This is a genomic window from Caulobacter sp. Root1472, from assembly GCF_001426985.1.
Lineage (GTDB): Bacteria > Pseudomonadota > Alphaproteobacteria > Caulobacterales > Caulobacteraceae > Caulobacter > Caulobacter rhizosphaerae.
Genome location: NZ_LMFX01000012.1, coordinates 1 through 56,443, shown reverse-complemented (window position 1 = coordinate 56,443; position 56,443 = coordinate 1). Strand labels below are relative to the sequence as shown.

Genomic DNA, 56,443 nt, shown 5'->3' with positions numbered 1-56,443 from the left:
CGCCGCCGACGTGGCGGCCGAGGCCATCGCCTGGGGCGAGCCGGTGCTGCCCTCGGCGATCACCACGGTAGAGGGCGGACGTCTCTTCTATCGCGGCCAGGACGCCGTCGACCTGGCGCGGATGCACAGCCTGGAGCAGGTCGCCCGCCTGCTGCGCGGCGGCCACGGCGCGCCGCTGACCGGGCCGGAGCCCAGAAAGCCGAAGAAGGGCGAGACGCCGCGCGCCCGGCTGTTCTCCACCCTGGCGGCCCGGGCCGGGATGGACCCGCCCGCCAGGGGTCGCGCACCGCTGGCCCTGGCCATGGAGGCGGCCGGCCTGCTGGAGGCGGCCGCCGACGCCGTGGCCGGATCCCTTGGCGACGGTCCGATCCACCAGCGCCTGGCCGAGGCCTGGGCGCTGGACGCCTCGGGCGCCGACCTCGTCCGCCGGGCCCTGGTGCTGCTGGCCGACCACGAACTGAACGCATCGACCTTCGCGGTGCGGGTCGCCGCCTCGACGGGAGCCTCCCTGGCGGCCGCGTCGCTCGCGGGGCTGGCGGCCCTGTCGGGTCCCCTGCACGGGGGCATGGCGGCGCGGGTGGAAATGTTCGTCGACGAGGCCGAGCGTCGGGGTCCCGCCCGCGCCGTCGCTGAGCGCCTGGCCCAGGGCTCGGCCATGCCGGGCTTCGGCCACCCGCTCTATCCCGACGGCGACCCGCGCGCGGCGGCCCTGCTGGGCGCCTTCAAGATCCCATCCGTGATGGCCGACCTGCGCCGCGAGACCGAAGCCGCCACGGGGCTCCTGCCGAACATCGACTTCGCCCTGGTGGCCATGGCCCGGACCCTGGACCTGCCCGCCGACGCGCCGTTCAGCCTGTTCGCGGTGGGTCGGATGGCCGGCTGGCACGCCCACGCGATCGAGCAGCTGCAGACGGGGAAGTTGATCCGGCCCCGCGCGCGCTATGTCGGCGAGCGGCCGCTCTCCCCGCCCTGACGCGCCGCGTCCGACAGGTCGAGCCAGAGCGCGCCCTCCTTTTCGAACGCGGCATAGGTCCTCAGCCGCAGCTCGGCGCAGGCCGATCGACCGGTCGACAGGTCGAACCCCACCGCACAGGCCGGGCAGAACAGCCGTCCGTCGCGATCGCCGCCATCCGCCAGGGCCACGCCGTAATGGGGACACTCGGCGTCGACCGCCGACAGGCGGCCGCCCCGCCGGGTCAGCAGCACGGCGCGATCCGCCCAGGAGACGACCAGCCGCCCGCCCTCGGCCAGCAGCGAGGCCGGGCCGATCTCGCAGAGCCCGGGCGCATCGGACGACAGGCGGACGCGGGCCGGCTCGATCCGCCGCGCGACCGCCGACGGACGCGGGGGGCCGAGGTTGTCCTCGCGTCGCACGTGGGCGATGGCGTCGAACGCGCCGGACTCGATATCCTGGGCCTGGCGCCAGAATTCTCGGGCGTAGAACGTCGCGGGATCGAAGGTCGGCCTGCCGGCGTTGAGGCGCAGCGAGACGGCGACGCGGGTCTGGCCGGTGATGTTCAGATGCGTTCCGTGCAGGATCTCGGGATCGAAGATCAGCATCTCCCCCGCCGCGAGGGGCGAGAAGGTCGGCGCCGGCAAGGGCTGGCCGGCGGCGACGTAGAGGGTCCGCCGATCCAGATCGACCCGCTTCGGATCAAGCTCCGGGTAGAGCACCATACCGGCCTCGGCGGGCACGTCGCACATCGCCCACCAGATGTTGACGCCGTCGCGGGAATGGCCCGACCAGCTGTCGAGGTGGGGTCCATGCGCCCAGGCCGCCGGCGGGTGCCCACGGTGATAGCCTGTCGGATCGTAGATCGGGTCCTTCACGCGGCGTGAAGCCGCGAGCTCTCGCACGGCGGGACTGACCCGGCCGATCCCTGGATTCTCGCCCGGACCGGCCGAACGCCTGGCCACCGCATAGGGCAGATTGATGCGCAGGATCAGGTAGTCGTCGACATGGAAGTCGCCGCGCCAGCCGAGCACCTCGCGCCCGACCTTGACCGCCATGCGCAACAGGTCGTGGCGGAGCGGTTCGAGGACAAGGTCGCGAATCCGCCCGATCTCGCCCGCCTCGACCACGTGATGCAGTTGGCCAAGTCCCTCGGCGCCAACCCGCGCGGCTGCGGCCTGGCCCTTGATCTCCGCCACGGCGGCGACGATCGCGGCGACGATGCGGGCGTGCAGGCCGCCCAGGCCGTCCAGACTGGCGGCGTCGTAGACACGATTGAAACCGCGCAGTGTCGCCTCGGTCGCCGGGGGCATGGCGGGCGCTTCAGGATTTCGCACGTTCGCCCTCCACCTTCCGCCGCTCCACGGCCGCCGCGAAACGCTCGAGGCCGGCGATCGTCACCTTCTCCATCGCCGCGACACCGGTCGCCGCCTTTGCGCGGCTGCGGTGATAATCGTCGACGGAGGCGGCGCGCGACATAACCGCCGACACCACGTCGTCGGTCCGGGTCAGATCGATGTCCCACGCCTCCATGCCGGCGGTGGTCACCATCGCCCGGCCACGCTCGTCGTACGACAGGTGGATCGAGTGAACGCCGAAGGACAGGCATGGCAGGAAGGCGTGCAGCCGATAGGAGACGTTCAGGCGGCAGTCCCGCAACGCGGTGATGTAGTGCTCGACATCGGCGAAATAGAGGTGGGGCGTCTCGGGGAAGGCGGCCGCGAAATCAAGGTCCATGTAGTCGTGACAGACCAGATGGACGACCTTGCCGTACTTGCCCTCGAGCGCCGCGACCAGGCGCCGAACGTCCTCGACCGTTCGCCATTGCAGCGGCGCGGGCACGCTCATGCGCGAGGGATGACGGATCGACAGCAACACGCGTTCGCCCGGCGCACGGTCCCGCGGGTTCTCCGGCATGAACAGAGACGGGCAGCCGGCCATCTCCACATTGCCTGCGCCCAAATCCTCTAGCAGGGCGAGGGAGGCTTGGTCGCGCACCATCGCCACGTTAGCCTTGGCCACCAGCTGTCGTATCCGCGCGGGGTCCATCGAGTCGCTTCGGTGCATCAACTCACCCGACGTGTCGTGTATCCGGCCGTGTGAAAGGCCGATCAGCATCATTGGAGGCCGCAAGGCCTCCAGGGCCTGGGGATCAAGGGTCAGCTGCCCGTTCTCGAAGAGATTGCCGCCGCCGACGAGAACGCCGTCGGCGAAACGATTCATGTCGTAGACCTGACGCGCCGTCAGCCCGCCCCAGCCCCCGTTCGTCAGGGCTGGCACGTCCACTATACAGACATCGTTCCCGAAAACCCTGTAGAGCAGGTCTTGAGTCGATTTCTTGATAAGGTCATTTCCTATGTTTGGCAGAAAAGATCTTACACAAAATAAGGTCGTCATTTTCGCTACGTCTCCGCGCGAATTATTGTACGTGACAGAACAGAGTATGGGATTTCTGCAGCGGAAGCTGAGGGACCGCGTGATTCGAGATTTTGCTCCGGCTCCCCGACGGATCTACTCTATTATCCTGATTGCATCGGCGGCAATAGTCGCGTCTTAGAGGATCGCAGATGAACGACCCGGCGCGACCCCGACCGCGGCTCACGGTCAGCGTGCTGACCCGAAACGCGGAGAGCCGGCTCGCGCCGCTGCTGCGCCAGGTTTCCGCCTTCGCCGACGAGATCGTCGTGGGGGTGGACGTCGATTCCCACGACCAGACGGCCACCGTCGCCAGCCAGTTCGCCGACGTGGTGTTCCCGTTCCGCCACGCCGGTCAGTTGGCGGCGGCCCGCATGGAGATCTTCGAGCATGCGACGAGCGACTGGATCCTGGTGCTTGATGACGACGAGCGGCTGGAAGACGGGTTCGCCGAGCGGTTGCCGGAGCTGATGCGCGATCCCGTGGCCACCCACTACTGGTTTCCGCGCAAATGGATCGTCGACGAAGACAAGCGTGAATATCTGTTCGCGCCGCCCTGGAGCCCCGACTGGCAGATGCGGCTGTTCCGCAACGATCGCTCGCTGGTCTGGAAGCCGAACCGCCCGCACAGCGGCTATCATGTCATGGGCCCCGGCCTGTTCGAATCGGACGTGGCCCTGCTGCACTACGAACCGGTCTGGTGCTCGCCCGAGGACCGGGACGCCAAGCTGCGGACCTATGCCGCCGGCGCGCCCCGCGATGGGTGGCGGGCCCACTACACGATTCCACGGCACACGCCGCGCCGCCCTTACGAGGCCCCCGCCCTGGTTTCCGAGAGCCATCCCCGGAAGCATCCGGTCCGGCTGATCGTCGGCGTTCGCGAGCCGCCGGTCGAGCCGCCGCTTCCGTCATGGGGCATGGAGGTCGTGAAGGTCGACATGGTCGCCGCCACCCACTGCGGCTTCGAGGTTGTCGCGGCCGTGACCGTGCGCAACACCGGCGCCCTGGCCTGGTGGCCCTCGTGGGGCATCCGATCGGCGTCGCTGTATTTCAGCCACCATCTGCGCGAACCGAAGGGCGGCGAGGTGGTGCAGTGGGATTGCGAGCGCACCCTGACGCTGAAGGTGACGCCCCCCGGCGGCGAAACCACCTATCTTCACACGTTCAGCGCGCCGGCCGAACCTGGCGACTACCTGCTGGAATGGGGCATGGTCAGCGAAGGCGAGCGATGGTTCAGCGTGCGGCCGCCCCACTACAGCCCGCTTCACGTCGTCGCGTGAGGCCGCCGACCGCCGCCGAGACGACGGCGGTCATCCAGACCTCTCGGGCCGCCTTCCTAAGCCCGCTCGTGCACCGCCTCTTCCGCCGCCAGGGGCTGCGGCAGGCGCGAGACCATCTCCTTGGGGCAGACCTGCCAGAACAGGTCGCGCACCCGATCCCAGTCGCGCAGCAGGCTCTCGGCGAAAACCGAGTCCGTCTCGCGGGCGTGCTCGGCCACCAGCGAGCGCAGCACGCCTTCCCAGTAGGGCGAGGCCAGGCGCTGGACCAGGATGCTGTCGGGATTGACCTGGCTCTCGAACCGGCCGTGCTGGTCGAGGACGAAGGCCATGCCGCCCGTCATGCCGGCTCCGAAGTTGCCGCCCGTCGGGCCCAGGATCACCACCTGGCCGCCGGTCATGTATTCGCAGCCGTTGGCCCCGCAGCCCTCCACCACCGTGGTGGCGCCGGAGTTGCGGACCGCGAAGCGCTCGCCGGCCTGGCCGGCCGCGAACAGCCGGCCCGAGGTGGCCCCGAACAGCACGGTGTTGCCGATCAGGGTGTTGGTCTCGGGCGCGGCCAGGCCGCGGGCGGGCTTGATGACGATCGTCGCGCCTGACAGGCCCTTGCCGACATAGTCGTTGGCCTCGCCGGTCAGCTCGATGCGCAGGCCCTGGACCGCGAAGGCGCCCAGGCTCTGGCCGGCCGAGCCCTTGAGCTGGACGGTCAGGTGGCCCGACGGCAGGCCCTTCATGCCGAACTTGCGCACGATGTGGCTGGAGGTGCGCGAGCCGATCGAGCGGGCGGTGCTACGGACCGTGTAGGTCAGCTGCATCTTCTCGCCGCGCTCCAGCAGGGGCGCCGCGTCACGGACGATCTGGGCGTCCAGGGTGTCGGGCACGGCGTTGCGGCCGCCCTCGACGGTGCAGTACGGCTTGTTCTGGCCGGGGTCGGCGCGGACCAGCAGCGGATTCAGGTCGAGGTCGTCCAGGTGCTCGCCGCCGCGCGACACCTGGGCCAGCAGGTCCGTGCGGCCGACGATTTCCTGCAGGCTCTTGAAGCCCAGGCCGGCCAGGATCTCGCGCACCTCTTCAGCCACGAAGCTGAACAGGTTGATGACCTTTTCCGGCGTGCCGGTGAACTTGGCGCGCAGGGCCTCGTCCTGGGTGCAGACCCCGACCGGGCAGGTGTTGGAGTGGCACTGGCGCACCATGATGCAGCCCATGGCCACCAGCGAGGCGGTGCCGATGCCGAACTCCTCGGCGCCCAGCATGGCGGCGATCACCACGTCGCGGCCGGTGCGGATGCCGCCGTCCGTGCGCAGCACCACCGAGTGGCGCAGGTTGTTGAGCGTCAGCACCTGGTTGGCTTCCGACAGGCCCATCTCCCACGGACCGCCGGCGTACTTGACCGAGGTCTGGGACGAGGCGCCGGTGCCGCCGACATTGCCGGCCACCAGGATGACGTCGGCCTTGGCTTTCGCCACCCCGGCCGCGATCGCGCCGATGCCGGTGGCCGCCACCAGCTTGACCGTGACCCGGGCGATCGGGTTGATCTGCTTCAGGTCGTAGATGAGCTGGGCCAGGTCCTCGATCGAATAGATGTCGTGGTGCGGCGGCGGGCTGATCAGCATCACGCCGGGCGTGGCGTGACGCAGGCGGGCGATCATCTCGGTGACCTTGAAGCCGGGCAGCTGCCCGCCCTCGCCGGGCTTGGCGCCCTGGGCGACCTTGATCTCGATCTCGCGGCACTGGTTCAGATATTCGGCCGTGACGCCGAACCGCCCCGAGGCCACCTGCTTGATGGCGCTGTTGGGGTTGTCGCCGTTCGGCAGGGGCTTGTAGCGCGCGGAATCCTCGCCACCCTCGCCCGACACCGACTTGGCGCCGATCCGGTTCATGGCGATGTTCAGCACGCCGTGCGCCTCGGGGCCCAGGGCGCCCAGGCTCATGCCGGGGGTGACGAAGCGCTTGCGGATCTCGTTGACGCTCTCGACGTCGTCGGTCGAGATCGGGTTGCGGTCCGAGCGCCAGTCCAGCAGGTCGCGCAACTGGATCGGCTTCTGGGTGCGCAGGCCGTTGGACCAGCGGCGGTACAGCTCGAAATCGCCGGTGTCGCAGGCGCTCTGCAGGGTGTGGATCAGCCGCGCCTCGAAGGCGTGGGCCTCGCCCGAACGGCGCAGCTTGTAGAGCCCGCCGACCGGCAGGGTCACGGCCGTCTCGCCCCAGGCCTTGCGGTGCAGCTCGACCGCCTTGCTCTCCAGGCCGGCCAGGCCGATGCCCGAGATGCGCGAGGGCATGCCGGGGAAGAACTCGGCGGCCAGGGCGCGCGACAGGCCGACGGCTTCGAAGTTGTAGCCGCCGCGGTACGAGGAGATGACGCTGATGCCCATCTTGGAGATGATCTTCAGCAGGCCGCCTTCGATGGCTGTCTTGAAGTTGATGCAGACGTCGCGCAGCGACTTGTCGCCGACCAGGCCGCGCTCCAGGCGGTCCTGGAAGCTTTCCTGGGCCAGGTAGGCGTTGACCGCCGTGGCCCCGACCCCGACCAGCACCGCGAAATAGTGGGTGTCCAGGCACTCGGCCGAGCGGACGATGATCGAGACGTACGAGCGCAGGCCCTTGTTGACCAGGTGGGCGTGGACGCCGCCGGTGGCCAGGATCATCGGCAGGGCCACGCGGTCGGCCTGGCTGCCCTCGTCGGTCAGGACGATGGCGCCGCAGCCGCGCAGCACCGCGTCCTCGGCCTCGGCCCGGATGCGGTCGAGATTGGCGCGCAGGGCGTCGCCCGGACGCGCCTCCTCCGCCGGCAGCGGCATGGTGCAGTCGATGACGGCGACGTTCTTCTGGCCCAGCAGGCCATGGATGCGCTCGTACATGCCGGTGGTCAGCACCGGGCTTTCCAGCACGTAGACATCGGCCTGGGCCGCGTCCTGGGCCAGGATGTTGCCGAGGTTCTTGAACCGGGTCTTCAGGCTCATCACGCCGGTTTCCCGCAAGGGATCGATCGGCGGGTTGGTCACCTGGCTGAAGTTCTGGCGGAAGAAGTGGCTGAGCGGCCGGTACTTTTCCGACAGCACGGCCAGGGGTGCGTCGTCGCCCATCGAGCCGACGGCTTCCTTGCCCTCCTCGACCATGGGGGCGAGGACCATTTCCAGGTCTTCCAGGCTGAAGCCGGCGGCGGCCTGGCGGCGGGTCAGCTCCTCGCGGCCGTACTTGCGCGGTTCGGGGCCGGGGCCGATCTCCTTTTCGAGATCGACCATGTTGCCCAGCCAGTCGGTATAGGGGTGGCGATCGGCCAGTTCGTCGATGATCTCGTCTTCGCCGTAGAGCTTGCCGCCCAGCAGGTCGATGGCGATCATCCGGCCCGGCGAGATCGCCAGCTTGCGCGTGATGCGGCTTTCCTCGACGCCGCACATGCCCGCTTCGGAGCCCATGATCACCAGGCCGTCGTCGGTATAGGCCACGCGCAGCGGGCGCAGGCCGGAGCGGTCCTTGCCGGCCACGACCCAGCGGCCGTCGGTGGCGCACAGGGCGGCCGGGCCGTCCCACGGCTCCATCACCGCGTTGCAATAGCTGTAGAGGGCCTTGTGCGAGGCCTTCATGTGCGGGCCGTTGGCTTCCGGGACCAGCAGGGTCTTGGCCATCGGCGCGTCGCGTCCGGCCCGGACCAGCACCTCGAAGGTGTTGTCCAGGTTGGCGCTGTCGGACCCGCCCGGCTGGATGACCGGCTTCACGTCGTCCCCGAACTCGCCGAAGGCGTCGGCCGCCATCTTGATCTCGTGGGACTTCATCCAGTTGATGTTGCCCTTGATGGTGTTGATCTCGCCATTGTGGGCCAGCATCCGGAACGGCTGGGCCAGGCGCCATTCGGGGAAAGTGTTGGTCGAATAGCGCTGGTGGAAGATCGCCACCGCGGCGCTGAAGCGCTCGTCCTTCAGGTCGGGATAGAACTCGTCGATGTGTTCGGCCAGGAACATGCCCTTGTAGATCAGGGACTTGGCGGAGAACGAGCAGATGTAGAAGCCCGACAGGTTCTGCGAATGGACGCGCTTTTCGATGCGCTTCCGGCACAGGAACAGGGCGCGCTCCAGCGCCTCGCCCTCCAGGCCCGCCGGGGCGGCCAGCATGATCTGCTCGATCTCGGGACGGGTGGCGTTGGCCTTCTCGCCGATCACCGAGGTGTCGACCGGCACCTGCCGCCAGCCATAGATGTAGAAGCCGAAGCGCAGGGCCTCGGCCTCGACGATCGTGCGGCAGGCCTCCTGGGCGCCCAGGTCGGTGCGCGGCAGGAAGATCTGGCCAACGGCGATCGGGCCCTGGCGCAGGGCGTGGCCGGTGCGGCGCACCTGATCGATGAAGAAGTCCTGCGGGACGCTGACCAGCACCCCGGCCCCGTCGCCGGTCTTGCCGTCGGCGTCGACGGCGCCGCGGTGCCACAGGGCCTTGAGGGCCTTGATCGCCAGTTCGACGACCTCGCGGCGCGGCTGGCCGTCGATGGCGCAGACCAGGCCCACGCCGCACGCGTCGCGCTCGGTCGAGGGATCATAGGCGTGGCCGTCGATCAGGGCCTGGCGGTTCTTCAGGTACAGTTCGATGTCTTGGGCCATGGCGGCCTCCGAAGAGTTTTCTTGGTCCGCCCTCGTCCCCCAGGCTGTCTTGGCGACAGACTCAGGATGAGGGCTACTGAAGTGTCGTTGGCAGTCTGAATTCCTCATCCTGAACTTGTCGAAGGACGAGGAATTCAGCCCCATTTATTCCGCCGCGATCGAAACCGCGGAAACCTTGGCCTGCAGGTACTTGTGCATGGCGTCGGCGGCGTCGCGGCCGTCCTTGATCGCCCAGACCACCAGCGAGGCGCCGCGCACGATGTCGCCGGCCGCGAACACGCCGTCCAGATTGGTCATCTGGTGGCGGACGTCGGCCTTGACCGTGCCCCAGCGGGTGGTCTTCAGGTCCGGCGCCGACCACAGCTGCGGCAGGTTCTCGGGCTCGAAGCCCAGGGCCTTGACCACCAGCTGGGCCGGACGGTCGAAGTCGCCGCCGTCGATCTCTTCCGGAGTCTGGCGGCCCGAGGCGTCCGGGGCGCCCAGGCGCATGCGGATGGCGCGCACGCCGGTTACGGCCTCGGCGTCGCCCTGCAGGGCGCGCGGGGCCGCCAGCCACTCGAAGGTCACGCCCTCTTCCTCGGCGTTGGCCACTTCGCGCAGCGAGCCGGGCATGTTGGCCTTGTCGCGGCGATAGAGGCAGGTGACCGAGGTCGCGCCCTGGCGGATGGCGGTGCGCACGCAGTCCATGGCGGTGTCGCCGCCGCCGACCACCACGACGTCCTTGCCCTCGGCGTTCAGCTCGCCGCTGTCATAGGCGGGAACCTCGTCGCCCAGCGTCTTGCGGTTGGAGGCGATCAGGTAGTCCAGGGCGGGCACGACGCCCTGCGAGCCCGAGCCCGGGGCGGTCAGGTCGCGCGCGGCGTAGACGCCCACGGCGATCAGCACCGCGTCGTGCTGGTCACGCAGCTGCTGCAGGGTGGCGTCGCGGCCGACCTCGAAGCCCAGCTTGAACACCACGCCGCCATCGGCCAGGCGCTGGGTGCGGCGCTCGACCACTTCCTTTTCCAGCTTGAAGCCGGGAATGCCGTAGATCAGCAGGCCGCCGGCCCGGTCGTGGCGGTCATAGACGGTGACGGCGTAGCCTTCCTCGCGCAGCCGTTCGGCGGCCGACAGGCCGGCCGGGCCGGCGCCGATGACGGCGACCGACTGGCCGCGATCGGCCTTGGCGACCAGCGGCTTGACCCAGCCCATCTCCCAGGCCTTGTCGGTCAGGTAGCGCTCGACCGAACCGATGGTCACGGTGCCGTGGCCCGACTGCTCGATGACGCAGTTGCCTTCGCACAGGCGGTCCTGGGGGCAGATTCTGCCGCAGACTTCAGGCATCGAACTGGTGGCCTGCGACAACTCGTAGGCTTCCTGGATCCGGCCCTCGGCGGTCATCCGCAGCCAGTCGGGGATGTTGTTGTGCAGCGGGCAGTGGGTCTGGCAGAACGGCACGCCGCATTGCGAGCAACGCGAGGCCTGCTCGGTGGCTTTCGCGTCGATGAAGTCGGCGTAGATCTCGTGGAAGTCGCCATTGCGCTCGCTCGCCGCCCGCTTTTCGGGCGTCTTGCGGGCTACCGTCGTGAATTTCAGCATGCGCTCGGCCATGCGACTTCCCTCGTCCCTGCTGCCAGGGAAAAATTTGCGTGCGAGCGCCTCATACGGACTCTTGAGGGCAAGAAGAATGCGCTAGTCAAAACTATAGACGAATATATCCGTGGCGGGTGTGGAGCTATTGCGAGCGAATCGCAGCAAGCGCTCCATTTCGTCTACTTTGTTGACTCATCTCGTCTGGCAGCCCGCAATCGCAGCGAAGATCGGTACCGGAGCGTCATCGGCGGCTCGCCCCGGATTGCCTTGGATCTGCGGCCACTCTAACACAGCCCCTTCGCATCGTTCCGGCCGGGCCCAACGCCCGCGTCCGCCTCGGGAGAAATCGTCACGAGCTCCGGATAGTCGCGCCGGGACTTCACCCGAGCCCAGGCTTGGCAAATCGGCGAGAGTCCGGAATCGTGCCGCCGCCACCCTCGCCCGCCCCTCAACAGCCGAAATGTGATTGATGTTCTCCAAGCCCCGCGCCGATCTCGTCCCCAACACGGCCGCCTATGAGAATGAGCCTCTGGTCAAGGCCACGGGGTTCCGGGAATACGATGCACGCTGGCTGTTCGGGCCCGAGATCAACCTGTTGGGCGTCCAGGCCCTGGGCCTGGGCCTGGGGACCTACATCCACGAGCTGGGCCAGTCGCGTATCGTGGTCGGCCACGACTTCCGGTCCTATTCGAGTTCGATCAAGAACGCCCTGATCCTGGGCCTGATCAGCGCCGGCTGCGAGGTGCACGACATCGGCCTGGCCCTGTCGCCCACCGCCTATTTCGCCCAGTTCGACCTGGACATCCCCTGCGTGGCCATGGTCACCGCCAGCCACAACGAGAACGGCTGGACCGGGGTGAAGATGGGCGCCCAGAGGCCCCTGACCTTCGGCCCCGACGAGATGGGCCGCCTGAAGGCGATCGTGCTGGGCGGCGCCTTCGTCGAGCGCGACGGCGGCAAGCTGATCCGGGTGCAGGGCGAGGCCGAGCGCTACATCGCCGACGTCGCCAAGCGGGCCCAGATCACCCGGCCTCTGAAGGTGATCGCCGCCTGCGGCAACGGCACGGCCGGCGCCTTCGCCGTCGAGGGCCTGCAGCGGATGGGCGTCTCCGAGGTCGTTGGCATGGACACCGACCTCGACTACACCTTCCCCAAGTACAATCCGAACCCCGAAGACGCCGAGATGCTGCACGCGATGGCCCACGCCGTCCGCGAGCACGGCGCCGACCTGGCCTTCGGCTTCGACGGCGACGGCGACCGTTGCGGCGTGGTCGACGACGAGGGCGAGGAGATCTTCGCCGACAAGATCGGCCTGATGCTGGCCCGCGACCTCGCACCGCTGAACCCGGGCGCGACCTTCGTGGTCGACGTCAAGTCGACCGGCCTCTACGCCACCGATCCGATCCTGGCCGCCCACGGCTGCAAGGTGATCTACTGGAAGACCGGCCACAGCTACATCAAGCGCAAGAGCGCCGAGCTGGGCGCCCTGGCCGGCTTCGAGAAGAGCGGCCACTTCTTCATGAACGGCGAGCTGGGCTACGGCTACGACTGCGGCCTGACCGCGGCCGCCGCCATCCTCGCCATGCTGGACCGCAATCCGGGCGTGAAGCTGTCGGACATGCGCAAGGCCCTGCCCGTGGCCTTCACCTCCCTGACCATGAGCCCGCACTGCGGCGACGAGGTGAAGTACGGCGTGGTCGACGACGTGGTGAAGGAGTACCAGGACCTGTTCGCCGCCGGCGGGTCGATCCTGGGACGGCAGATCACCGAGGTGATCACCGTCAACGGCGTGCGGGTGCATCTGGAGGACGGCTCGTGGGTGCTGGTCCGCGCCTCGTCCAACAAGCCCGAGATCGTCGTGGTGGTCGAAAGCACGCAGTCCGAGGACGACATGCGGGCCCTGTTCCGCCAGGAGGTCAAGCCGCGCCTGGGCGACCGGGTCGGCAAGTACAACCAGGAAATCTGACGCGGCTTTTCCCTCTCCGTGCGGTCGCCCGCTTTTCGGGCGGGCGAACGCCGGCGGACGAACGAACGACACGAAATCGGGGCAGGACGGGCCTGGACGGCCGCCGGGCTCGTCTCCACGGTTCCGCGACGCGGGCCGGCGGATAAACCCGATGCTTACCCCGCTCCCCGGGCGGGACTTTTTGCGGCGGCCGCGCCTAGGCCCGGCCCTTGAGAGGACTGACGATGCCGGATTGGCTGATCGCGATCGTGCTGGGCCTGGTCGAGGGCCTGACCGAATTCATTCCCGTGTCCTCGACCGGGCACCTGCTGCTGACCAAGATCGCCCTGGGCCTGACCGATCCGGCCTGGGACACCTTCATCGTCCTGATCCAGCTGGGCGCGGTGCTGGCCGTGGTCGCCGTCTACTTCCAGCGCCTGTGGCAGGTGGTGGTCGGCCTGCCGACCAAGCCGGAAGCCCGGCGCTTCGCGCTCAGCGTGATCATCGGCTGCATCCCCGCCTTCGCCGCCGGCCTGCTGCTGCACGGGGTGATCAAGCACTTCTTCGAGAACCCGTTCCTGCCGCAGGTGATCTGCGTGTCGCTGATCGTCGGCGGCTTCCTGCTGCTGTGGGTCGACCGCTCCAAGCTGCCGGTGCGCGAGGAGGACGGCATGGCCCTGTCCCTGAAGACCGCCTTCCTGATCGGCCTGTTCCAATGCCTGTCGCTGGTTCCCGGCGTGTCGCGCTCGGGCTCGACCATCGTCGGCTCGATGCTGCTGGGGGTCGAGCGCAAGGCCGCGGCCGAGTTCAGCTTCTTCATGGCCATCCCGATCATGGTCGGGGCCTTCGCCCTGGACCTGCTCAAGAGCTACAAGGACATCGACCCCAGCCACGCCGGCACGATCGCCATCGGCTTCGTGGTGTCGTTCCTGTCGGGCCTGGTGGTGGTCAAGACGATGATCGCCTTCATCGGCAAGCGCGGCTTCACCCCGTTCGCCTGGTGGCGGATCGTGGTCGGCGTGATCGGGCTGGGATTGATCTACCTCCCGCGCTGAAAACGCGGGCCAGGTCCGGGCGCCCGGCCTCCGGACCAGCCGCTTCTTTCATTCGCACGGGTGGGGAACTATAGATCGAAAGCTATCGTTTGGCGTCAAGGCCCAGCTGGGCCTTGGTGGGGGTGAGGTAGGGGTGATGGCGAAGCGTATCCTCGTGACCGCGGCATGCACCGCAGACACGATCGCGGCCGGCCTGCGATTGCTGCTCCCCGACTTCGATGTTCAATGGCGGCATGTCGCGCCGCTGTTGTCGGCCGAGCCCGATCCCGAACTTGAACAGATGGTCCGCGACGCGGACCATTGGATCTATCTCAAGCGCCCTGAAACCGTGGCGCTGTCCCAGCGTCTCGGCCACGGCGTCCCCGTGCCGGAAATCGCCTTCAACGCTTTTCACCCGGACGAGGTGGCTTCGCATCACCAAGGCGGCGTCGTCATGGGCCCGACCGACTCATTGCATTCGGCGATCGGTCTGTGGGCGTTCACGAACGGCTACGGAGCGCGTGACGCCGCGCAGCTCTTCACGTCCCGGGTCTTCCAGGATCTCGGCTATCTCGACTGCTGGGCGAGCAGCGCCGCCGAGCTGGAAAAAAGCTGCCAGGACACCGCGGTCGACTACGACCGGATGATGCGCCGCCTGAGGCGCAAGATGCCGTTCATGACTACGGTGAGCCATCCGCAGGTCACCGTCACGGCGGAGATCGCGCGGCATGTCGCCGAGAAGCTCGGCTATCGTGGCGACGCTTCCCTCGACCCGATCGAGGACTTCATCACCGATCGGATGCGCGATCTGGTCTGGCCGGTCTATCCGGCGATCGCCGAGCGCTACGGCTTTCGCGGCTCGATGCGCTGGCGCAGCGGCGACGCCATCTACAGCAACGTCGAGACCTATCTGGACGCCTGTTACAAAAGCTACGCCGCCCACGACGGCGGAGTCTTCTGCAACCGCTTGAACGACAAAGCCTACCAGGCCGTACTGGAACGACACCTGTGAGCGCGTACAAAGCCTCTCCGAACACCGAACCGCCGTCGTCCGCCAACCCCTACAGGGGGCTTCCAGGCCATCAGTTCTGGTCGCGCGCCATGGCTGATCCGTGTTTCGCCGATATCGATCCCGTGGTCGCCAGCCGCTTTCAGATCGATACGCACGACACGGTCGCGACACTGGGCAGCTGCTTTGCCCAACATCTGGCGCGACACCTCAAGCGCAGCGGCCTGAACTATTTCGTGGCCGAGACCGGCGACCATCTCGCGCCGGCCGAGGCGGAGCGGCGGGGCTATGGCGTGTTCAGCGCCCGCTACGCCAACGTCTATACCGTCCGCCAGGCGCTGCAGCTGTTCGATCGGGCGTTCGGAAAGTTCAAGCCGAAGGACCGGGCCTGGGCCCTGGGCGACCGCTTCGTGGATCCCTTCCGCCCTCAGGTCGAGCCGGGCGGCTTCGAGTCGATCGCCGCGCTGGAGGCCGATCGCCAACGCCATCTGTCGGCGGTGCGCCGGGTTTTCAAGGAGTCCCATGTCGTCGTCTTCACCCTGGGCCTCACCGAGGCCTGGGAGGCGATCAAGGACCACGCCGTCTTTCCATCGGCGCCCGGCGTCGCCGGCGGCGTTTTCGACCCGAAGCTCTACAGGTTCGTGAACTTCGACGCGCGCTCGGTGTCCAGCGACCTGACCAAGCTTTGCCAACGCATCCGCAAGATCAATCCGCGGGTGAGGATTCTGCTCACCATCTCGCCGGTCCCCTTGATCGCCACCTATGAGGACCGGCACGTGCTGGTCTCGACGGTCGCGAGCAAGAGCATTCTGCGCGTGGCGGCCGAAGAGGTTTCACGCAGCCTGGATCACGTCACCTATTTTCCGTCGTACGAGATCATCACCGCGCCGGGGAACAACTACTTCGAGGACGACCTTCGGCAGGTGTCCGACCTGGGCGTCCGGCATGTCATGCGGATGTTCGAGCGGCACTATTTCATGCCTTCGCACAAGCCGCCGCCTCTGAAGATCACCCCGGCCGAGGCCGTGGTCTGCGACGAGGAAATCCTGGATCGCAGCGCCTAAAACGCCCCCGCCGGAACCTCCGCGTACTGGCCGCCCTTACGGTAGCGGTAGAGGTAGGACGGGACCACCGCCTCGACGGCGGTCGGGACGACGCCGGCGTCGGCCAGGCCCGGCAGGCCATGGTCGGCCACATTGTCGGTCCTCAGCGACTCGACCTGGTCCGAGGTCAGCGGGGGGGCGATCGGCGACAGGTCGCCGACATTGCCGATCAGGCTGGCCGCGAAGAACGGGATCGGGGCCAGCACGCGGTTGCGGCCGGTCTCGCGCAGGATCAGCTCCATCAGCGCCTTGAAGCTGTAGACGGTCGGGCCGCCCAGCTCGTAGGTCAGGCCCTCGGCGGCCGGGCTGGCGACCGCCTTGGCCACCACGGCGGCCACGTCGCCGACATAGACCGGCTGGAACTTGGTCTCGCCGCCGCCGATCAGCGGCAGGGCGGGAAACAGGGCGGCCATCTGGCCGAACTTGTTGAAGAACTTGTCCTCGGCGCCGAACACGGCCGACGGGCGGATCACCACCGCGCCCGGGAACACGGCGCGGACGGCTGCTTCGCCCTCGGCCTTAGTGCGCAGGTACTTCGACGACGAGTTGACGTCGGCCCCCAGGGCCGAGACCTGCACCAGGCGCGCGGCGCCGGCCGCCCGGGCCTGCTCGGCGATCGTCCGAGCGCCCATCACGTGCAGGGTCTGGAACTTCTGCCGGCCGCTTTCCCACAGGACGCCCACCAGGTTGACCACGGCTTCGGCGCCGTCGACGGCCCGGGCCACCGACGGGACGTTGCGGACATTGGCCTGCACGACCTCGATCTGGCCGACATCGCCCAGCATCCGCATGCGATAGGCCAGGTTCGGATTGCGCACCGCCACCCGCACGCGATGGCCCGCCTTGGCGAGCGCCCGTACGACCTGGCCGCCGACGAAGCCGGAGCCGCCGAACACCGTGACCAGACCTTGCATAATCAACCTCGTCCTAAACCCGTGAGCCGGGGGATAGACGACCGCGAGCCCAATCGCAACGAAATGCGCAACTAAGCGATTGACGCGGTCAAAACCTTTGCATAAACGTCCCGGCCTCGCGGCGATCCACGGATCGCTTCGCAGGCCCAGGTGGCGGAATTGGTAGACGCGCTGGCTTCAGGTGCCAGTGACTGAAAGGTCGTGGAGGTTCGAGTCCTCTCCTGGGCACCACCCCCTACCAACCTTCGAAAGAAGGTCGGGGTGGCGCCGAAAGTATCCAGGCTTCGGCCAGGCATCTGAAATTTCCAGACATTGAAGGCTCCGCAAGCTCAACCAAGGGCTGGCGATGGTCGTGACCAGCGGATAGATATCCTGTTCATCCGGCCTATAGTGTCGGCGCCCCATATTTAAGGCGTGTCGGAATTCGCAACGTCCCGTGCGACGAGACCGAGGCGCGGAGACGTTAGACTTGGCCAACTTTCTGCATGAAGGCGATCTTCCGGACGGCGCGTTCGCCGGCGCGACCGCGGTCGCGATCGATTCCGAGACCATGGGCCTGCGCCTGGGCCGCGATCCGCTGTGCGTGGTCCAGCTGTCGTCGGGCGACGGCGACGCCCACGTGGTGCGCCTGGACCGCTCGACCTATGACGCGCCCAACCTCAAGCGCCTGCTGACCGATCCGGCCGTGGTGAAGCTTTTTCACTTCGGCCGCTTCGATATCGCCATGTTCCTGTTGCACCTAGGTGTCATGACGGCGCCTGTGTACTGCACCAAGATCGCCAGCAAGCTGGCCCGCACCTATACCGACCGCCACGGCCTGAAGGACGTGACGCGCGAGCTGGTCGGCGTCGAGCTGTCGAAGGTCCAGCAGAGCTCGGACTGGGGCGCGGCCGCGCTGTCGCCCGAACAGGTGGCCTATGCGGCGTCCGACGTGCTGCATCTGCACGCCCTGCGCGAGCGTTTGGACGCCATGCTGGTCCGCGAGGGCCGCATGGCCCTGGCGAAGGCGGCGTTCGACTATCTTCCCCACCGCGCCGCCCTCGACCTGGCCGGCTGGGAAGACGTCGACATCTTCGCGCACAGCTGAAGGCCAGGGCATGACCACGCTGGAGGCGGATCGGGCGGGATACAAGCGGGACTTGCGCCGCTGGCGCGCCCGCTCGCGCCGCGTCAAGCTGGCGCGCGTGGTCCTGCCGATCGCCATGGTCGCCGTCCTGGCGACGGTCGGCGGCCAGGTGGCGTGGCGATCGTTCACCGCCGGCGACCGGCGGCCGTCCGAAAGCAAGGCGCAGATCCGCATGGTCACGCCGCGCTTCTACGGCCAGTCCAGCGACGGGCGGCCGTTCATCATCACCGCCCGCTCGGCGGTGCGCGACGAGAACGACCTCAAGCGGGTGTTCCTGGACGCCCCGACCCTGACCCTGGGCGTGGGCAGCCCCGCCCCTACCCGCTCGACCGCCGACCGCGGCGTCTATCGCGAGGACACCCTGAAGCTGCAGCTTTACGGCAATGTGCGCATGGACGACGGCGCCGGCTATCGCTTCGCCTCGGACGAGGCCCTGGTCGACACCCGCAACGGCAACACCACCGGCGAAACCGAGCTACAAGGCGAAGGTCCCACTGGACAGGTGCAATCCAACGCCTACTCCGTATATGACAAGGGCGACCGCATCATCTTCCGGGGCGGCGTCAGGACACGAATCGACCGGAAGACGGGCCAACCGATCCCGGAACAAGGGACGGCTTCCGAATAGACATGAGGACCTGGTTGATGAATCGATGGATGGCGCCGACGGCGATCGCCCTCAGCCTGTTGAGCGGCCCGGCCCTCCTGGTCGGCTTCGGGAGCGCGGCGACGGCTCAGACGACCGCCGCCGGCGGCAACAATTCCAGCGCGCCGGTGGACATCTCCGCCGACGAGCAGGAGGTCATCAACAGCCAGTGCAAGACCATCTTCCGCGGCGCGGTCGAGGTGCTGCAGGACAAGGCCCGCATGCGGGCGGCGACCATGACCGTCTACAATCGCCGCAAGACGCCGGGCAAGACCTCCTCGCCCACCGGCAACAACGACTGCGGCGACGTCGACCGCGTCGAGGCCGACGGCAATGTCTTCTACGTGACGCCCGAGCAGACGGTGCGCGGCGACCACGCCGTCTACACCTATGACAACGACACCATCGTCGTGACCGGCGACGTCGTAGCCGTTCAGGGCCAGGACGTGGCGCGCGGCGATCGCATGACGATCAAGACCAAGACCAACGACGTGAAGATGGAATCCAACGCCACGGGTCGCGGCAAGACCCGTGTGCGGGCGGTGCTCTATCCCGACCAGAACAAAGACAAGAAGCCCGCCGGCAAGCCGTAGGAACCCATGGCGTTTTCGATGCAATCCCTGGGCGTCAATCGCGACGCGGCCTCCGAAGGCCTGTTCGTCGACGCCGTCGGCAAGTCGTTCGGCGACCGTCCCGTCGTGAAGAGCGTTTCGCTGCGCCTCAAGCGCGGCGAGGTCGCGGGCCTGCTGGGCCCCAACGGCGCCGGCAAGACCACCTGCTTCTACATGATCACCGGCCTGGTCGCCGCCGACTATGGCTCGATCTATCTGGACGGCGAGGACATCACCTCCCAGCCGATGTTCCAGCGCGCCCGCATGGGCGTGGGCTACCTGCCGCAGGAAGCCTCGATCTTCCGCGGCATGACGGTCGAGCAGAACGTCATGGCCGTGGTCGAGATGCGCCAGAAGAACCAGCGCAAGGCCCGCGAGCAGGTCACCCAGATCCTGGAAGAGCTGCGCATCACCCACATCCGAAAGTCGCCCGCCGTGGCGCTGTCGGGCGGCGAGCGGCGCCGGGTGGAAATCGCCCGGGCCCTGGCCAGCGAACCGTCGTTCATGCTGCTGGACGAGCCGTTCGCCGGCATCGACCCGCTGGCGATCTCCGACATCCGCGAAGTGGTCAGCTACCTGAAGAACCGCGGCATCGGCATCCTGATCACCGACCACAACGTCCGCGAGACGCTGCAGATGGTCGATCGGGCCTCGATCATCCACGCCGGCGAGGTGCTTTTCGAAGGCTCGCCCCAGGAGATCGTCGACAATCCCGAAGTCCGCCGCGTCTATCTGGGCGACAGCTTCGACGAGCGCTGAGGCCGCCCGGGCTGGTCCTCGCCCTTCGACAGGCCCGGGATGAGGACGCTTGGCGGGGCGACGACAATCGAAAACCTCATCCTGAGCCTGTCGAAGGACGAGGTTTTCGCGCGCCTGACGCTGGATGCCGGGCCTTCCTCGACGAACCTTTCGCCAGAACTTTAATCCGTGGACAGCTTGTCGCGGCAAATTTTGACGGGCGGAGCGTTCCGGATCCCTCGTCGCACCGCCATCGGCTGCGGCCGGCCCGGAATGGACATCCTGGTTTTTCAGCAGGTTAAGCCGCCCTTGCGGGAAAAACGCCCGTCTCTCCGGACGGAGTGTCGCACTGGCCCGCTTTTTGCTGGCGTTCGCGCCCCGTTAACCAACCTGCCCCTCTTATGGCGATCAACAGATGTCGTTGATTTGCCCAGGAGGGCGCATTGGCTCTCGGCCACAGATTGGAGCTTCGGCAAGGCCAGGGTCTTGTCATCACGCCGCAGCTTCAGCAGGCGATCAAGCTGCTGCAGCTGTCGAATCTCGAGCTCGACGCCTTCGTCGAGGCCGAGCTCGAGCGCAATCCCCTGCTCCAGCGCGACGATGGTCCGGCCGAGACCGAACGCACCGTTGAAGACATCGCCGAGCGCACGCCCGAAAACCTCGGCCTGGACGCGGTGTCCGACAGCGCCGCCAGCCAACAGATGGACGCCGCGCCCGACGACGTCTCGCCCGGCGAACGCGCCACCGGCGACGGCGCCGATCCCGCAGCCGAGCAGGCTGGCGGCCAGATCGATTGGTCGCGCACCGGCGGCGGCGGCAGTTTCGAGGGCGACGGCCACTACGAAGAGGCCCTGACCCGCGCCCCGACCCTGGTCGAACACCTGACCGAGCAGCTGGCCGTGGCCGGCCTCTCCCCCGCCCAGAACGTCGTGGCCGGGGTGCTGATCGACGCGGTCGACGACGCCGGCTACCTGCGCGCCGACCTCGAGGAGGTCGCCGACCGCCTGGGCTGCGACCTGGCCTTCGTCGAGGCTGTGCTGGGCGTCCTGCAAGGCTTCGAGCCCGCCGGCGTCATGGCCCGCGACGTGCGCGAGTGCCTGGCCCTGCAGCTGAAGGACGTCAACCGCTACGACCCGTGCATGGCCGCCCTGCTGGACAATCTGGACCTGCTGGCCCGCCGCGACATGAACGCCCTGCGCAAGGCCTGCGGCGTCGACGACGAGGATCTGCGCGAGATGGTCGCCGAGATCCGCGCCCTGACCCCTCGTCCCGGCGCGGCCTTCCACGCCGACCCGCCCCAGACCCTGACGCCAGACGTCCACGTGCGCGAGACGCCCGGCGGCCTGTGGCACGTGGAGCTGAACACCGACACCCTGCCCAAGGTGCTCGTCGACCAGCGCTACCACGCCCGGGTCAGCAAGGGCGCGCGGACGGACCAGGAAAAGACCTTCGTCTCCGACAGCTTCGCCACCGCCAACTGGCTGGTCAAAAGCCTCGACCAGCGGGCCAAGACCATCCTGAAGGTCTCCAGCGAGATCGTCCGCCAGCAGGACGGCTTCCTGGCCTATGGCGTCGAGCACCTGCGGCCGCTGAACCTGAAGACCGTCGCCGACGCCATCGGCATGCACGAATCGACGGTCAGCCGGGTGACCTCCAACAAGTACATCGCCACCCCGCGCGGGGTGTTCGAGCTGAAGTATTTCTTCACCTCGGCGATCCAGGCCACCGAGGGCGGCGAGGCCCACTCGGCCGCCAGCGTCCGCCACAAGATCAAGGCCCTGGTCGAGGCCGAGCGCAGCGAGGCGGACGTCCATTCCGACGACCGCATCGTCGAGATCCTCAAGGAAGCCGGCGTCGACATCGCCCGCCGCACCGTGGCCAAGTACCGCGAGGCCCTGCGGATCCCGTCGTCGGTCGAACGCCGACGCTTGATCAAGGAAACCGCCTGACCGATGGTCCGGACGCTCGCGGTCCGCGTTGATAGACACGCGACCCAAGGCTGAGCATGAGCATCCAGAGACTATCCGACGTGATCGAAGGATTCGGCGAGGACGAGCGTCCCGTCCTGACCGTCGGCCAGATGCTCGAGCAGTTCGACAGCCGCGCCTTCGGGGCCATGCTGCTGGTGTTCGGCCTGCTGAACTGCCTTCCCCTGCCCCCGGGCTCGTCGACGATCCTCAGCCTGCCGATCCTGCTGCTGGCCCCGCAGATCGCCTGGGGGTCGGACGTCCCCTGGCTGCCGCGCAAGCTGGTCGAGCATCCCCTGAAGCGCGACGACCTGCGCGGACTGTTCCGTAGGCTGACACCGATCGTCCGGCGGATGGAGCTTGTCACCCGCCCCCGGCTGAAGATCCTGTTCGGGCCGGTCGGCGAGCGGCTGATCGGCGTGGTCTGCACCCTGCTGGCCCTGGTGCTGGTGCTGCCGATCCCGCTGGGCAACCTGGCGCCGGGGGCCACGGTGGCCGTCCTCGCCCTGGCCCTGCTGCAGCGCGACGGCCTGCTGGCCCTGCTGGGCTACCTGATGGCGGCGGTCAGCGTGGGCCTGCTGGTGCTGAGCGCGGGCGTGGTGGCGGCGGCGGTCGAACGGTTGCTGCACATGATTCCGGGACTGTTTTAAGTCGCTTTTGCGACGCTTGACACCAGGCGCGGACGGGCGCGTTGATAGGCCATGCAAGTCCAAATCTCCGGCAAGCATGTCGACGTTGGCGAGGCTCTGCGAGCGCGAGTCTCCGACGAAATCACCCTGAGCATCGGCAAGTATTTCGACCGCGGCGGCGACGCCGATGTCGTGATCAGCAAGGAGGGCTTCGCCTTCCGGGTCGATTGTTCGGTCAAGCTGGCTTCGGGCCAGCAGCTGATCAGCCATGGGTCGGGCGGTGACGCCCACGCGGCCTTCGACGCCGCCCTGGCCAAGATCGAGACGCGCATCCGCCGCTACAAGCGGCGGCTGAAGAGCCACTCGATCGCCGCCAACGCCAAGCAGGCCGAGAACGCGGCGATGTACGTGTTGCGGGCCCCCGACAGCGACGAGATCGACGACGACGACTGGACGTCGGAGGACGACCATCCGACCGGCGCCCCGTCGGCCATGATCATCGCCGAGAGCCAGGCCTCGCTGAAGACGATGACTGTTTCCATGGCGGTCATGGAACTGGACTTGACCGAGTCCCAGGCAATCGTGTTTAGGAACGCCGCCCACGACGGTTTGTCGGTGGTCTACAGGCGGCCTGACGGAAATATCGGCTGGATCGACCCCGAACGCACCAAGTCGCTGAACGGGCACGCTCCGGCCGCAAGCTGATCGAACCTCGGATCGGTCGGCGCGTTTCGGTAGGCCCCCGTCTCGACGAGAGGCGGCGACGAAGCGCGACGACCGACTGCGAGCGAGTTTCCACACCATGACCCTTGGCGATCTCCTCGAGCCCGGCGCCGTCACCCTCAGAGTCAGCGCCGCCAACAAGCGTCAGGTCCTCGGCGTGATCGCCGACGTCGCCGCCCGGGTGTTCGGCGTCGACGCCGACGAGGCGCTGGAGGGCCTGATCGAGCGCGAGAACGCCGGCTCCACCGGCGTCGGCCAGGGCGTGGCCATCCCGCACGCGCGGCTGTCCGACATCGACCGGGTCCGCGCGGTGTTCGTGCGCCTGGAGACCCCCGTGGCGTTCGGCGCGGTCGACGACAAGCCGGTCGACTTGCTGGTCGCCCTGTTCGCCCCCAAGGAGGCCGATTCCAGCCACTTGCGGGCCCTGGCCCGGGTGTCGCGGATGATGCGCCAGCCTGAGCTGCGCGAGCAACTGCGCCAGGCCCGCTCGGCCGATGCGGTGCACGTGATGCTGACCCACGCCCAGGAGAGCAAGCCGACGGCCGCCTGATCGCGTCGAGCGGCCAGCCGCCCGTCAGAACCCCGCCATGTCGTCGGCCAGCCAGGCCGCGGCGGCGGGATTTCCATACTCGCAGCCAACCAGGACCTTGCCATTCAGGACCCCTTGGCTGAGCTGGTAGGCGACGATCTTGCGCGTATCGTCTATCCGCCGCTCGGCGGGTCCATAGGGCTCGGCCTCGAGCTGGAGCCGGGCGGAGACCGCCGCCAGGGTCTGGCCTTCAACCACCATGACGATCCGGCCCGGCGAGACATAGATCGCGTCCGCGGAATGGCCCAGCGCGCTGACCGGCCTGGCCAGGCGATAGAGATTGCCCGACGGCGCGGCGAAGGCCTGGGCCGCCGATTTCATGCCGGCGTCCTCGGCGGCCAGCGCGCCCATCAGCGTGGCGACGTCGCCGTCGTCGACCTGGCAGGACACCGCGCGCGCCAGCAGGCCTTCGCGGGCCAGCGCCGTCGACGGGAGGGCGGCGGCCAGCGACACCAGGGCCGCGCACCCGACTGTTCCCAAGAAGTGCTTCATCGCCGTCAGACCCGCTTCATGCCGATGATCTTCACCGGCGGGTTCAGCATCTGGCCCTTCATGGCCGGATAGAGCGCCGGCCCGTCGGCCTTCAGGGCCAGGATCGTCTTGACCACGTCGAGGCCCCGGACCACGCCGCCGAACGCCGCGAAGCCCTGGTTGTCCCCCGCTGCGCCGGGATGGGCGTCGAGGTAGGGCTGCGGGCTGGCGCAGATGAAGAAGTCGCAGGTGGCCGTGCCGGGGGCGTTGCGGGCCATGGAGATCGTTCCGGCCCGATGCTTGATCCCGGTCAGACGGGTGCTTTCGTGGGCGATGGGGGCGAAGCGGCGCACCCGGTCGGGCGGCCCGCCCTGGATCGAGCCGGCGCCCTTGACGCCCTTGGTCTTGGAGGCGCGATAGAAGGTCCCGCCGTCGTACTTGCGGGCGTCGACATAGCGCAGGAAGTTGGCCGAGGTGATCGGGGCCTTGCCGGCCTCCAGCTCCACCACGATCGTGCCATGGTCGGTCTGGATCGCCACGCGGGGCTTGGGCGCGGCGGCCCAGGCGGGGCCCGCGATCAACAGTCCCGCCAAGCCCAGCAGGTTTCGGCGTCCGATCCCCGTCTCGCTCATTCCGTCGTCCTCGCCTTGTTGTCGGTCGAGATTCCTTACCTCGCCTCGACGGGGTGCGTCGACAAGACCGAGCGGCGCGGCCGTCCTCGTTCTTCGACACGCTCAGATGAGGACGAATTCGACGGCGGTTCAGTGGAAATCCTCATCCTGAGCCTGTCGAAGGACGAGGATTTCCACCCGCACAAGGGCGGGAACAACGGCCGCAGTTAAAATGCGGCCGACGATTAGGGTCTTAGTGCACCGACACCGGCGCCAGTTCGTGGGCGAGGGCGGCGGCGACGGCCGCGTCCTTGTCGGTCAGCACGGCCAGGCGGGCGCCGTCGGCGCGGAACACCGCGTACAGGGTCTGGTCGGGAGACAGCTCGACCTCGTCGGTCACGCCGACCGGCACGTCGGCCAGAATCTCCGCCGCCTTGATCGGGCGCACATAGACCAGGTCCGGGGCGCCCAGCGCCGCGAAGGCCTCGACGGAGAAGAACGGGGTAGCGGGGTTGGGTGTCATAAGACCACCTCCTTCGGAAGGGGAACGCTCCGTGTCGCGTCTGGGTTCAGACCGCGATCATGGGCTATCAAGCGAGGGGTTGTCGGCGGGCGATCGGGCGATCAGCCCACCGAGCGGATCGGGATGCGGCGGACCAGCCGCTCGGGCTCCGGACGGGCCAGGTCCACGTGCAGCAGGCCGTGCTCGAGCGTGGCGGCCGTGACCTCCATGCCGTCGGCCAGCACGAAGGTCCGCAGGAAGCCGCGGGCGGCGATGCCGCGATGCAGATAGGCCTTGTCGGCTTCGGGCCTGCCCTCGGTCTCGCGCCGCCCGGCCACCACCAGCTGGCCGCCTTCGACGGTGACCTGCAACTGGTCGGGCGAGAAGCCAGCCACCGCCAGGGTGATGCGCACCCCGCCGTCCTCGGCCTGCTCGACATTGTAGGGCGGATAGCTTTCGGCGGCGGCCTTGGCCGCGCGCTCGATCAGGTCTCTGGTGTGCTCGAAGCCCAGCAGGAAGGGGCTGTCGAACAGGATCGTCCGGGTCATCGCGAAGTCCTCGCTGAAGCGACTTCGTTCGCGAGGACCAGGCCCGAAGTCGGCGCCTGGGCCTCGCAACGTGACACCTAGGTGGCGACTCGCGAGGACGGGTTCAAGAGGAACCTAAGGTCCTCCCCCTGTGGGGGAGGTGTCGCCCGACGGGCGACGGAGGGGGGAGTGGTGCGGCGTAGACCGTGATCGCGACCGCCGGCGCAAACTCCCCCCACCGACCTTCGGCCGCCTCCCCCACAGGGGGAGGAACAGCCTTGGCCGTTCGCCTACTTCTTCGTCCAGCCGCCGTTCAGCGGCTTCCAGTATTGGCCAGGGGCCAGGCGGCCGTAGAGCTGCTTGGCGGTGGCCTGACCGGCAGCCTCGGCGGTGACGCCGGTCTTGGCGGCGGTGTCCTTGTAGACGGCCGCGCGGCCGGCGTTGATTTCGGCCACGGCGGCCCGGAGGGCGGCGTCGCCGCCCGAGACCACGCCCAGGAAGCCGTCGGCCTGTTCGCCCACGACGCCCGCGGCCTTGCCGGCGTCGACGGCGGCCTTGGCGGCGGCCGACTGGGCCAGGGCGGGAAGGGCCACGAAGCTCACGGCCGCGCCCAGCGAGGCGGCCAGGGCCAGGACCGTCATAGTCTTGCGGATCATGTCGGTTCCTCTCTTAGAACAGGTTGGGGTTTTGCTGGATCGCGGACTGGACTTCCTTGTCCAGTTGCACGCGCACATTGGCGTCCAGCTTGGCGTAGATGTTGATCGGGTCGACCTTCACCCGCACCGTCGGTGTGCACGCCGCAAGGGCGCCCACCGCGAGGAGGGGAAGGATCAGGGCGCGCTTCATGGCGGGTCTCTCCAGTTCTCGGGGAATGTGCGGCTTCAAGGCTGAACCGTGCCTGAACGCGGCGGCGGGGTTGGCGTAAGCTGAGGCGTAGGCGGCGTAGGCGGCGTAGGCGGCGTAGGCGGTATAGGCGGTGTAGGCGCGGACGGAGTCGCCGCCGAGGCCGCGGCCGCACGGGCCTGGGCTTCCTCCCAGGCGCGCTTGGCCGCGGCGATCAGCTCGTCGAAGTTCAGCGACGTATCCAGGGTCAGGTCGACGGGCGTCTTGGCGGGCAGGGGGATGCGGCGCTGGAAGGCGCTGCCGTTCAAGAGCTCCATCAGCCCGATCCGGGCCTTTTCGGCCACCTTGGGATCGTGCTCGCCCTTGATGTGGAACAGCACGCCCAGCCGACCCTTGTCGGTGCTGTTGACCCCGGCCTCCAGCGTCTCGAAATGCAGGTTCTCCATCGCCTGGTAGGCGAAGTCCTGGATGGCGTTGACCGGCACGGCCTTGGGCGCGGTCAGCGGGTCGGCCGGATCGACCGTTCCCTGGCCCGCCTCCACCCCGGTCAGGGCCTCGCGGGCGATCGACAGGCGGCCGGGGCCGGTGGCGTAGACCTTGCCGTCGACGAAGCGGAAGCCGGCCGGACCCGCCTCGAACGGCAGCCGGCCGTCGACGATCGCCTCGATCTTGACCTTGTCGGACAGGGACGAGCCGGCGACCAGCTGGCCCAGGTCCAGGCCGGCGATATTGACCACGCCCTTCATCGCGCCCTTGCCGTCCAGCGGCACGTCGAACGGCTCGATGCTGATCTTGCCCTGCGACGCCTCGAAGGTGGTGGTCTCCAGGTGCAGGGCCTCGGCGCCGAGGCCGAAGCTGGCCCGGATCGACTGGATCGGCACCACCGCGTCGATGGTGTCGATGGTCACGACCTGGCCGGGCGGGGCGGTCAGCGGGGCCAGGCTGTCGAAGACGATCTCGCCCTTCAGCCGGTGGGCCGGGCCCAGCGGGCTCTTGAAATCCAGGCCTGGGGTCGAGGCCCGGCCCTGGCTGGTCATGATCTCGTCATGCCACGCGAACTGGCCGGTGAAGGCGACCGGGCCCTCGGCGTCGCGGGCGACCACGGCCAGGGGCGTCAGGTCCAGCGGCTGCAGCCCGCCCTTGGCGAAGGCCAGGGTCGAGGCGTCGATATCGGCCTGGCCCCGGCCGCTGGCCACGTCGTGGCGGATCGTCACCCGGCCCAGCGGGCGGCCGGACAGGGTCTTGCCGTCCAGGGCGCCGGTCCACTGGCCGCGGGCCAGGTCGACCTCGCCGGTCGCGGCGATCGTCTCGAAGCGCTTGCCCTCGGTCGAGGCCTCGACCACACGGCCGCCGGTGACCTTGACCTGGGCGGCGTCGAAGCCGCGCCCGCCGCCGACGAAGCTGGCCTCGACCCCCTCCAGCCGGGCCTGGGCGACATTGACCATGGCCGCCCCGTCGCGGATCAGGGCCGAGGCGCGCCACAGCCCGCCGCTGGCCGTGACCAGGGGCTGGGCGGTCGGACACAGCTTGAACGTCACGTCGCTGATCGGCGGCTCGCCCATGGCGATGGCCTTGGCGGTCATCGGCGTGCAGCCGTTCAGCCGGATGCTCAGCCCGCCGCCGGCCAGCTGGGCGCGGCCGGCCAGGGTTCCGCCGACGCCGATGAACGGCGGCACGTCCACGGCCCCGGCCACGATCACGTCGCTGGTCAGGCCCGCGGCGTTCGCGCGCCAGGTCGGAACCTTCAGGGTCAGGTCAGGCAGGCCGCCGCCGCCCAGGGCGACCGCCGCCCGGCCGTCGGCCGTTCCGGCCCGCGCCGCCACCAGCGGACCGCCCGGCGCGTCCAGCGTGACCTTGGCGCCGCTGGCGGCGGTCAGGGCGATGGGACGGGGCAGGGACAGGATCGTCTGGCCGCCGGTCATCCCCAGCTTCAGGGCCGGCGCGCTCAGCGTGAACCGCGACAGGGCCCGGGCGGCGGCCTTGGCGTAGTCGGGATTGGGCAGGGCCAGGGCCACGCGCTGGGCGTCCGGCCCGGTCATGGCCCCGTCGGCGTCGGCCTGGGCGTCCAGGGCCAGGGCGATCCCGTCGGTCCCGGCCGAGAACCGGCCCTTGCCGTCGGCGGCCAGGCCGGACAGCACGACCCCGCCCATCGCCGCCCGGCCGCTGCCCAGCGCCGCCGACAGCGGTCCGCTGACCGAGCTTCTGGTCTTGTCGGCGACCATCGTCAGGCTGGAGGACTGGAGCTCGAGCACGGTGTGCGACAGGGCCGCCCCGCCCGCCACGGCCCGGTCGGCGTTGGCGGTCAGGCGGGTGCGGGCCGAGCCGCGCAGGCCGGTCGGGTCGTAGGTCAGGGCCAGTTTGGCCAGGTCGAGGTCGGCGACCACGTCGCGGCTGTCCAGACCCTGAGCCGTCAGCCGCTCGCCGCGCGCGTGCAGGGTGGTCTTGCCGGTCAGGCCGCCGCGCCGCGCGTCGCCGCTCAGCAGGCCCGACACCGCCAGGTTGGCCTCCAGCCCGCCCAGGCTGGCGCCCTCGACCTCGGCCCCGCGGGCGGTCAGGGCCAGGCGCGCCTCGGCCGGACCGACCATCGACAGCGACTTGAGGTCCGGATAGGTCAGGTCGGCCTGCAGGGTCCCCTGCGCCTCGGTCAGGTCCAGCTGGCCGGCGCTGAAGGTTTTCAGGCCCAGCTGGACGTCGACCGTCAGCCGGTCGCCGCGCTTGCGGGCCTTGACCAGGGCGCCGTCGGCCTCGAACGACAGGGCCGGCGTCGCATAGCGCATGGCCGCCAGCCGGCCGTCGAAACGCACCAGCTTGCCGTCGTCCAGGCTGGCGTCGCCGGTCAGGCGGGCCGGGCCGCCGGGGGTGCGCAGCAGCACCCGGGCGTCCTCGATCAGCACCGCCGGACCCGGGGCGGCCGGTTCGGCCGGCGACCGCAGCGCCCGGTCGATCAGCGGCTGCAGGGTCCCGAAGTTCAGGCCGTTCTGGTCCAGCCGGGCGTTGACCCGCGGCCGCACCAGCCGCACGGCCCGGGTGTTGAGCGCGAACTTGCCGCCGGTCCATGGGGAAGCCAGGTCATAGGCCACCTCGATCCGCTCGGCCGAGAACACCGGAGCGTTCTTGGGTCCCAGGCGAATGGCGCCGGCGAAGCCGGTGGCGTCCAGGTCGTCCAGGTCGACGCTGGCCTCGATGCCCTGGTCGTTCAGCCAGGCCAGGGCCAGCTCGCGGCTGATCTCGCGGCGGCCGGCATAGGCGCAGAAGCCCACGGCGATGAACGCCAGGGCCGCCAGGCTCATGGCCTCCAGGCCGACGTCGACCAGCGCCGCGCGGCGGAACCGCGACGGGGAGGACGGCTTGGCGTCGGTTTGGGGCTCTGGCGGTGCGGTCTCGGCCATCGGGGGGCACAATGCCGCAAGCTGCGGCGATTGTTAGGCCTTAGTTTTCGAAACCCAGCACATCCTGCATGTCGTAGAGCCCGGGCGGCCTTCCCTTGACCCACAGGGCGGCGGCGACCGCCCCCCGCGCGAACAGCCCCCGGTCGGTGGCCGAGTGCGACAGGGTCAGCACCTCCTCCTCGCCGGCGAAGATCACGCTGTGCTCGCCGATGATCCCGCCGCCGCGCACCACCGAGAAGCCGATGGCCCCCGCCTTGCGCGGGCCGGTCATGCCGTCGCGGCCGCGGTCGGCGACCTGGCCCAGGCCCACGCCGCGCCCGTCGGCGGCCGCCTGGCCCAGCATCAGGGCCGTGCCGGACGGGGCGTCGATCTTGCGCCTGTGGTGGGCCTCGTACACCTCGACGTCCCAGTCGGCGGCGGGCAGGGCGGCCGCGGCCTGGCGGACCAGGCCCATCAGCATGTTGACCCCCAGCGAATAGTTGCCGGATTTGACGATGGCGAGCCTGGTCGCCGCCGCGGCGATGCGGGCGTTCTGCTCGTCGGAAAAGCCGGTTGAGCCGATGACCAGGGCCGGGCCGCCGCCGTCCTTGTCGGCCAGGGCCGCCGCCGCCTCCACCAGGGCCACCGAGGCCTCGGGAACGGTGAAGTCGATGACCACCTCGGCGGCCGCCAGGGCCGCGTCGCGGTCGACCAGGCCCTCGACGACACCGCCCGGACGATCAAACCGCGCCACGACCACCGCGTCGGTCCGCCCGTCCAGCGTCCGGGCCAGGGCCTGGCCCATCCGCCCCAGCGCGCCGGCCAGGGCGATGGTAACGGTACCTTCCGAAGCGCCGGGCGCGGCGGCTAAGTCGTTCTGGCTCAAGGCGATCTCCCGGGCGTCGTGCGGCCGGTAGTCTCCCGACCCGCCCCCTCAGGTCAAGGAAAACAGCGGCCCGATGACAACGCTGGACAGGCCTAATCCCAAGCGGAACAAGCGTTTGCGGCCGGAAACTTCCCCAGCGCGAGGTTGTGACGACCCCGCCCGGCCGCTACGGTGCCCGCCCATAAGGGCGCGCCGCATCGATCGGCGCCTCCACATCGTGTGACTGGCAGGACAGCAGACAGGGGAAACGCGCCATGAGCGACGCGGAAAAGAAGACCTTCACGGACGAGGAAGCGTTGAACTTCCACCGCTATCCCACGCCCGGGAAGATCGGCGTCGTCGCCACCAAGCCGATGGCCACCCAGCGCGACCTGTCCCTGGCCTATTCCCCCGGCGTCGCCGTGCCGGTCCACGCCATCGCCAAGGACCCGGACGCCGCCTACGACTACACCTCCAAGGGCAACCTGGTGGCGGTGATCTCCAACGGCACCGCGATCCTGGGCCTCGGCGACCTGGGGGCCCTGGCCTCCAAGCCGGTGATGGAGGGCAAGTCGGTGCTGTTCAAGCGCTTCGGCGACGTCGACTCCATCGACATCGAGATCAGCTCCAAGGACGCCGACGAGATCATCACCGTCGTCAAGAACATCGGCGTCACCTTCGGCGGCATCAATCTGGAGGACATCAAGAGCCCCGAATGCTTCCGCATCGAGACCGAGCTGCAGGAGCTGCTCGACATCCCGGTGTTCCACGACGACCAGCACGGCACGGCGATCATCTGCGCCGCCGGCCTGATCAACGCCTGCCACATCACCGGCAAGCAGATCCAGGACGTCAAGGTGGTGCTGAACGGCCCCGGCGCGGCCGGCATCGCCTCGATGGAGCTGATCAAGGCCATGGGCGTGCGGCCGGAGAACGTGATCGCCGTCGACAGCAAGGGCGTGCTCTACCAGGGCCGCACCGAGGGCATGAACCAGTGGAAGAGCGCCCACGCGGTCGACACCCCGCTGCGCACCCTGGCTGAAGCCGTCAAGGGCGCCGACGTGCTGCTGGGCCTCTCCGCCAAGGGCGCCTTCACGCCCGAAATGATCGCCAGCATGGCCCCCAATCCGGTGATCTTCGCCATGGCCAACCCCGATCCGGAGATCACCCCGGAAGAGGTGCACAAGGTCCGCAAGGACGCCATCATGGGCACCGGCCGCAGCGACTATCCCAACCAGGTCAACAACGTCCTGGGCTTTCCCTACATCTTCCGCGGCGCCCTGGACGTGCGGGCCCGGCGGGTCAATCACGAGATGAAGATCGCCTGCGCCAACGCCCTGGCCATGCTGGCCCGCGAGGACGTGCCCGACGAGGTCGCCGCCGCCTATCACGGCCGCCAGCTGAAGTTCGGCCCGCAATACATCATCCCCTCGGCCTTCGACCCGCGGCTGATCTGGTACGTGCCGCCGTTCGTGGCCCAGGCGGCCATGGACACCGGCGTCGCCCGCCGGCCGATCGCCGACATGGACGCCTATCGCGCCAGCCTGGCCCAGCGCCTGGACCCCACCGCCGGCTTCCTGCAGAAGATCAGCGGCGCCGTCCTGGCCAACCCCAAGACCATCGTCTTCGCCGAGGGCGAGGACCCGTCGGTGATCCGCGCCGCCTACGCCTACCAGACCGGCGGCTTCGGCAAGGCCATCCTCTGCGGCCGCGAGAACCTGGTGCACGAGAACATGCGCGTCGTCGGCCTGGACCCCGCCACCGCGGGCCTGGAGATCCACAACGCCCGGCTCAGCGACCGCAACCCCGACTATGTCGACTATCTGTACAAGCGCCTGCAGCGCCAGGGCTACCTGAAGCGCGACGTCCAGCGGCTGATCAACCAGGACCGCAACAGCTTCGCCGCCTCGATGGTCACCCTGGGCGAGGCCGACGGCATGGTCACCGGCGTCACCCGCAGCTTCGACCAGGCCCTGGAGGAGGTGCTGCGCGTCGTCGACCCGGCCCCGGGCGGGCGGATCATGGGCATGTCCGTCGTCCTGGCCAAGGGCCGCACCGTGTTCGTGGCCGACACCAACGTCACCGAGCTGCCCGACGCCGACGAGCTGGTCGAGATCGCCTGCGAGGCCGCCCGCGCCGTCAAGCGCCTGGGCTTCAAGCCGCGCGTGGCCTTCATGAGCTATTCCACCTTCGGCAACCCGATGGGCGAGCGCTCCGACAAGGTGCGCGAGGCCGTGGCCATGCTCGACGAGATGGACGTCGACTTCGAATACGAGGGCGAGATGCCGCCCGAACTGGCCCTGGACCCGGAAAAGCGCGCCAACTACCCGTTCATGCGCCTGACCGACAGCGCCAACATCCTGGTCATGCCGGCCATCCACTCGGCCTCGATCGCCACCAAGCTGGTGCAGTCGCTGGGCGGGGCGACGGTGATCGGACCGGTGCTGCTGGGCTTGGGCAAGCCGGTGCAGATCGCGCCGTTGAGCGCGTCGGTGTCGAAGATTCTGAACATGGCGATGATGGCGGCGTACGAGGGGGCGGGGGATCTGTCGGCGGCGGAGTAGGGGGCTTGACCGATTAGCGTTGCCTTTGAGGCACGGTCGATGACGCCAGGAGCTCGAGCATTTGGCCCATTTGCGTTGCAGTTCTAACGAACTCCGAGGCGTCTGTCGCCCCTATAGATAGATTTGCGTTATGTGCGACTTCGTTTCTCAATGAATTTAGCTGCTTAATAGAGTCAAACATAGTAAGTGGAATTATCCCTCTATCTGCGAGTCTTGCCAATCTATTTTCGACACCTGTTGACAGATTTGTTGGAAACTTTACCACGAATAGTTTATTTAAAGAAACTTCCAACTTACTCCACGCGGAAATAATCCTTTCGCGTGGATTCATTTTATATATGTTTCCTGAATACTCGATTTGCTCGCTTATATTTTCAACTATCCGGCGAAGTTCGTCGATTTCTCTTTTCGAAGGTAAGCCAGTTTCGCTTTCCACATCCACCGTTCCATTGACCGTGACTTCATCAACGTAGCCTTCAGTGACTACGTCATCAGGACGTTCTTCAACGTCACTTCCAGTGTATGCTTCATTATCTTGGATCTTATCCAGCACTTTTTCTGCAATATTCGGAATTTGACGCTGCAACGTGTCTATTTTGTCGCCGAATTCTACCTTCGTACCTGCCACATCAGCAGACTGCAGTCGCCCAAGTAACGCACTTATTTCCTTTTTGAACGCTAAAGCTATGACGATCAAAGCTATTGGCCAGGCAAAGGCGATCAGAACATCGCTTATAGATTTTGCTATCTTCACCCAATTTTCAAAATTGGTTGGCCCTTCTGGCGACCCAAGCTTCAATTCCATTGCCATTTCCGTCGCCCCCTGTGGGTCTCAACAATGAGTCGCCCTGAAACCCTTGGTGGAATGGAGCTCTGGGGTCTGACCGTGTCAAGGATCGCCCCAAGGGGCGCTCTAGGGCGACCGCGTCGCGGGGGCTCGGAGAGCCCTCCTTGACACGGTCAGACCCCAGAGCAGGCTCGCCACCATGGATTTCAGGGCGCGGCCTGGCCGCCGGGGCGGTCCGGCCGGGCGAGGGGTTCCCTTTCAACCGTCTTTCCGGGCCTTGTGCCCGGGACCCCTGGTTCAGCTGACGGTGAAGCGCCTTGGCGCGCCGGCGCGCCACACCCCCGCACCTGCGGCGGACGGAGAGGTCCCGGGCCTTGTGCCCGGGATGACGGGGTTAGGGGGATCAAGCGGCGTAGATCCCCGTCGGCGGCGAGAAAAACACTAACGACCCCAACGCCTTGCGAAAAAGCGAGCGTCACAAGTCCTCGGCGCTCAAACCGCCGGTATCCTGATCTCACCTCGTCGCGTGGAAAGGGCGCATGGCCAGCGACCGATGCGGCGGCGGGGGGCGATCGAGCGGGAAGCTCCGTCGGCGGTCCTTTTGGACCAAACCTCGCGTCTCTGGAGCCGGTCGNNCTGATTGAGCAACAGGCGGGCGGTGACGCGCTCGCGGTCCGGGACCGGGGTTCGTTGACCTGGCCCGCCCGCCGGAGGCTTCAAGGCGGCGAGGCCCCAACAGGGTTCAGCGCCGCGGGCTTCCGGATAACGACCGCGCGGAGCGATCGGGCTTCGTCGAAACGGTATTCATTTTCAAACTCCGGACGATGTCCGGCGCTCCGCGTAACGACCGCGCGGAGCGATCGGGCTTCGTCGAAACGGTATTCATTTTCAAACTCCGGACGATGTCCGGCGCTCCGCGTCCCTTTCCATCAGCTCAGCGGCCAGCCGCGTGAGGCGGCAAAGCCGTGCGTCCAAGATCCTCCCCCTGTGGGGGAGGTGTCGGCGAAGCCGACGGTGGGGGGAGTGATCGGCCGATGGCCCGTTCTACGATCGACGACCCCAAAACGCCCCCCACCGATCGCTGCGCGATCGCCTCCCCCACAGGGGGAGGGGCGTGGATCCACCGCGAAATCAATCGACTGCGCGGGATTGCCCCATCGACAGGCGCTGCAACCTGAGCAAGATGGCGCGCCCGCACGAACGAGCCGAGCAAAGGAGCGCGATGGCCGCGCGATCGCCGACCGAGATTGAGGACGCCGCCAAGAACGCCCCGGAGGACGCGCTGTCCCTGGCGGCGGCGCCCCCGGCTTCGCCCAGCGTGACCACGGCCCTGAAACACGCGCCGATGGGCATCGCCATCTTCGACGACCAGATGCGCTACCTGGCCGCCTCGCGCCAGTACCTGACCGACCAGGGCATGTCGCCCGACACCCCGCTGCTGGGCCGCCGCCACTACGACGTCTTCCCCGAGATCCCGCAGTTCTGGCGCGACAAGCACGCCCTGGTCCTGGCCGAAGGGGTCGAGCTGCGCGAGGACGAGGGCGACCGCTATGTCGACGGCGAGGGCCGCGTGCACTGGGTGCGCTGGTCGATGGCCCCCTGGCGCACCGACGACGGCCGGATCGGCGGGCTAGTGCTCTATACCGAAATGGTCACCGCCGCCGTGGAGGCCCGCCGCCGGCTGCAGGCGGCCGAGGCCCGCTACCGGGCGCTGTTCGACCAGGCGGCCATGGGGGTGGCCCGGGTGTCGGGCAGCGGCCGGTTCCTGGAGGTCAACGACCGGTTCTGCGCCATCACCCGCCGCGACCGCGAGACCCTGCTGGCCTCGACCTTCATGGACATCGCGCCGGGCGAGGACAATGTCGCCACCGTGGTCACCCAGGGCCTGGCCCTGCTGACCGGCGAGATCGACACCTATGCGCTGGAGCGGCGGGTCGAGGGCCGCGACGGGCCGGTCTGGGTGCACGTCACCGCCTCGCGGGTCGATCCCGGCGACGGGCGGCCCTACCTGGTGGTGATCATCTCCGACATCACCGCCCGCAAGCAGGTCGAGGCCGAGCAGCAGCACTACCAGGGCCAGCTGCGGCTGCTGATCAACGAGCTGAACCACCGGGTGAAGAACACCCTGGCCACCGTGCAGTCGATGGCCAGCCAGACCCTGAAGACCGAGGCCGACCCGCTGACGGCGTTCGAGAAGTTCGAGTCGCGGCTGCTGGGCCTGTCGCAGGTGCATGACGTGCTGACCCGCGAGAGCTGGCACGGGGCCGGGCTGCGCGACGTGGCCGAGCGGGCTCTGGCGCCGTTCGTGCCGCCCGAGGCGCCCGAGCGGCTGGCGGTCGAGGGGCCGCCGGTCTGGCTGGCGCCGGGCGGGGCCCTGACCATGGCCCTGATCTTCCACGAACTGGCGACCAACGCGCTGAAGTACGGCGCCTTGTCCAGCCGCGAGCGGGGCGGCGGCGAAGGCCGGGTGGTGCTGGCCTGGACCTACGACGCGGCGACCCGCGACCTGGCCCTGACCTGGACCGAGACCGGCGGCCCGCCCGTCGTCCCGCCCCGCCGCCGCGGCTTCGGCTCGCGCCTGATCGAACGCAGCCTGCGCGGCGAGCTGAAGGGCGCGGCGACCATGGACTACCGCCCCGAAGGCCTGGTCTGCACCATGCGCGCCACCCTGTCGGACCCGGTGGAGGCGGCGGGACCGCTGGGCGCGGGCTGACCCAAAGATCCTCCCCCCGTGGGGGAGGTGTCGGCGCAGCCGACGGAGGGGGGCGTGGTCGGAAGACGGCCGGATCCAGGATCGACGGCTCCAACACTCCCCCCACCGGCCTTCGGCCGCCTCCCCCACGGGGGAGGACCTTGCATGGGCGGCCGCGACGCCGTACCTCCCCCCCATGACCACCCAGGCCAAGATCTGCGGGCTGTCCACGGCCGAGAGCGTCGCCGCCGCCGTCGCCGGCGGAGCGGCCTATGTCGGCTTCGTCTTCTTCGCCAAAAGCCCGCGCAACCTCGAGCCCGAGGCCGCCGCCCGGCTGGCCGCGCCGCTGCGCCAGGGCCCGGTCAGGACCGTGGCCGTCACCGTCGATCCCGACGACGCCCTGGTCAACCGGCTGATGGCCACGTTGAAGCCCGACCTGATCCAGGTGCACGGCAAGGAGACCCCGTCCCGGGTCCGCGAGATCGCCGCCCGCTCCGGCGCCGGGGTGATCAAGGCCTTCTCGATCTCGTCGGCCGCCGACGTCGACCAGGCCCGGGCCTTCGACGGCGTCGCCGAGCACCTGATGTTCGACGCCAGACCCGTGGAAGGATCGGCCCTGCCCGGCGGCACCGGCGCAAGGTTCGACTGGAGCCTGCTGGAAGGCCGGCGCTTTTCTCGCCCGCATTTCCTGGCCGGAGGGCTGGATCCGTGGAACGTCGCCGAGGCCGTCCGGGCCTCCGGCGCCCCGCTGGTGGACGTTTCCTCTGGCGTCGAGCGGGGTCCCGGCCTAAAGGACCCGGCTCTGATCACGGCGTTCCTGGACGCCGTCAAACGCGCCTGACGTCTGGAAGAGTCCCGTGAACGCTTCGGTGAAACCTAACGACTGGTCCGCCTATCCGGACGCCAAGGGCCGCTTCGGCGACTATGGCGGCCTCTACGTGGCCGAGACCCTGATGCCGCTCGTGCTCGAGCTGGACCGCGCCTACACCGAGGCCAAGAACGATCCCAGCTTCCAGAAAGAGCTGGCCGGCTACCTGACCCACTATGTGGGCCGCCCCTCGCCGCTCTATTTCGCCGAGCGCCTGAGCCGCCATCTCGGCGGGGCCAAGATCTACTTCAAGCGCGAGGAGCTGAACCACACCGGCGCGCACAAGATCAACAACTGCATGGGCCAGATCCTGCTGGCCCAGCGCATGGGCAAGACCCGGATCATCGCCGAGACCGGCGCGGGCCAGCACGGCGTGGCCTCGGCCACCGTCACCGCCCGCTTCGGCCTGCCCTGCGTCGTCTACATGGGCGCCGTCGACGTGGCCCGGCAGAAGCCCAACGTCTTCCGCATGAACCTGCTGGGCGCGGAAGTCCGCCCGGTGACCTCGGGGGCGGCGACCCTGAAGGACGCCATGAACGAGGCCATGCGCGACTGGGTCACCAACGTGGCCGACACCTATTACATGATCGGCACCGCCGCCGGCCCGCATCCCTATCCGGCCATGGTCCGCGACTTCCAGGCGGTGATCGGCAATGAGACCCGCGAGCAGATCCAGGACCTGGAAGGCCGGCTGCCCGACGCGGTCGTGGCCTGCGTGGGCGGCGGCTCGAACGCCATCGGCATGTTCCACCCCTTCCTGGCCGACGAGAGCGTCAAGATCTACGGCGTCGAGGCCTCGGGCCACGGCCTGGAGACCGACAAGCACGCCGCCTCCCTGACCGGCGGCCGCCCGGGCGTTCTGCACGGCAACAAGACCTACCTGCTGCAGGACGACGACGGCCAGATCCTGGACGCCCACTCGATCTCGGCGGGCCTGGACTATCCGGGCATCGGGCCGGAGCACTCGTTCCTGCACGACGTCGGCCGGGCCCAATACCTGACCTGCACCGACGACGAGGCGCTGAAGGCCTTCCAGCTGTGCGCCGAACTCGAGGGCATCATCCCGGCCCTGGAAAGCGCCCACGCCCTGGCCAAGCTGCCGCAGCTGGCCAGGGAGATCGGCGAGGGCGGGGTGATCGTGCTGTGCCTGTCGGGCCGGGGCGACAAGGACATCTTCACCGTGGCCGACGCCCTCGGGCGGACGATCTAGGGCTAGAGCGACTTTGACCAAAGACCGTATCGACCGCCGGTTCGCGGCGCTGAAGGCCGAGAACCGGGCCGGCTTCGTCTCCTACGTGATGGCCGGGGATCCCGACGCCGCCACGGCGCTGGCGATCCTGGAGGGCCTGCCGGCCGCCGGGGCCGACATCATCGAGTTGGGCTTCCCGTTCTCGGACCCGATGGCCGAGGGCCCGACCATCCAGCGCGCCAGCCAGCGCGCCCTGGCCCAGAAGATGACCCTGAACGGCACGCTAGACCTGGTCCGCGCCTTCCGCCAGGGCGACGACGACACCCCGCTGATCCTGATGGGCTACCTGAACCCGCTGGTGAACAAGGGCTTCGAGACCTTCGCCCGCGAGGCCGCCCAGGCCGGGGTGGACGGCCTGATCGTCGTCGACTGCCCGCCGGAGGAAGCCGACCCGCTGGCCGACGCCCTGGAAGCCCACGGCGTCTCGCTGATCCGCCTGGCCGCCCCCACCACCGACGACGCGCGCCTGCCGGCCGTGGTCCGCCGCACCTCGGGCTTCCTCTATTACGTGTCGGTGGCCGGGGTGACCGGCGTCAAGTCGGCCGACGCCGGCGACGTGGCCCCGGCCGTGGCCCGGCTGCGGGCGGCCTCGGGCCTGCCGGTGGCCGTCGGCTTCGGCATCCGCACCCCCGAGCAGGCGGCCGCCGTCGCCCGGATCGCCGACGCCGCTGTGGTCGGCTCGGCCCTGGTGGATGAAATCGAATCCGCGGCCAAGGTGAACGAAAACGTGACCGAGAAGGTTCTTCTCAAGGCGTCGGAGCTGGCTAAGGCTGTGCGGTCGGCGCGACTCGAAATGGCGTGAGGCTGAAGGCTATGGCGATGGCTGAACCCCAGGGGCCCAAAAAGGGCGACAAGACCAAGATCGCGACCGAGCGGCGCGGCGGCTGGCTGTCGCGGATCGCGCCCGGCGTGCGCGGCGCGTTCGCCAAGCGCGAGACGCCCGAGAACCTGTGGGTCAAGTGCCCCGACACCGGCGAGATGATCTACCGCTCCGACCTGGACGCGGCCCTGTGGGTCACCCCGGCCGGACGCCACATGCGCATCGGCCCCGAGGCGCGGTTCAAATACACCTTCGACGACGGCGTCCACGAGGTCCTGCCGACCCCGGCCGTGGTCGAGGATCCGCTGAAGTTCTCAGACGGCAAGTCCTACAAGGACCGCCTGGCCGCCGCTCGCAAGGCGACCGGCGAGCAGGACGCCATGGCCATCGCCTTCGGCAAGGTCGGCGGCGTCGACACCGTGGTGCTGGTCCAGGACTTCGCCTTCATGGGCGGTTCGCTGGGCATGGCCGCGGGCGAGGGCTTCATCGCCGCCGCCGAGGCCGCGATCACCCGCCAGGTTCCGCTGGTGGCCTTCACCGCCGCAGGCGGCGCGCGGATGCAGGAAGGGGCGCTATCCCTGATGCAGATGGCCCGCACCACCCTGGCCATCAACGCCATGAAGGACGCCGGCCTGCCCTATGCGGTGGTGCTGACCGACCCGACCACCGGCGGCGTCACCGCCTCCTACGCCATGCTGGGCGACGTGCACTTGGCCGAGCCGGGCGCCCTGATCGGCTTCGCCGGCCCGCGGGTGATCGAGCAGACCATCCGCGAGACCTTGCCGCCGGGCTTCCAGCGCTCGGAATACCTGGTCGAGAAGGGCATGGTCGACCGCGTGACGCACCGCAAGGACCTGCCGGCCGTGCTGGGCTCGATCCTGGGCACGCTGATGATGGGCCGGGCGCTGAAAGCGGCTTGATCCACGTTCGTGAGCGATCCTCGTCCTTCGACAAGCTCAGGATGAGGATCGAATTTGGCGCAGAGTGAGCAATAGCCCTCATCCTGAGCTTGTCGAAGGACGAGGGCGGACCCTCCATGACCGACCACCTCCGCGCCCATGACGCCGCGCTGGCCCGGCTGCAGGCCCTGCATCCCAAGCTGATCGACCTGTCGCTGGACCGCATGGTGCGGCTGTGCGCCGCCCTGGGCGATCCGCAGAAGAGGCTGCCGCCGGTGATCCATGTGGCCGGCACCAACGGCAAGGGCTCGACCGTCGCCTATCTGCGGGCCATGGCCGAGGCGGCCGGGCTGAGGGTCCACGTCTTCACCTCACCGCACTTGGTGCGGTTCGCCGAACGCATCCGGCTGGCGGGGACGCTGATCACCGACGAGCACCTGGCCCAGGTGCTCGAGCGCGTCGAGGCGGCCAACGCCGGCCTGCCGATCACCTTCTTCGAGATCACCACCGCCGCGGCCTTCCAGGCCTTCTCCGAGGTTCCGGCCGACCTTTGCCTGGTCGAGGTGGGGCTGGGCGGGATCCTGGACGCCACCAATGTCGTCCTGCCCGCGGTCAGCGTGATCGCCCCGATCGACATCGACCACCGCGAGTTCCTGGGCGACACCCTGGCGGCCATCGCCCAGGAAAAGGCCGGGATCATCAAGCCCAACACCCCCGTCGTCTCGGCCCGCCAGCAGGAGGAGGCCGAGCGGGTGGTCGAACGCGAGGCCGACCTGTTCGAGGCGCCCCTGACCCTGATGGGCCGCGACTTCGACGCCTGGAACGAACGCGGCCGGCTGCTGGTCCAGATGCAGGATCGCCTGCTGGACCTGCCGGCCCCGGCCCTGCCGGGCGAGCATCAGTTCGCCAACGCCGGCCTGGCCGTGGCGGCCTTGCTGACCCTGAACGATTCGCGCGTCGACGAGGCCGCCATGGCCCGGGGGATCGCAGCCGCCACCTGGCCGGCCCGATTCCAGCGATTGACGGCCGGTCCCCTGGCGGAGCGGACCCGGGCGGACGGGGCGGACCTCTGGCTGGACGGCGGCCACAATCCCCATGCGGGCCAGGCGGTGGCCCGGGCCCTGGGCGACTTGGCGGCGCGCGACGGGCGGCCCGTGGCCCTGATCTCCGGCCTGCTGGCCAACAAGGACGCCACGGGGTTCTTCGCGCCGTTCGCACCGCTGAAGGCCAAGGTCTTTTCCGTGACGTTCGAGGGCCATGCCGCGGCCAGCGCGGCCCAGACGGCGGCGGCGGCGGAACTGGCCGGCCTGCGGGCCCATGCCTGCGACAGCGTCGAGGCGGCGCTCGACAAGGCGCTGGCGCTCGAGCCGACGCCGCACGTGCTGATCTGCGGCTCGCTCTACCTGGCGGGCGAGGTGCTGGCGATGAGTCCGGACACCTGGCCGGTCTAGACGTCTAGACCAGGATATTCAGCAGCGAGCCCGGGCGCAGGATCTTCTGTGGCTGCTCGGCCGGCTGGACGAACGGCCGGGCCGGCGGCGGACGCTGCGGTTGGGCCTGGGTCTGCAGCTGGACGGCGATCGGCGGGGCGGTGGGTCGGGCCGCGGCGGCGTCGCTGACGGCCGCCTGGAAGAACGCCGCCGCGCGCGAGCCGCCAGCCGCCGACGAGCCTTGCGCTGAGGCGGGTCTCGGTGGGACGGACGGCAGGCCGGTCGGACGGATCGTGCTCATGGACGCGACTCTATCATGGTTAATGCAAGGTCGGCGAGCATGGTCAACGCGCGGTTAATGGTCGCGGCTCCGTTCAACGAAACACGGCCAAAACCGGACGCCAACCTGAACGCCAGATGAAAGTCGGGTTGCCGACGCCGTTCAGGCGGCGGGGCGTAGGGTGTCCTCAAGATCGATCGGATCGGGGCCGGTCGGACATGAATTTGAATGGAAAGGGACACCCGATGCGTACCGCCACCAAGACCACCCTCTCGATGATCGCCGCGGCCACGGCCGCCCTGAGCCTGGTTTCGGCCCCGAGCTTCGCCTCGGCCCATGACGGCCGCTACTACCGCGACCACCACCGCTACGAGTCGCGCTACGACAGCCGTTACGATCGTCGCTATGACAGCCGCTACAGCCGCTACGACAGCTGCCGCTCGCACCGCAAGAACGGCAAGGCGACCGGCGCGGTGATCGGCGCCCTGGCCGGCGGCCTGCTGGGCAACTCGGTCTCGAACGGCAACCGCACTCCCGGCACCCTGCTGGGCGCGGGCGTCGGGGCCTATGCCGGCAGCCAGATCGGCAAGGGCCATCGCTGCTAAGCCGCAGCCGTTCTAGACAGACCAGAGGCCCGGACCGCGAAAGCCGTCCGGGCCTTTTGGCGTCCGGCTAGCGCAGCTTGGCCAGCATCTCCTCGACGTCGGCGTCGGTCAGGGGGCCACTGTGCTTGGCCAGGATCACGCCGTCGGCCCCGACCAGGAAGGTCTCGGGCACGCCGGTGACGCCGAACTCGATGCCGGCCCGGCCGTTGCGATCCATCAGCTTGACGGCGAACGGGTCGCCCAGTTCGCCCAGGAACGCCTGGGTGCGAGCGGGCTCGTCCTTGTAGGCTACCCCGACCAGGGTGACGCCCCGGGCCTTCAGCGCCATCAGCTGCGGAGCCTCGACCCGGCAGGGGGCGCACCAGGAGGCGAAGAAGTTGATCAGGCGCGGTCCCTTCGGCGCGTCGCGCACGGCGACCATCGCCCCGGTGTCCAGGTCGGGCAGGGTCACCGCAGGGACGGGCTTGCCGACCAGGGCGTGGGGCTGGACATGCGGATCGTGCTTGAGAGCGTAGCCGGCGAACAGCACGCCCAGGCCGACCAGCACGACCAGCGGCGCGAAGCCGATCCAGCGCCTCACGGCTTCCTCGCGTCCCGCTGGGCCTGGAGCCGTTCGGCCTCGCGCCGCCAGCGACGGGCCGAGGCCAGGCTGTCGGCGATCATCCAGACGAAGGCGCCGGCCGTCAGGGCGAAGGCCGGCCAGACATAGACCGCGTACTTGCCGGCGTCGAAATCGAAGTGCATCGGCTAGCCTTCCGCCTGCTGCAGGGCCAGGGCGCGGGCCTTGCGCCGCCAGACCAGGGCGCGTATCCGAACCAGCCACAGCGCGCCGAAGGCCGACAGATAGGCCAGGCTCATCACCAGCATCGGCCAGGCATAGACCGCCGGCAGGCCGTTGCCCGGCTTGGCGAACAGGGTGGAGCTGCCCTGGTGCAGGCTGTTCCACCATTCGACCGAGAACTTGACGATCGGCAGGTTGATCAGGCCGACCAGGGCCAGGATGGCGGCGGCCCGGGCCGCCTTCTGCTCGTCCTCGAGCGCCGAGCGCAGGGCCAGGTAGCCCAGGTAGAACAGCAGCAGCACCAGCACCGAGGTCAGGCGGGCGTCCCACACCCACCAGGTTCCCCACATCGGCTTGCCCCACAGCGATCCGGTGGCTAGGGCCAGGGCGGTGAAGGCCGCGCCCAGCGGGGCGCAGGCCACGGCGGCGGCGTCGGCCAGGGCGTGGCGAAACACCAGGGCCAGGAAGCTGGCGATCCCCAGGCACAGATAGACGAACAGCGACAGCGAGGCGGCCGGCACGTGGATGAACATCATCCGCACGGTGTCGCCCTGCTGGTAATCCTCCGGCGCGGCGAAGGTCAGCACCAGGCCCACGGCGGCCAGCACCGCGGCGACTACGCCGAACATCGGCGCGGCCCAGCGCGAAAAGGCCATGAACCGCTCGGGGTTGGTCAGGAAGTCCAGCGGATGGTGTGGATCACGGGCGCCCATGTCCCGAGCCTTAGAAGACCTGGAGGGCGCCCGCAATCGTGGAGGCTACCTAGTCCGCCTTCGGCCGGGGCGGCATTCCGCCCGGACCGCCCTTGAAGTGGCGGAATTCGGCGCGGCGCATCATCGGGCCGTGGCCGCCGGCCATCGGGCCCAGGGCGTCGAAGGCCTTTTTCTGGCTAGGCGACAGGGCGGCGTAGAAGGCGCGGGTGGCGTCGATCCGCGCCCTGGCGCGGCCCAGGCGCTCGGCCTCGCGATCCAGGCGTTCGGGCGTGGTCGGCGGCCGGCGCGGTGTGTCGACCGCTTCCCGCTTCGGATGGTCCTTGGTCCAATCCTTGGGCGCGACGGCGTCCAGATAGGCCTTCAGGGCGCCGTCCTGGTCGGCGCGCAGCTGCAGCACGTCGCGCAGATGCTGGGCGTGGGCTTCGGGGTCGAGGCGGTGGTGGCGCATCATCGCCGGCGGTCCGCCGGGACCGGCCGGGCCGTCGTCGGTCATGGGCGGGGGACCGGGCGGCGGGGGACCGTCCTGGGCGACGGCGACCGCCGCGCCGGAAAACGTGAAGACGGCCGCGGCTATCAGGGCGAGGCGGCTGGGCTGCAGGCGCATGGGTTGCTCCAAGGGATTGTTCCTGGAGCGGAACCTCGAGTCCGCGTGTAACCCGGGAATGTCAGGATCACCGGCGAATATTGCAGAACTGACGGACGCCGCGATGCATAAACACCTCGCCGCCGTCCAGGGAGACCCGCGCGATGCTGCACCTGCTGGCCAAGGCCGCGATTTCGGGCGTGATCATCGCCCTGGTGTCCGAGATCGCCAAGCGCCAGCCGGGCTTCGGCGCCCTGGTCGCCTCGCTGCCGCTGATCTCGATCCTGGGCATGCTGTGGCTGTGGCGCGACACCCATGACGTCAAGCGGATGGCGACCCATGTCGAGGCCACCTTCTGGTACGTGCTGCCGTCCCTGCCGATGTTCCTGATCGTGCCGGCCCTGCTGCGGCGGGGCGTGAACTTCTGGATGGCGCTGGGGGCCGGTTGCGCGGTCACCATCGGCCTCTATCTGACGATGACGGCGATCGGACCGCGGTTCGGGCTGAAACTCTAGCGGTTCATGAGCCGCCCTCGTCCTTCGACAGGCTCAGGATGAGGGCTACTTTTGCAGCGGTGGCATTCGAATTCCTCATCCTGAGCTTGTCGAAGGACGGGGAATTCGCCCCCTAGCGCTCGGTGTTGACACAACTCGGCACGAACACGGTTAGAAGCCCGGTCATGAACCGCTCCAACAAACGCATCGCCTTTCTCGCCCTGATCGTCTCCGGCCTGTGCTGGGGCCTCGGCTTTCCGCTGGGCAAGCTGGTGCTGCGCGAGACCGACTCCGCCCACATGGTGCTGCTGCGCTTCGTGGTGGCGGCGGTGGTGGCCGCGCCGTTCGCCCTGCGCAGCGCCGAGACCCGGGCCCTGTTCCGCTCGCCGGTCGTCCTTCTGGCCGGCGCGCTCTATGGCATCGCCTTCATGGTGCAGTTCGAGGGCCTGGCCCATGTCAGCGTCACCCTGGCGGCCCTGCTGGTCGGGGCCATGCCGGCCCTGATCGCCATCGCGGCCAAGCTGCTGGGCGAAAAGGTCAGCCGCGCCTCGTGGGCCGGGGTCGCCGCCGCGACCCTGGGGGCCGCCCTGATCGCCGGCAAGCCCGACGGGGCCGGCTCGCCGCTGGGCGTGGCCCTGTCGCTGGGCTCGCTGTTCATCTTCCTGGCCTGGCTGACGGTGCTGCGCCGCGCGCCCAAGGCACCCAACGAGATGGCCATTCCTGCGGTGACGGTGATCGTCGCCGCCGTCACCGTGGCCCCGATCGCCTTCCTGATGCACGGCCCGCCGAGGCTGGACCTCAGCCCGGTCGCCTGGGGCGGCATCCTGGGTCTGGGCGTCCTGAGCACCCTGGTGGCCACCGCCGCCTGGCAGTTCGGCTCGGCCCGGGTCGACAGCGCCAGCGCCGGGGTGTTCATCAACATCGAGCCGCTGATGGGCGCCTGCGTCGGGGTGATGCTGTTCGGCGACCGCCTGACCTGGGCCCTGGCGGCCGGCGGGCTGATGATCATCGCCGGCAGCTTCGCGGTGGTGCTGGGCGAGCGACGGAGCCAGTCCGTCTGCGCCAGCGCGGGGCCGATTTAGGAGCGGCGGGAGACCTGGGAGCGTCCTCGTCCTTCGACAAGCTCAGGATGAGGACGAATTCGACGACGGTTCAAAAGAAACCCTCATCCTGAGCTTGTCGAAGGACGAGGGTTTCCGCCACTGAGCTTGGGCCGAGCCCTGGAGTTCAGCCTAATCCAGCGCATTCCGACAAGCCGCCGCCATGGCGATCGGTCCCAGCGCCACGGCCGCCGCCGAATAGGCCAGCAGCAGGAACAGGCCGCCGGTCCAGGGCAGGCCGCCGGCCAGGGCGTCCAGGGCGCCGGCCCCGAAGATCACCGGCGGCACGTAGAGCGGCAGGACGATCACCGCCACCAGCAGGCCGCCGCGCTTGCTGCCCAGGGCCAGGCTGGCCCCCAGCCCGCCCAGGAACGAGAAGGCCAGGCCCCCGGCCAGGGCGCAGGGGATCAGCAGCGGGATGATGGCCGGCGAGGCCCCCAGAGCCAGGGCGGCGATCGGAGCGGCGAAGGCCAGGGGCGCGCCCGCCGCCAGCCAATGGGCCAGGCACTTGGCCACGGCCACGATCTCGAGCGGCGCGGGACCCAGCGCCAGCAGGTCCAACGCCCCGTCCTCGAAGTCGCGTTCGAACAGCCGCTCCAGGGACAGCAGGGCGGCCAGGGCCAGGGCCAGCCAGGCGATGCCGGGGGCCAGGCTGGCCAGCCGTTCGGGCGCGCGGCCGGCGGCCAGGGGCAGTAGGGTGACCACGCAGGCGTAGAAGGCCAGGGCCAGCAGAGGACCACCGCCCTTGCCCCAGGCCAGAGCCAACTCGCGGCGCAGCAAGATCAGGAAGGCGTTCATCCCCCCACCTCCACCACCCGGCAGGGCACGGGCAGGGGGTCGTGCACGGCGGCCAGCACCATGCCGCCGCCGGCCAGGTGCTCGGCCATCAGGACGCCGAAGCCCTCGCGATGGCCGGCGTCCAGCGGGGCCATCGGCTCGTCCAGCAGCCACAGCGACCGAGGACTGGCCAGCAGCCGCGCCAGGGCCACGCGCCGCCGCTGGCCGGCCGACAGGCGGCGGACCTCCAGGTCGAGCAGGCGGTCCAGGTCCAGGCGGGTCGCCGCGTCGCGGGCCGAGGCCTCCGAGCCGCCCGTCCAGCGGGCCTGGAACAGCAGCTCCTCCCAGGCCGAGCGCGTCGATTTCAGGCCGTCGTGATGGCCGACCAGGTGCAGGCCGTCGGACCGCGCGACCTCGGCCTCCAGCGGGCCGGCCTCGCCGTCGAAGCCGATGACGCCCTGCGACGGCCGCAACAGTCCCGCCACCGCCCGCAAGAGACTGGTCTTGCCCGCGCCGTTGCGCCCGGTCAGCGCCACCGCCTGGCCGGCCGAAACCTCCAGGTCCAGCCCCGAGAACAGCCGCCGTTCGCCGCGAACAAGACTTAAGTCCTTGATGCGAATAGTTCTCAACATAGGCCGCAAGCCCTCAAGACCCTGCCCTGCGCATGGACGTTGCCCACGACGACGGCTAAGAAGCCCTCGGCCGTCACCCTCCGCATTGGATGGGGCGTACGCGGCGCGAGGATGGACGCTGTGGGTCCGCCTCGATCGCGCGATCCCTGGAGAGGTTTTCCGGCGGCCGTGGACAGAGAAGGGATCCTTCGAAATGGCGTCTGTAGACAGCCTCAAAACCCGCCGCGAACTCGTCGTCGGCGGCAAGACCTACGTCTATTACAGCCTTCGCGCCGCTGAGGAAGCCGGTCTGGCCGACGCCGGCAAGCTGCCGGTGTCGATGAAGGTGCTGCTGGAGAACCTGCTGCGCTACGAAGACGGCGTTTCGGTCAACGAAGCCGACCTCAAGGCCGTGGCCAACTGGCTGGACAACAAGGGCAGCGTCGAGCACGAGATCAGCTTCCGCCCGGCCCGCGTGCTGATGCAGGACTTCACCGGCGTTCCGGCGGTCGTCGACCTGGCCGCCATGCGCGACGCCATGGTGTCGCTGGGCGCCGACCCCGCCAAGATCAACCCGCTGAACCCGGTCGACCTGGTCATCGACCACTCGGTGATGGTCGACAACTTCGGTTCGTCCAAGGCCTATGACGAGAACGTCGCCAAGGAATACGAGCGCAACATCGAGCGCTACCGCTTCCTGCGCTGGGGTTCGTCGGCGTTCAACAATTTCCGCGTCGTGCCTCCGGGCACGGGCATCTGCCACCAGGTGAACCTGGAATACCTGGCCCAGACCGTCTGGACCGCCGCCGTCGACGGCGCCGAAGTCGCCTATCCCGACACCGTGGTCGGCACCGACAGCCACACCACCATGGTCAACGGCCTGTCGGTCTTGGGCTGGGGCGTGGGCGGCATCGAGGCCGAGGCGGCCATGCTGGGCCAGCCGATCCCGATGCTGATTCCGGAAGTCATCGGCTTCAAGCTGACCGGCGCCATGCCGGAAGGCGCGACGGCCACCGACCTGGTGCTGACCGTCACCCAGATGCTGCGCAAGAAGGGCGTGGTCGGCAAGTTCGTCGAATTCTACGGCGACGCCCTGGCCAACCTGACCCTGGAAGACCAGGCGACCATCGCCAACATGGCTCCGGAATACGGCGCGACCTGCGGCTTCTTCCCGATCAGCGCCTCGACCGTGGCCTATCTGAAGGGCACCGGCCGCGACGCCGCCCGCGTCGCCCTGGTGGAAGCCTACGCCAAGGAGCAGGGCCTGTGGTGGGAGCCCGGCGTCGCCGAGCCGACCTTCACCGACACCCTGGAGCTGGACCTGTCGACCGTGCTGCCGTCGCTGGCCGGCCCCAAGCGCCCGCAGGACCGCGTGCTGCTGACCGAGGCCGCCGGCAAGTTCGCCGAAAGCCTGGCCGGTGAGTTCGGCAAGGCCGAGGCCCCCGCCGCCCGCGTGCCGGTCGAGGGCGAAAACTTCGACGTCGGCCACGGCGACGTGGTCATCGCGGCCATCACCAGCTGCACCAACACCTCCAACCCCTCGGTGCTGATCGCCGCCGGCCTGCTGGCCAAGAACGCGGTCGCCAAGGGCCTGAAGGTCAAGCCGTGGGTGAAGACCTCGCTGGCCCCCGGCTCGCAGGTGGTCACCGACTACCTGCAGAAGGCCGGCCTGACCAAGCATCTGGACGCGCTGGGCTTCAACCTGGTCGGCTACGGCTGCACCACCTGCATCGGCAACTCGGGTCCGCTGCCCGAGAACATCAGCAAGGCCGTCAACGACGCCGACCTGGTGGCCTGCTCGGTGCTGTCGGGCAACCGCAACTTCGAAGGCCGGGTCAATCCGGACGTCCGCGCCAACTACCTGGCCTCGCCGCCGCTGGTGGTGGCCTACGCCCTGGCCGGCTCGATGAAGATCGACCTGACCACCCAGCCGCTGGGCCAGGACAAGAAGGGCGCCGACGTCTTCCTGAAGGACATCTGGCCCTCGAACGAGGACATCGCCGCCCTGCAGCGCAAGTCGGTCACCGAGAAGATGTTCGCCACCCGCTATGGCGACGTCTTCAAGGGCGACAAGAACTGGCAGGGGATCAAGATCACCGGCGGCCAGACCTACGCCTGGGAAGGCGACTCGACCTACGTCCAGAACCCGCCCTATTTCCCCAACATGTCGATGACCCCGACCCCGGTCACCGACATCGTGGAAGCCCGCGTCCTGGCCGTGTTCGGCGACTCGATCACCACCGACCACATCAGCCCGGCCGGCTCGATCAAGAAGACCAGCCCCGCTGGCCAGTACCTGATCGACCACGGCGTCGACCCGCTGGACTTCAACGGCTACGGCGCCCGTCGCGGCAACCACCAGGTGATGATGCGCGGCACGTTCGCCAACATCCGCATCCGCAACAAGATCACCCCGGACATCGAAGGCGGCGTGACCAAGCACTTCCCCTCGGGCGAGGTGATGTCGATCTACGACGCGGCCATGAAGTACCAGGCCGAGGGCCGTCCGGCCGTGGTGTTCGGCGGCAAGGAATACGGCACCGGCAGCTCGCGCGACTGGGCCGCCAAGGGCACCAAGCTGCTGGGCGTCCGGGCGGTGATCTGCGAGAGCTTCGAGCGCATCCACCGCAGCAACCTGGTCGGCATGGGCGTGCTGCCGCTGCAGTTCGTCCAGGAAGGCTGGCAGAAGCTGGAACTGACGGGCGAGGAGATCGTGTCGATCCGCGGCCTGCAGGACCTGGCGCCGCGTAAGCAGCTGATCGTCGAGCTCTACCGCCCGACCGACGGCCGCATCGCCCGCTTCCCGGTCCGCTGCCGCATCGACACGCCCACCGAGCTTGAATACTTCAAGAACGGCGGCGTGCTGAACTACGTGCTGCGCAACCTGGCCAAGGCCGACTAAGGGCCCCGGTCAGGGCGCCTTCAGCGCCGGACAAAATCAAGCCGGGTCCGAAAGGGCCCGGCTTTTTCCTTGCCGCACGGCCGGCGCACCCTGCAGTTGACGGTTTTTGTGCGGAAAGCCCGCCTTCACGGCCTCGTGAACGGCCATCTTCCGCGATCTTGGCTTAAGTGCCCCGCACATGCGTCAGGCCCTGCTCTCCGTTGTTCTCGCCACCCTCGCGGGTTTTTCAGCCGCGCCCGCCTTCGCCGCGAAACCGCCGGTGGTCGTCGAGCTGTTCACCGCCCAAGGTTGCTCGTCCTGCGGCAAGGCCAACCAGGTCGTCGCCGACATGGCCGACGACAAGGGCGTGCTGGCCCTGACCTATTCGGTCGACTACTGGGACTATCTGGGCTGGACCGACACCTTCGCCAAGCCCGCCTTCGCCGCTCGCCAGCGCGCCTACGCCACGAAGTTCTCGCTGCGCGACGTGCCGACCCCGCAGGTGGTAGTCGCCGGCCGCCAGCAGGCGTCCGGCGCCAAGGCCGAAGCCGTCGAGACCCTGGTCAAGGAGGCCGCCAAGGCGCCCTCCAACCCGCCGGACATGGAATTCGTCGGCGACGGCGCCCGCGTCGCCGTCGGCTCGGGGCCCGCGCCGCGCGGCGGGGGCGAGGTCTGGCTGGTGCGCTACGATCCGCGCGAGCAGGACATCGCCGTCAAGCGCGGCGACAACCGCGGCCAGACCCTGGTCCACCGTAACATCGTGCGCGAGCTGGTCCGCCTGGGCCCCTGGAACGGCCGGCCCAGGCTGTACCGTCTGCCGGCGGCGGGCGACGAGGCGCTGAAGACCGTAATCCTGGTGCAGGGCGCCAAGGGCGGCCGGGTGATCGGCGTGCTGCAGGAAGCGGCGGAGAAATAGAAAACCCTCTCCCTTTGGGGGAGGTGTCGGCGCAGCCGACGGAGGGGGGGAGTTGTCGAATCGTCGATTCCTGAGCCGCCCTCGCAACACTCCCCCCACCGATCGCTTCGCGATCGCCTCCCCCATAAAGAAAGGCCCGCGCGGGGAGGGGACACCGCGCGGGCCTCTTAGGGGGAGGGGAATATCTAGACCGTCGGCCGACCGGAGCCCGGGTCGGGGGCTGGGGGGCAATCAGGGTCCGAGCCGGGACGTCCGATCAGCCGACAATGATCTTATGGCGGGCCAAGCCGGCGCTCGAAGGGCGTGATCAAGGTCGTTTCGCGGCGGTTCGTGTCCGCCATGTGTCGCCCGCCTGCATCGGCGGCCAAGCCGTGTGACGCGCACGCGAAAACCCCGCGTGGAGAGGGGCGCCACGCGGGGTTCTGAGCGGGTAGTGCAGAGAGTTGTCTGTCGGCCGATCGGCCCACGATCAAGGGGGCTGGGGGGGCTGTTCAGGATCCTGAACCGCAGGATGTCCGATCAGCCGACAGCCTCAAGATGGAGAGCCAAGCGGGCGGCGGCGGGTCCAAATTAAGGTCATTTCGTGTCCGCCGGAGCCGGGCCGGACATTATCAAGCGCGACTGTAGCGTGGCCGCAACGCTGGCGAGGGGCGTGCACGGCGCCGCTCGCATCCGGGCCCGATTTGGGTTTAGGATTCGGCCGATGGCCCTGGATTCCCGCCCCGCCGCCGGCGTCGTTTTCTTCGAGCGCCGCGAGATCGACCAGCTCCTGCGGCTGTATGGCCGGATGGTCGCCGCCGGCGAGTGGCGCGACTACGGCATGGCCGGGACGATCGACCACGCGGTGTTCTCGGTGTTCCGCCACGCGGCCGAGGCCCCGCTCTACCGCATCGAGAAGCGCCCGGCCCTGGCCCGCAAGCAGGGCCAATGGGCGGTGATCGGCCAGGGCGGCCTGACCCTGAAGCGCGGCCACGACCTCGGCCAGGTGCTGCGGATGTTCGACAAGGGCCGGTTCAAGGTGGTGGATTAGAGCCGCCCTGCGTCCTCGGAGCCTCTCAAGCAAAAAGCCCCGGCGGTTTCCCGCCGGGGCTTTCGCGTTTCAGGTCCGAACCCGGATCTAGCGGCGCGAGCCGAAGATGCTGAGCAGGAATTGGAACAGGTTGATGAAGTTCAGATAGAGGTTCAGCGCGCCGTAGTTGGTGGCCACCGCCATCGAGTCGCGATCGACGCCCACCATCTGGTAGTAGTTCATCTTCAGGTTCTGGGTGTCGTAGGCGATCAGGCCCGCGAAGATGAACACGCCCAGGATGCTGATGATGAAGCTCAGGCCCGGCAGGTGCAGGAACATCTGGGCCAGCGAGGCCAGCACCAGGCCGATCAGGCCCATGATCAGGAAGCTGCCGAAACCGGTCAGGTCTTTCTTGGTGGTGTAGCCGAACAGGCTGAGGCCGCCGAAGGCGATGGCGGTGATCAGGAACGTCGTGAACACCGACTGGATCTGGTAGACCAGCAGCCACAGGCCCAGGCCCGCGCCGATCGAGGCCACCAGCGCCCAGTACAGCGCGCCCGAAGAGCGGGCGGTCGGGTTGCGCATGGCGAAGATCGACACCAGGATCATGGCCAGCGGCGCGAAGCGCAGCACCATGCCCAGCACCGTGAAGCCGACAAGACGGCCCTCCGGGGTCTGGATGTAGAGCAGGTTGGCGACCGGCGCATAGGCGGTCGTCAGGTAGGCCAGGGCGGCGGAAAGCAGAAGACCCAGCGCCACCTTGTTGTAGACGCCAAGCATGAAACTACGCAGGCCGGCGTCAACCGACATGTCGGCGCGATCCGCGGGGATCGAGCGCGCGTAGCCGCGGTTGAAGTCGTTCATCGGGTTAAGGCCCTTCGAAAAAACAGCGCGCCCATCTTGGACGCTTCCCGAATATCGGGGCCCCGCGAGTATCATGCAAGATGTTGCGCTTTCCGTGGCGCGCGCCGCCCTTAAGATGAATCCGCAACATCCTTGAAAGGGGCGCCATGGACTACGTCGAACTCGGCCGGACCGGCATCCAGGTCTCGCGCTGCTGCCTGGGCACCATGACCTGGGGCTCGCAGAACAGCGAGGCGGAGGCCCACCAGCAGATGGACTACGCGCTCGCCCAGGGCGTGACCTTCTGGGACACCGCCGAGATGTACGCCAGCCCGCCCAGCCCAGAGACGCAGGGGTCGACGGAGCGCCACATCGGGTCGTGGCTGAAGAAGAGCGGCAAGCGCCAGGAGATCGTCCTGGCCTCCAAGGTGGCCGGTCGGGGCACGGCGTTCGGCGGCCTGTCGTGGATGCGGCCCGACGGCGGTCCCACCCGCCAGACCAAGGCCCAGATCGACTACGCGGTCGAGCAGTCGCTGAAGCGCCTGCAGACCGACTATCTGGACCTCTACCAGCTGCACTGGCCCGACCGCCCGGTGCGGGTGTTCGGCGGCCAGACCTTCAAGGACTACGAGCAGGACTTCGAGGCGTTCGGCGACATCCTCGAGGCGCTGGACGCCCATGTGAGGAAGGGAACGATCCGGGCGATCGGCGTCTCCAACGAGTTCCCGTGGGGCGTGATGCGTTTCCTGGCCGAGGCGGAAACGCACGGCCTGCCGCGCATCGCCTCGATCCAGAACGCCTACCACCTGGCCAACCGCACGTTCGAATACGGCCTCGCCGAGATCGCCATGCGCGAGCAGGTGGGCCTGCTGGCCTATTCGCCCCTGGCCCAGGGCGCCCTGACCGGCAAGTACCTGGACGGCAAGCTGCCCGAGGGCTCGCGCAAGGCGCTCTACAACCGCATGCAGCGCTACGAGGGTCCCGGCGCCGAACCGGCGATCCGCGGCTATGTCGAGCTCGCCGCCCATTTCGGCGTCGACCCGGCCCAGCTGGCCCTGAAGTTCTGCGACACCCGCGCGTTCGTCACCGCCACCATCATCGGCGCCACCACGATGGACCAGCTGAAGACCAACATCGCCGCGTTCGACCTCACCTGGACCGAGGAGATGGAAAAGGCGGTCAACGCCCTGCACGCCCTGCAGCCGAATCCGTGTCCCTAAATCCTCCCCCTGTGGGGGAGGCGATCGCGAAGCGATCGGTGGGGGGAGTTTTAGGATCGAATGGCCGGGATATTGCGCCCTGCCGATAACCCCCCTCCGTCGGCTTCGCCGACACCTCCCCCAYAGGGGCAGGGCTATCGCATATGACCCAGGAGTGAGAGCAGGAAGGTTTCATCCCAGCCGGCGCGCTTGATCTTGGTCTTGATGGAACCCTTGCCGGGGTGCGGGGTGCTGTCGCAGGGTGTTGAGGGCGAGCTTTCGGATCAGGGCGAGGTTTTGCGGTGCGTTGTCCTTGCGGCTGCGCGAGGCGTCCTCCAGCAGGGCCACGTCGAGCACCCAGTGCAGCTGGTTCTCGATGGTCCAGTGGGTCTGGGCGACCTGGAGCATCCTTTCGGGGGACAGGAGCGTGGACAGCAGGAAGAAGCGGACGATGACCGGCTCGGGGGCGCCGGCCCGCTTGCAGTGGGTCTCCACGCGGGCGACGGCGGCCAGGCCGGGAAAGTCCATGTCCTTGGCGGGGACGACCAGGGCGGCGCGGCCCTCGATCCGGTCGTGGCCCTTGGCGGGGCCYTGGAGGGCCTCGTTGGTGGGATCGGCGGCGGCGAGCAGGGCCTGGGCCTTGGCCAGCAGGGTSGGTTGGTTGGCCTTCAGGGCCAGGGCGTAGTCGGCTCCGGTGTCCAGGATGGTCTGGGCGGTGTCGGCCCGGCAGTGCAGGGCGTCGGCGGTGACGATGCAGCCTTCCAGGCCCAGCAGGGCCAGGGCCTGCTGGGCGCCCAGCACTTCGTTGCGGCCCGGCGCCAGGCGCTGGCCGATCACCAGCCGGGCCTCGGCGGCCCAGACATTGACCAGATGCAGCGGCGAGGCCCGGCATCCGCGCTCATAGGCTCCGCGCAGAGCCTTGCCGTCGATCGCCACCACGCCCTTCAAGGCCCCGGCGAAGGCGGCGGTGAACTGGGCGAAGGCCGCTTCGAACGGCTCGGGCGCCAATCGGCGAAACACGCGGCTGAAGGTGTCGTGGCTGGGCGGACCGTGCTCCAGCTTCACCACCTGGCGCAGGAAATCCAGCTTGGCCCGCGCGAAGGCGGCCATGTCAGTGCAGTCCTCCGCCCCGCACAGCACCGCCGCCAGGGCCACGAACACCAACTCCAGAAGATCATGCCGAGCGTTCCTCGCCCGCGGATCCTCCATCGCCGAAAAACAAGCCGCGAACGTCTCCATCCGACCGTCTCCCTCTCACAAGGAGACACCCTCAGAATCCCGTTCGGACCAAAAATCCATATGCGATTCCCCTGCCC

50 protein-coding genes, 1 tRNA gene and 2 pseudogenes (1 of these 53 cut by a window edge) are annotated in these 56,443 nt (G+C 68.7%); 29 read left to right on the top strand and 24 right to left on the bottom strand.

Annotated elements, in window-relative coordinates:
- Positions 1–973: the 3' portion of a citrate synthase family protein gene (locus ASD47_RS09250; RefSeq protein ID WP_056754839.1), read on the top strand. 182 nt of this gene lie to the left of the window's left edge; the window shows 973 of its 1,155 coding nt (coding positions 183–1,155); its start codon lies beyond the left edge, outside the window; the stop codon is at positions 971–973.
- Here ASD47_RS09250 and ASD47_RS09245 read toward each other — a convergent pair.
- Positions 940–2,265 (bottom strand): phytanoyl-CoA dioxygenase family protein, encoded by a 1,326-nt coding sequence (locus tag ASD47_RS09245; protein WP_056754835.1) that lies wholly within the window; start codon positions 2,263–2,265, stop codon positions 940–942. The two genes, ASD47_RS09250 and ASD47_RS09245, sit on opposite strands and share 34 nt — an antisense overlap.
- 10 nt (positions 2,266–2,275) lie before the next feature.
- Positions 2,276–3,349 (bottom strand): polysaccharide pyruvyl transferase family protein, encoded by a 1,074-nt coding sequence (locus ASD47_RS09240; RefSeq protein WP_082564540.1) that lies wholly within the window; start codon positions 3,347–3,349, stop codon positions 2,276–2,278.
- Positions 3,350–3,519: 170 nt separating this feature from the next.
- On the opposite strand from ASD47_RS09240, the gene ASD47_RS09235 reads away from it, so the two are divergent.
- Positions 3,520–4,647: a glycosyltransferase gene (locus ASD47_RS09235; RefSeq protein WP_056754830.1), complete on the top strand. Its 1,128-nt coding sequence runs from the start codon at positions 3,520–3,522 to the stop codon at positions 4,645–4,647.
- Between the two features lie 56 nt (positions 4,648–4,703).
- On the opposite strand, the gene gltB is transcribed toward ASD47_RS09235, so the two are convergent.
- Positions 4,704–9,233: a glutamate synthase large subunit gene (gene gltB / locus ASD47_RS09230; protein WP_056754828.1), complete on the bottom strand. Its 4,530-nt coding sequence runs from the start codon at positions 9,231–9,233 to the stop codon at positions 4,704–4,706.
- A gap of 144 nt (positions 9,234–9,377) precedes the next feature.
- On the bottom strand, positions 9,378–10,823 hold the full coding sequence (locus ASD47_RS09225) for an NAD(P)-dependent oxidoreductase (RefSeq protein ID WP_056754825.1): 1,446 nt from the start codon (positions 10,821–10,823) through the stop codon (positions 9,378–9,380).
- A 451-nt stretch (positions 10,824–11,274) separates the two neighbouring features.
- On the opposite strand from ASD47_RS09225, the gene ASD47_RS09220 reads away from it, so the two are divergent.
- The 4 genes from ASD47_RS09220 (at position 11,275) to ASD47_RS09205 (ending at position 15,857) form a co-directional block, all read left to right on the top strand.
- Positions 11,275–12,771, top strand: a complete 1,497-nt coding sequence (locus tag ASD47_RS09220) for a phosphomannomutase/phosphoglucomutase (protein WP_056754823.1) — start codon at positions 11,275–11,277, stop codon at positions 12,769–12,771.
- Between the two features lie 224 nt (positions 12,772–12,995).
- Complete coding sequence (locus ASD47_RS09215; RefSeq protein WP_056754820.1) at positions 12,996–13,805, top strand: undecaprenyl-diphosphate phosphatase; 810 nt, start codon at positions 12,996–12,998, stop codon at positions 13,803–13,805.
- A 136-nt stretch (positions 13,806–13,941) separates the two neighbouring features.
- Positions 13,942–14,796 carry a WcbI family polysaccharide biosynthesis putative acetyltransferase gene (locus ASD47_RS09210; RefSeq protein WP_056754818.1) on the top strand — a complete coding sequence of 285 codons (855 nt, stop codon included), beginning with the start codon at positions 13,942–13,944 and terminating at the stop codon, positions 14,794–14,796.
- Positions 14,797–14,885: 89 nt separating this feature from the next.
- Positions 14,886–15,857: a GSCFA domain-containing protein gene (locus ASD47_RS09205; RefSeq protein ID WP_056755655.1), complete on the top strand. Its 972-nt coding sequence runs from the start codon at positions 14,886–14,888 to the stop codon at positions 15,855–15,857.
- Here ASD47_RS09205 and ASD47_RS09200 read toward each other — a convergent pair.
- Positions 15,854–16,810, bottom strand: a complete 957-nt coding sequence (locus ASD47_RS09200) for a complex I NDUFA9 subunit family protein (protein ID WP_056754815.1) — start codon at positions 16,808–16,810, stop codon at positions 15,854–15,856. The two genes, ASD47_RS09205 and ASD47_RS09200, sit on opposite strands and share 4 nt — an antisense overlap.
- Before the next feature lie 144 nt (positions 16,811–16,954).
- On the opposite strand from ASD47_RS09200, the gene ASD47_RS09195 reads away from it, so the two are divergent.
- The 9 genes from ASD47_RS09195 (at position 16,955) to ptsN (ending at position 23,800) form a co-directional block, all read left to right on the top strand.
- Positions 16,955–17,041: transfer RNA gene (locus ASD47_RS09195), tRNA-Leu, on the top strand.
- Between the two features lie 238 nt (positions 17,042–17,279).
- Positions 17,280–17,897: a ribonuclease D gene (locus tag ASD47_RS09190; RefSeq protein ID WP_056754813.1), complete on the top strand. Its 618-nt coding sequence runs from the start codon at positions 17,280–17,282 to the stop codon at positions 17,895–17,897.
- 10 nt (positions 17,898–17,907) lie between these two features.
- Positions 17,908–18,564, top strand: coding sequence for an LPS export ABC transporter periplasmic protein LptC (gene lptC, locus ASD47_RS09185; protein ID WP_056754810.1), 657 nt, complete (start codon positions 17,908–17,910; stop codon positions 18,562–18,564).
- Between the two features lie 17 nt (positions 18,565–18,581).
- Entirely contained in the window at positions 18,582–19,175 is a 594-nt protein-coding gene (locus ASD47_RS09180) for an LptA/OstA family protein (protein ID WP_056755652.1), read from the top strand.
- An 18-nt stretch (positions 19,176–19,193) separates the two neighbouring features.
- Positions 19,194–19,952 carry an LPS export ABC transporter ATP-binding protein gene (lptB, locus tag ASD47_RS09175; RefSeq protein ID WP_056755649.1) on the top strand — a complete coding sequence of 253 codons (759 nt, stop codon included), beginning with the start codon at positions 19,194–19,196 and terminating at the stop codon, positions 19,950–19,952.
- Between the two features lie 422 nt (positions 19,953–20,374).
- Positions 20,375–21,880 carry an RNA polymerase factor sigma-54 gene (gene rpoN, locus ASD47_RS09170; RefSeq protein WP_056754807.1) on the top strand — a complete coding sequence of 502 codons (1,506 nt, stop codon included), beginning with the start codon at positions 20,375–20,377 and terminating at the stop codon, positions 21,878–21,880.
- A 56-nt stretch (positions 21,881–21,936) separates the two neighbouring features.
- Positions 21,937–22,548 carry an exopolysaccharide biosynthesis protein gene (locus tag ASD47_RS09165; RefSeq protein ID WP_056754804.1) on the top strand — a complete coding sequence of 204 codons (612 nt, stop codon included), beginning with the start codon at positions 21,937–21,939 and terminating at the stop codon, positions 22,546–22,548.
- Between the two features lie 51 nt (positions 22,549–22,599).
- The gene (gene hpf, locus ASD47_RS09160) at positions 22,600–23,232 is read left to right on the top strand and encodes a ribosome hibernation-promoting factor, HPF/YfiA family (protein WP_056754801.1); all 633 of its coding nucleotides are present in this window, start codon (positions 22,600–22,602) and stop codon (positions 23,230–23,232) included.
- A gap of 97 nt (positions 23,233–23,329) precedes the next feature.
- On the top strand, positions 23,330–23,800 hold the full coding sequence (gene ptsN, locus ASD47_RS09155; RefSeq protein ID WP_056754798.1) for a PTS IIA-like nitrogen regulatory protein PtsN: 471 nt from the start codon (positions 23,330–23,332) through the stop codon (positions 23,798–23,800).
- A 24-nt stretch (positions 23,801–23,824) separates the two neighbouring features.
- Here the strand turns inward: ptsN and ASD47_RS09150 are convergent, their stop codons facing one another.
- The 8 genes from ASD47_RS09150 to dapB all read right to left on the bottom strand — a co-directional run bounded on the left by ASD47_RS09150 (position 23,825) and on the right by dapB (position 31,047).
- Positions 23,825–24,319: a hypothetical protein gene (locus ASD47_RS09150; RefSeq protein WP_156402185.1), complete on the bottom strand. Its 495-nt coding sequence runs from the start codon at positions 24,317–24,319 to the stop codon at positions 23,825–23,827.
- A gap of 17 nt (positions 24,320–24,336) precedes the next feature.
- The gene (locus ASD47_RS09145; RefSeq protein WP_056754793.1) at positions 24,337–24,942 is read right to left on the bottom strand and encodes a peptidylprolyl isomerase; all 606 of its coding nucleotides are present in this window, start codon (positions 24,940–24,942) and stop codon (positions 24,337–24,339) included.
- 232 nt (positions 24,943–25,174) lie between these two features.
- A complete protein-coding gene (locus ASD47_RS09140; RefSeq protein WP_056754789.1) occupies positions 25,175–25,444 on the bottom strand; it encodes a DUF1150 family protein in 270 nt (89 codons plus the stop codon).
- Positions 25,445–25,545: 101 nt separating this feature from the next.
- Positions 25,546–25,971, bottom strand: coding sequence for an Hsp20 family protein (locus ASD47_RS09135; RefSeq protein WP_056754787.1), 426 nt, complete (start codon positions 25,969–25,971; stop codon positions 25,546–25,548).
- 269 nt (positions 25,972–26,240) lie between these two features.
- Complete coding sequence (locus tag ASD47_RS09130) at positions 26,241–26,606, bottom strand: YdbL family protein (protein WP_056754784.1); 366 nt, start codon at positions 26,604–26,606, stop codon at positions 26,241–26,243.
- 13 nt (positions 26,607–26,619) lie between these two features.
- Positions 26,620–26,796, bottom strand: a complete 177-nt coding sequence (locus ASD47_RS26075) for a YnbE family lipoprotein (protein ID WP_081684574.1) — start codon at positions 26,794–26,796, stop codon at positions 26,620–26,622.
- Positions 26,797–26,831: 35 nt separating this feature from the next.
- Positions 26,832–30,182, bottom strand: a complete 3,351-nt coding sequence (locus ASD47_RS09125) for a YdbH domain-containing protein (RefSeq protein ID WP_156402184.1) — start codon at positions 30,180–30,182, stop codon at positions 26,832–26,834.
- A gap of 40 nt (positions 30,183–30,222) precedes the next feature.
- On the bottom strand, positions 30,223–31,047 hold the full coding sequence (gene dapB / locus ASD47_RS09120; protein WP_082564538.1) for a 4-hydroxy-tetrahydrodipicolinate reductase: 825 nt from the start codon (positions 31,045–31,047) through the stop codon (positions 30,223–30,225).
- A gap of 254 nt (positions 31,048–31,301) precedes the next feature.
- On the opposite strand from dapB, the gene ASD47_RS09115 reads away from it, so the two are divergent.
- Positions 31,302–33,590 carry an NADP-dependent malic enzyme gene (locus tag ASD47_RS09115; protein ID WP_056754781.1) on the top strand — a complete coding sequence of 763 codons (2,289 nt, stop codon included), beginning with the start codon at positions 31,302–31,304 and terminating at the stop codon, positions 33,588–33,590.
- A gap of 13 nt (positions 33,591–33,603) precedes the next feature.
- Here ASD47_RS09115 and ASD47_RS26600 read toward each other — a convergent pair whose 3' ends face one another.
- Positions 33,604–34,395 (bottom strand): hypothetical protein, encoded by a 792-nt coding sequence (locus tag ASD47_RS26600; protein ID WP_156402183.1) that lies wholly within the window; start codon positions 34,393–34,395, stop codon positions 33,604–33,606.
- A 1,204-nt stretch (positions 34,396–35,599) separates the two neighbouring features.
- On the opposite strand from ASD47_RS26600, the gene ASD47_RS09110 reads away from it, so the two are divergent.
- The 6 genes from ASD47_RS09110 to ASD47_RS09085 all read left to right on the top strand — a co-directional run bounded on the left by ASD47_RS09110 (position 35,600) and on the right by ASD47_RS09085 (position 42,356).
- The gene (locus ASD47_RS09110; protein WP_082564537.1) at positions 35,600–37,090 is read left to right on the top strand and encodes a sensor histidine kinase; all 1,491 of its coding nucleotides are present in this window, start codon (positions 35,600–35,602) and stop codon (positions 37,088–37,090) included.
- A gap of 175 nt (positions 37,091–37,265) precedes the next feature.
- Complete coding sequence (locus tag ASD47_RS09105) at positions 37,266–37,910, top strand: phosphoribosylanthranilate isomerase (protein WP_056754777.1); 645 nt, start codon at positions 37,266–37,268, stop codon at positions 37,908–37,910.
- A 16-nt stretch (positions 37,911–37,926) separates the two neighbouring features.
- Positions 37,927–39,147: a tryptophan synthase subunit beta gene (gene trpB / locus ASD47_RS09100; RefSeq protein WP_056754774.1), complete on the top strand. Its 1,221-nt coding sequence runs from the start codon at positions 37,927–37,929 to the stop codon at positions 39,145–39,147.
- Between the two features lie 13 nt (positions 39,148–39,160).
- Complete coding sequence (gene trpA, locus ASD47_RS09095; protein WP_056754771.1) at positions 39,161–39,988, top strand: tryptophan synthase subunit alpha; 828 nt, start codon at positions 39,161–39,163, stop codon at positions 39,986–39,988.
- An 11-nt stretch (positions 39,989–39,999) separates the two neighbouring features.
- Entirely contained in the window at positions 40,000–40,926 is a 927-nt protein-coding gene (locus ASD47_RS09090; RefSeq protein ID WP_056754768.1) for an acetyl-CoA carboxylase carboxyltransferase subunit beta, read from the top strand.
- A gap of 116 nt (positions 40,927–41,042) precedes the next feature.
- Entirely contained in the window at positions 41,043–42,356 is a 1,314-nt protein-coding gene (locus tag ASD47_RS09085) for a folylpolyglutamate synthase/dihydrofolate synthase family protein (RefSeq protein ID WP_056754765.1), read from the top strand.
- A 4-nt stretch (positions 42,357–42,360) separates the two neighbouring features.
- Here the strand turns inward: ASD47_RS09085 and ASD47_RS09080 are convergent, their stop codons facing one another.
- Positions 42,361–42,636: a hypothetical protein gene (locus ASD47_RS09080; RefSeq protein ID WP_056754762.1), complete on the bottom strand. Its 276-nt coding sequence runs from the start codon at positions 42,634–42,636 to the stop codon at positions 42,361–42,363.
- 224 nt (positions 42,637–42,860) lie between these two features.
- Here ASD47_RS09080 and ASD47_RS09075 point away from each other — a divergent pair, with 224 nt between their 5' ends.
- A complete protein-coding gene (locus tag ASD47_RS09075; RefSeq protein ID WP_056754760.1) occupies positions 42,861–43,220 on the top strand; it encodes a glycine zipper domain-containing protein in 360 nt (119 codons plus the stop codon).
- Positions 43,221–43,287: 67 nt separating this feature from the next.
- On the opposite strand, the gene ASD47_RS09070 is transcribed toward ASD47_RS09075, so the two are convergent.
- The 4 genes from ASD47_RS09070 to ASD47_RS09055 are packed head-to-tail and all read right to left on the bottom strand — an operon-like array spanning position 43,288 to position 45,318.
- Complete coding sequence (locus tag ASD47_RS09070; protein ID WP_056754756.1) at positions 43,288–43,800, bottom strand: DsbE family thiol:disulfide interchange protein; 513 nt, start codon at positions 43,798–43,800, stop codon at positions 43,288–43,290.
- Positions 43,797–43,964 (bottom strand): heme exporter protein CcmD, encoded by a 168-nt coding sequence (ccmD, locus tag ASD47_RS09065; RefSeq protein ID WP_056754753.1) that lies wholly within the window; start codon positions 43,962–43,964, stop codon positions 43,797–43,799. The genes ASD47_RS09070 and ccmD overlap by 4 nt, the downstream gene beginning before the upstream one ends.
- A 3-nt stretch (positions 43,965–43,967) precedes the next feature.
- Complete coding sequence (gene ccmC / locus ASD47_RS09060) at positions 43,968–44,714, bottom strand: heme ABC transporter permease CcmC (RefSeq protein WP_056754748.1); 747 nt, start codon at positions 44,712–44,714, stop codon at positions 43,968–43,970.
- A gap of 49 nt (positions 44,715–44,763) precedes the next feature.
- Complete coding sequence (locus ASD47_RS09055) at positions 44,764–45,318, bottom strand: Spy/CpxP family protein refolding chaperone (protein WP_056754745.1); 555 nt, start codon at positions 45,316–45,318, stop codon at positions 44,764–44,766.
- 143 nt (positions 45,319–45,461) lie between these two features.
- On the opposite strand from ASD47_RS09055, the gene ASD47_RS09050 reads away from it, so the two are divergent.
- Both ASD47_RS09050 and ASD47_RS09045 read left to right on the top strand, forming a co-directional pair.
- Positions 45,462–45,812 (top strand): DUF3147 family protein, encoded by a 351-nt coding sequence (locus ASD47_RS09050; RefSeq protein WP_056754742.1) that lies wholly within the window; start codon positions 45,462–45,464, stop codon positions 45,810–45,812.
- Between the two features lie 164 nt (positions 45,813–45,976).
- Entirely contained in the window at positions 45,977–46,873 is an 897-nt protein-coding gene (locus tag ASD47_RS09045; RefSeq protein ID WP_056754739.1) for a DMT family transporter, read from the top strand.
- 20 nt (positions 46,874–46,893) lie between these two features.
- Here ASD47_RS09045 and ASD47_RS28175 read toward each other — a convergent pair.
- The 3 genes and pseudogenes from ASD47_RS28175 to ccmA form a co-directional block, all read right to left on the bottom strand.
- Positions 46,894–46,994 (bottom strand): annotated as a pseudogene (locus tag ASD47_RS28175) (hypothetical protein); the annotation flags it as partial.
- A 29-nt stretch (positions 46,995–47,023) separates the two neighbouring features.
- The gene (gene ccmB, locus ASD47_RS09040; RefSeq protein WP_056754736.1) at positions 47,024–47,689 is read right to left on the bottom strand and encodes a heme exporter protein CcmB; all 666 of its coding nucleotides are present in this window, start codon (positions 47,687–47,689) and stop codon (positions 47,024–47,026) included.
- On the bottom strand, positions 47,686–48,300 hold the full coding sequence (ccmA, locus tag ASD47_RS09035) for a heme ABC exporter ATP-binding protein CcmA (protein ID WP_056754733.1): 615 nt from the start codon (positions 48,298–48,300) through the stop codon (positions 47,686–47,688). Before ccmA ends, ccmB begins: the two co-directional genes overlap by 4 nt.
- A gap of 193 nt (positions 48,301–48,493) precedes the next feature.
- Here ccmA and acnA point away from each other — a divergent pair, with 193 nt between their 5' ends.
- The 3 genes from acnA to ASD47_RS09020 all read left to right on the top strand — a co-directional run bounded on the left by acnA (position 48,494) and on the right by ASD47_RS09020 (position 53,106).
- On the top strand, positions 48,494–51,181 hold the full coding sequence (acnA, locus tag ASD47_RS09030; RefSeq protein WP_056754730.1) for an aconitate hydratase AcnA: 2,688 nt from the start codon (positions 48,494–48,496) through the stop codon (positions 51,179–51,181).
- Between the two features lie 178 nt (positions 51,182–51,359).
- Entirely contained in the window at positions 51,360–52,076 is a 717-nt protein-coding gene (locus ASD47_RS09025; RefSeq protein WP_056754727.1) for a thioredoxin family protein, read from the top strand.
- Between the two features lie 703 nt (positions 52,077–52,779).
- A complete protein-coding gene (locus ASD47_RS09020) occupies positions 52,780–53,106 on the top strand; it encodes a DUF2794 domain-containing protein (RefSeq protein ID WP_056754723.1) in 327 nt (108 codons plus the stop codon).
- Positions 53,107–53,193: 87 nt separating this feature from the next.
- Here the strand turns inward: ASD47_RS09020 and ASD47_RS09015 are convergent, their stop codons facing one another.
- Positions 53,194–53,949, bottom strand: a complete 756-nt coding sequence (locus ASD47_RS09015) for a Bax inhibitor-1/YccA family protein (RefSeq protein ID WP_056754721.1) — start codon at positions 53,947–53,949, stop codon at positions 53,194–53,196.
- Between the two features lie 146 nt (positions 53,950–54,095).
- Here ASD47_RS09015 and ASD47_RS09010 point away from each other — a divergent pair, with 146 nt between their 5' ends.
- On the top strand, positions 54,096–55,148 hold the full coding sequence (locus ASD47_RS09010; protein WP_056754719.1) for an aldo/keto reductase: 1,053 nt from the start codon (positions 54,096–54,098) through the stop codon (positions 55,146–55,148).
- Positions 55,149–55,282: 134 nt separating this feature from the next.
- Here ASD47_RS09010 and ASD47_RS09005 read toward each other — a convergent pair.
- A pseudogene (locus tag ASD47_RS09005) lies at positions 55,283–56,366 on the bottom strand (ISAs1 family transposase).
- Positions 56,367–56,443: the final 77 nt, after the last annotated feature.

Coding starts and splice junctions, on each gene's coding strand:
- ASD47_RS09075 (WP_056754760.1), top strand. CDS start 42,861: ATGCGTACCGCCACCAAGACCACCCTCTCGATGATCGCCGCGGCCACG.
- ASD47_RS09025 (WP_056754727.1), top strand. CDS start 51,360: ATGCGTCAGGCCCTGCTCTCCGTTGTTCTCGCCACCCTCGCGGGTTTT.
- ASD47_RS09125 (WP_156402184.1), bottom strand. CDS start 30,182: ATGGCCGAGACCGCACCGCCAGAGCCCCAAACCGACGCCAAGCCGTCC.
- ASD47_RS09090 (WP_056754768.1), top strand. CDS start 40,000: ATGGCGATGGCTGAACCCCAGGGGCCCAAAAAGGGCGACAAGACCAAG.
- ASD47_RS09165 (WP_056754804.1), top strand. CDS start 21,937: ATGAGCATCCAGAGACTATCCGACGTGATCGAAGGATTCGGCGAGGAC.
- ASD47_RS09215 (WP_056754820.1), top strand. CDS start 12,996: ATGCCGGATTGGCTGATCGCGATCGTGCTGGGCCTGGTCGAGGGCCTG.
- ASD47_RS26600 (WP_156402183.1), bottom strand. CDS start 34,395: ATGGAATTGAAGCTTGGGTCGCCAGAAGGGCCAACCAATTTTGAAAAT.
- ASD47_RS26075 (WP_081684574.1), bottom strand. CDS start 26,796: ATGAAGCGCGCCCTGATCCTTCCCCTCCTCGCGGTGGGCGCCCTTGCG.
- acnA (WP_056754730.1), top strand. CDS start 48,494: ATGGCGTCTGTAGACAGCCTCAAAACCCGCCGCGAACTCGTCGTCGGC.
- ASD47_RS09080 (WP_056754762.1), bottom strand. CDS start 42,636: ATGAGCACGATCCGTCCGACCGGCCTGCCGTCCGTCCCACCGAGACCC.
- ASD47_RS09180 (WP_056755652.1), top strand. CDS start 18,582: ATGAATCGATGGATGGCGCCGACGGCGATCGCCCTCAGCCTGTTGAGC.
- ccmD (WP_056754753.1), bottom strand. CDS start 43,964: ATGCACTTCGATTTCGACGCCGGCAAGTACGCGGTCTATGTCTGGCCG.
- ASD47_RS09220 (WP_056754823.1), top strand. CDS start 11,275: ATGTTCTCCAAGCCCCGCGCCGATCTCGTCCCCAACACGGCCGCCTAT.
- ASD47_RS09105 (WP_056754777.1), top strand. CDS start 37,266: ATGACCACCCAGGCCAAGATCTGCGGGCTGTCCACGGCCGAGAGCGTC.
- ASD47_RS09055 (WP_056754745.1), bottom strand. CDS start 45,318: ATGCGCCTGCAGCCCAGCCGCCTCGCCCTGATAGCCGCGGCCGTCTTC.
- ASD47_RS09045 (WP_056754739.1), top strand. CDS start 45,977: ATGAACCGCTCCAACAAACGCATCGCCTTTCTCGCCCTGATCGTCTCC.
- ASD47_RS09050 (WP_056754742.1), top strand. CDS start 45,462: ATGCTGCACCTGCTGGCCAAGGCCGCGATTTCGGGCGTGATCATCGCC.
- ASD47_RS09225 (WP_056754825.1), bottom strand. CDS start 10,823: ATGGCCGAGCGCATGCTGAAATTCACGACGGTAGCCCGCAAGACGCCC.
- ccmA (WP_056754733.1), bottom strand. CDS start 48,300: ATGTTGAGAACTATTCGCATCAAGGACTTAAGTCTTGTTCGCGGCGAA.
- ptsN (WP_056754798.1), top strand. CDS start 23,330: ATGACCCTTGGCGATCTCCTCGAGCCCGGCGCCGTCACCCTCAGAGTC.
- ASD47_RS09240 (WP_082564540.1), bottom strand. CDS start 3,349: ATGACGACCTTATTTTGTGTAAGATCTTTTCTGCCAAACATAGGAAAT.
- hpf (WP_056754801.1), top strand. CDS start 22,600: ATGCAAGTCCAAATCTCCGGCAAGCATGTCGACGTTGGCGAGGCTCTG.
- ASD47_RS09235 (WP_056754830.1), top strand. CDS start 3,520: ATGAACGACCCGGCGCGACCCCGACCGCGGCTCACGGTCAGCGTGCTG.
- ASD47_RS09205 (WP_056755655.1), top strand. CDS start 14,886: ATGGCTGATCCGTGTTTCGCCGATATCGATCCCGTGGTCGCCAGCCGC.
- ASD47_RS09130 (WP_056754784.1), bottom strand. CDS start 26,606: ATGATCCGCAAGACTATGACGGTCCTGGCCCTGGCCGCCTCGCTGGGC.
- ASD47_RS09245 (WP_056754835.1), bottom strand. CDS start 2,265: ATGCCCCCGGCGACCGAGGCGACACTGCGCGGTTTCAATCGTGTCTAC.
- ASD47_RS09210 (WP_056754818.1), top strand. CDS start 13,942: ATGGCGAAGCGTATCCTCGTGACCGCGGCATGCACCGCAGACACGATC.
- ASD47_RS09015 (WP_056754721.1), bottom strand. CDS start 53,949: ATGAACGACTTCAACCGCGGCTACGCGCGCTCGATCCCCGCGGATCGC.
- ASD47_RS09145 (WP_056754793.1), bottom strand. CDS start 24,942: ATGAGCGAGACGGGGATCGGACGCCGAAACCTGCTGGGCTTGGCGGGA.
- ASD47_RS09115 (WP_056754781.1), top strand. CDS start 31,302: ATGAGCGACGCGGAAAAGAAGACCTTCACGGACGAGGAAGCGTTGAAC.
- ccmC (WP_056754748.1), bottom strand. CDS start 44,714: ATGGGCGCCCGTGATCCACACCATCCGCTGGACTTCCTGACCAACCCC.
- ASD47_RS09200 (WP_056754815.1), bottom strand. CDS start 16,810: ATGCAAGGTCTGGTCACGGTGTTCGGCGGCTCCGGCTTCGTCGGCGGC.
- ASD47_RS09085 (WP_056754765.1), top strand. CDS start 41,043: ATGACCGACCACCTCCGCGCCCATGACGCCGCGCTGGCCCGGCTGCAG.
- ASD47_RS09020 (WP_056754723.1), top strand. CDS start 52,780: ATGGCCCTGGATTCCCGCCCCGCCGCCGGCGTCGTTTTCTTCGAGCGC.
- ASD47_RS09135 (WP_056754787.1), bottom strand. CDS start 25,971: ATGACCCGGACGATCCTGTTCGACAGCCCCTTCCTGCTGGGCTTCGAG.
- ccmB (WP_056754736.1), bottom strand. CDS start 47,689: ATGAACGCCTTCCTGATCTTGCTGCGCCGCGAGTTGGCTCTGGCCTGG.
- ASD47_RS09010 (WP_056754719.1), top strand. CDS start 54,096: ATGGACTACGTCGAACTCGGCCGGACCGGCATCCAGGTCTCGCGCTGC.
- lptB (WP_056755649.1), top strand. CDS start 19,194: ATGCAATCCCTGGGCGTCAATCGCGACGCGGCCTCCGAAGGCCTGTTC.
- ASD47_RS09140 (WP_056754789.1), bottom strand. CDS start 25,444: ATGACACCCAACCCCGCTACCCCGTTCTTCTCCGTCGAGGCCTTCGCG.
- ASD47_RS09110 (WP_082564537.1), top strand. CDS start 35,600: ATGGCCGCGCGATCGCCGACCGAGATTGAGGACGCCGCCAAGAACGCC.
- lptC (WP_056754810.1), top strand. CDS start 17,908: ATGACCACGCTGGAGGCGGATCGGGCGGGATACAAGCGGGACTTGCGC.
- gltB (WP_056754828.1), bottom strand. CDS start 9,233: ATGGCCCAAGACATCGAACTGTACCTGAAGAACCGCCAGGCCCTGATC.